Annotated in this window: 68 protein-coding genes, 1 tRNA gene and 1 pseudogene (1 of these 70 running past the window's edge); 23 read left to right on the forward strand and 47 right to left on the reverse strand. The window is 58.5% G+C overall.

The window, feature by feature from the left end:
* Positions 1–172: 172 nt before the first annotated feature.
* The 3 genes from ACYYKW_RS07690 to ACYYKW_RS07700 form a co-directional block, all read right to left on the reverse strand.
* Positions 173–1,381, reverse strand: coding sequence for a DSD1 family PLP-dependent enzyme (locus ACYYKW_RS07690; RefSeq protein WP_464989885.1), 1,209 nt, complete (start codon positions 1,379–1,381; stop codon positions 173–175).
* A gap of 74 nt (positions 1,382–1,455) precedes the next feature.
* Entirely contained in the window at positions 1,456–2,784 is a 1,329-nt protein-coding gene (locus tag ACYYKW_RS07695; RefSeq protein WP_464989886.1) for a D-arabinono-1,4-lactone oxidase, read from the reverse strand.
* Positions 2,785–2,860: 76 nt separating this feature from the next.
* Positions 2,861–3,214, reverse strand: coding sequence for a c-type cytochrome (locus tag ACYYKW_RS07700; RefSeq protein ID WP_093101881.1), 354 nt, complete (start codon positions 3,212–3,214; stop codon positions 2,861–2,863).
* Between the two features lie 314 nt (positions 3,215–3,528).
* Between ACYYKW_RS07700 and ACYYKW_RS07705 the strand changes: the two genes are divergently transcribed.
* The 3 genes and pseudogenes from ACYYKW_RS07705 (at position 3,529) to ACYYKW_RS07715 (ending at position 6,521) form a co-directional block, all read left to right on the forward strand.
* A complete protein-coding gene (locus ACYYKW_RS07705) occupies positions 3,529–5,154 on the forward strand; it encodes an NADP-dependent glyceraldehyde-3-phosphate dehydrogenase (RefSeq protein ID WP_464989791.1) in 1,626 nt (541 codons plus the stop codon).
* Between the two features lie 70 nt (positions 5,155–5,224).
* A pseudogene (locus ACYYKW_RS07710) lies at positions 5,225–5,419 on the forward strand (HlyD family secretion protein); the annotation flags it as partial.
* A 61-nt stretch (positions 5,420–5,480) separates the two neighbouring features.
* Positions 5,481–6,521 carry an FUSC family protein gene (locus tag ACYYKW_RS07715; RefSeq protein ID WP_464989792.1) on the forward strand — a complete coding sequence of 347 codons (1,041 nt, stop codon included), beginning with the start codon at positions 5,481–5,483 and terminating at the stop codon, positions 6,519–6,521.
* 3 nt (positions 6,522–6,524) lie between these two features.
* Here the strand turns inward: ACYYKW_RS07715 and ACYYKW_RS07720 are convergent, their stop codons facing one another.
* Entirely contained in the window at positions 6,525–7,418 is an 894-nt protein-coding gene (locus ACYYKW_RS07720; protein WP_464989793.1) for a DMT family transporter, read from the reverse strand.
* 149 nt (positions 7,419–7,567) lie between these two features.
* Between ACYYKW_RS07720 and ACYYKW_RS07725 the strand changes: the two genes are divergently transcribed.
* The gene (locus tag ACYYKW_RS07725; protein WP_093101884.1) at positions 7,568–8,005 is read left to right on the forward strand and encodes an Lrp/AsnC family transcriptional regulator; all 438 of its coding nucleotides are present in this window, start codon (positions 7,568–7,570) and stop codon (positions 8,003–8,005) included.
* Positions 8,006–8,064: 59 nt separating this feature from the next.
* The gene (locus tag ACYYKW_RS07730; protein ID WP_090283161.1) at positions 8,065–8,394 is read left to right on the forward strand and encodes a YceK/YidQ family lipoprotein; all 330 of its coding nucleotides are present in this window, start codon (positions 8,065–8,067) and stop codon (positions 8,392–8,394) included.
* A 67-nt stretch (positions 8,395–8,461) separates the two neighbouring features.
* Here the strand turns inward: ACYYKW_RS07730 and ACYYKW_RS07735 are convergent, their stop codons facing one another.
* Positions 8,462–9,133, reverse strand: a complete 672-nt coding sequence (locus tag ACYYKW_RS07735) for a Bax inhibitor-1/YccA family protein (protein ID WP_008006561.1) — start codon at positions 9,131–9,133, stop codon at positions 8,462–8,464.
* A gap of 122 nt (positions 9,134–9,255) precedes the next feature.
* Here ACYYKW_RS07735 and ACYYKW_RS07740 point away from each other — a divergent pair.
* The 5 genes from ACYYKW_RS07740 to ACYYKW_RS07760 all read left to right on the forward strand — a co-directional run bounded on the left by ACYYKW_RS07740 (position 9,256) and on the right by ACYYKW_RS07760 (position 11,876).
* Positions 9,256–9,343: transfer RNA gene (locus tag ACYYKW_RS07740), tRNA-Ser, on the forward strand.
* 477 nt (positions 9,344–9,820) lie between these two features.
* Entirely contained in the window at positions 9,821–10,030 is a 210-nt protein-coding gene (locus ACYYKW_RS07745; protein ID WP_464989794.1) for a hypothetical protein, read from the forward strand.
* A gap of 78 nt (positions 10,031–10,108) precedes the next feature.
* Positions 10,109–10,471 (forward strand): hypothetical protein, encoded by a 363-nt coding sequence (locus ACYYKW_RS07750; RefSeq protein WP_464989795.1) that lies wholly within the window; start codon positions 10,109–10,111, stop codon positions 10,469–10,471.
* A gap of 53 nt (positions 10,472–10,524) precedes the next feature.
* Positions 10,525–11,208 (forward strand): SOS response-associated peptidase, encoded by a 684-nt coding sequence (locus ACYYKW_RS07755; protein ID WP_464989796.1) that lies wholly within the window; start codon positions 10,525–10,527, stop codon positions 11,206–11,208.
* Between the two features lie 137 nt (positions 11,209–11,345).
* The gene (locus ACYYKW_RS07760; RefSeq protein ID WP_090283157.1) at positions 11,346–11,876 is read left to right on the forward strand and encodes an AidA/PixA family protein; all 531 of its coding nucleotides are present in this window, start codon (positions 11,346–11,348) and stop codon (positions 11,874–11,876) included.
* Positions 11,877–12,113: 237 nt separating this feature from the next.
* Here the strand turns inward: ACYYKW_RS07760 and ACYYKW_RS07765 are convergent, their stop codons facing one another.
* Genes ACYYKW_RS07765 through ACYYKW_RS07795 form a run of 7 tightly spaced genes read right to left on the reverse strand, consistent with a single transcriptional unit; the run spans position 12,114 to position 19,446 of the window.
* The gene (locus tag ACYYKW_RS07765; protein ID WP_464989797.1) at positions 12,114–12,536 is read right to left on the reverse strand and encodes a cell wall hydrolase; all 423 of its coding nucleotides are present in this window, start codon (positions 12,534–12,536) and stop codon (positions 12,114–12,116) included.
* Positions 12,537–12,577: 41 nt separating this feature from the next.
* Positions 12,578–12,925, reverse strand: a complete 348-nt coding sequence (locus tag ACYYKW_RS07770; protein ID WP_464989798.1) for a tail fiber assembly protein — start codon at positions 12,923–12,925, stop codon at positions 12,578–12,580.
* A complete protein-coding gene (locus ACYYKW_RS07775; protein ID WP_464989799.1) occupies positions 12,922–14,166 on the reverse strand; it encodes a hypothetical protein in 1,245 nt (414 codons plus the stop codon). The genes ACYYKW_RS07770 and ACYYKW_RS07775 overlap by 4 nt, the downstream gene beginning before the upstream one ends.
* A gap of 25 nt (positions 14,167–14,191) precedes the next feature.
* A complete protein-coding gene (locus ACYYKW_RS07780; protein WP_464989800.1) occupies positions 14,192–14,854 on the reverse strand; it encodes a hypothetical protein in 663 nt (220 codons plus the stop codon).
* Positions 14,851–15,207 (reverse strand): hypothetical protein, encoded by a 357-nt coding sequence (locus ACYYKW_RS07785; protein ID WP_464989801.1) that lies wholly within the window; start codon positions 15,205–15,207, stop codon positions 14,851–14,853. The genes ACYYKW_RS07780 and ACYYKW_RS07785 overlap by 4 nt, the downstream gene beginning before the upstream one ends.
* A 3-nt stretch (positions 15,208–15,210) precedes the next feature.
* Entirely contained in the window at positions 15,211–18,774 is a 3,564-nt protein-coding gene (locus tag ACYYKW_RS07790; RefSeq protein WP_464989802.1) for a TipJ family phage tail tip protein, read from the reverse strand.
* Between the two features lie 57 nt (positions 18,775–18,831).
* Complete coding sequence (locus ACYYKW_RS07795; RefSeq protein WP_464989803.1) at positions 18,832–19,446, reverse strand: tail assembly protein; 615 nt, start codon at positions 19,444–19,446, stop codon at positions 18,832–18,834.
* Positions 19,447–19,969: 523 nt separating this feature from the next.
* Here ACYYKW_RS07795 and ACYYKW_RS07800 point away from each other — a divergent pair.
* Positions 19,970–20,446 (forward strand): hypothetical protein, encoded by a 477-nt coding sequence (locus ACYYKW_RS07800; RefSeq protein ID WP_464989804.1) that lies wholly within the window; start codon positions 19,970–19,972, stop codon positions 20,444–20,446.
* Between the two features lie 385 nt (positions 20,447–20,831).
* On the opposite strand, the gene ACYYKW_RS07805 is transcribed toward ACYYKW_RS07800, so the two are convergent.
* Positions 20,832–21,113 (reverse strand): DUF4236 domain-containing protein, encoded by a 282-nt coding sequence (locus ACYYKW_RS07805; protein ID WP_464989805.1) that lies wholly within the window; start codon positions 21,111–21,113, stop codon positions 20,832–20,834.
* A 513-nt stretch (positions 21,114–21,626) separates the two neighbouring features.
* Between ACYYKW_RS07805 and ACYYKW_RS07810 the strand changes: the two genes are divergently transcribed.
* The gene (locus tag ACYYKW_RS07810) at positions 21,627–21,884 is read left to right on the forward strand and encodes a hypothetical protein (RefSeq protein WP_285409313.1); all 258 of its coding nucleotides are present in this window, start codon (positions 21,627–21,629) and stop codon (positions 21,882–21,884) included.
* 244 nt (positions 21,885–22,128) lie between these two features.
* On the opposite strand, the gene ACYYKW_RS07815 is transcribed toward ACYYKW_RS07810, so the two are convergent.
* The 21 genes from ACYYKW_RS07815 to ACYYKW_RS07915 form a co-directional block, all read right to left on the reverse strand.
* Positions 22,129–22,893: a C40 family peptidase gene (locus ACYYKW_RS07815; RefSeq protein ID WP_464989806.1), complete on the reverse strand. Its 765-nt coding sequence runs from the start codon at positions 22,891–22,893 to the stop codon at positions 22,129–22,131.
* A 1-nt stretch (position 22,894) separates the two neighbouring features.
* Positions 22,895–23,644 carry a phage minor tail protein L gene (locus ACYYKW_RS07820; protein ID WP_464989807.1) on the reverse strand — a complete coding sequence of 250 codons (750 nt, stop codon included), beginning with the start codon at positions 23,642–23,644 and terminating at the stop codon, positions 22,895–22,897.
* Positions 23,645–23,653: 9 nt separating this feature from the next.
* Positions 23,654–23,992: a phage tail protein gene (locus ACYYKW_RS07825; protein ID WP_464989808.1), complete on the reverse strand. Its 339-nt coding sequence runs from the start codon at positions 23,990–23,992 to the stop codon at positions 23,654–23,656.
* Positions 23,992–27,042, reverse strand: coding sequence for a phage tail tape measure protein (locus ACYYKW_RS07830; RefSeq protein ID WP_464989809.1), 3,051 nt, complete (start codon positions 27,040–27,042; stop codon positions 23,992–23,994). Before ACYYKW_RS07830 ends, ACYYKW_RS07825 begins: the two co-directional genes overlap by 1 nt.
* A gap of 27 nt (positions 27,043–27,069) precedes the next feature.
* Positions 27,070–27,372 carry a DUF1799 domain-containing protein gene (locus ACYYKW_RS07835; protein WP_150741486.1) on the reverse strand — a complete coding sequence of 101 codons (303 nt, stop codon included), beginning with the start codon at positions 27,370–27,372 and terminating at the stop codon, positions 27,070–27,072.
* Between the two features lie 17 nt (positions 27,373–27,389).
* Entirely contained in the window at positions 27,390–27,770 is a 381-nt protein-coding gene (locus tag ACYYKW_RS07840; protein ID WP_464989810.1) for a phage tail assembly chaperone, read from the reverse strand.
* Between the two features lie 2 nt (positions 27,771–27,772).
* Entirely contained in the window at positions 27,773–28,444 is a 672-nt protein-coding gene (locus tag ACYYKW_RS07845; RefSeq protein ID WP_464989811.1) for a phage tail protein, read from the reverse strand.
* Positions 28,445–28,513: 69 nt separating this feature from the next.
* Positions 28,514–28,933, reverse strand: a complete 420-nt coding sequence (locus ACYYKW_RS07850; protein WP_464989812.1) for a phage tail terminator-like protein — start codon at positions 28,931–28,933, stop codon at positions 28,514–28,516.
* Positions 28,930–29,514: a hypothetical protein gene (locus ACYYKW_RS07855; protein ID WP_464989813.1), complete on the reverse strand. Its 585-nt coding sequence runs from the start codon at positions 29,512–29,514 to the stop codon at positions 28,930–28,932. Before ACYYKW_RS07855 ends, ACYYKW_RS07850 begins: the two co-directional genes overlap by 4 nt.
* A gap of 1 nt (position 29,515) precedes the next feature.
* A complete protein-coding gene (locus tag ACYYKW_RS07860; RefSeq protein WP_464989814.1) occupies positions 29,516–29,908 on the reverse strand; it encodes a hypothetical protein in 393 nt (130 codons plus the stop codon).
* A 2-nt stretch (positions 29,909–29,910) separates the two neighbouring features.
* On the reverse strand, positions 29,911–30,288 hold the full coding sequence (locus tag ACYYKW_RS07865) for a hypothetical protein (protein ID WP_056785409.1): 378 nt from the start codon (positions 30,286–30,288) through the stop codon (positions 29,911–29,913).
* Positions 30,289–30,298: 10 nt separating this feature from the next.
* On the reverse strand, positions 30,299–30,604 hold the full coding sequence (locus ACYYKW_RS07870; RefSeq protein WP_464989815.1) for a HeH/LEM domain-containing protein: 306 nt from the start codon (positions 30,602–30,604) through the stop codon (positions 30,299–30,301).
* A gap of 57 nt (positions 30,605–30,661) precedes the next feature.
* On the reverse strand, positions 30,662–31,639 hold the full coding sequence (locus ACYYKW_RS07875) for a major capsid protein (RefSeq protein ID WP_464989816.1): 978 nt from the start codon (positions 31,637–31,639) through the stop codon (positions 30,662–30,664).
* Between the two features lie 3 nt (positions 31,640–31,642).
* Positions 31,643–32,380, reverse strand: a complete 738-nt coding sequence (locus ACYYKW_RS07880) for a hypothetical protein (protein ID WP_464989817.1) — start codon at positions 32,378–32,380, stop codon at positions 31,643–31,645.
* Between the two features lie 110 nt (positions 32,381–32,490).
* Complete coding sequence (locus tag ACYYKW_RS07885; protein WP_464989818.1) at positions 32,491–33,255, reverse strand: hypothetical protein; 765 nt, start codon at positions 33,253–33,255, stop codon at positions 32,491–32,493.
* A 58-nt stretch (positions 33,256–33,313) separates the two neighbouring features.
* A complete protein-coding gene (locus ACYYKW_RS07890; RefSeq protein WP_464989819.1) occupies positions 33,314–33,799 on the reverse strand; it encodes a DnaT-like ssDNA-binding protein in 486 nt (161 codons plus the stop codon).
* An 8-nt stretch (positions 33,800–33,807) separates the two neighbouring features.
* A complete protein-coding gene (locus ACYYKW_RS07895; protein WP_464989820.1) occupies positions 33,808–34,920 on the reverse strand; it encodes a minor capsid protein in 1,113 nt (370 codons plus the stop codon).
* A complete protein-coding gene (locus tag ACYYKW_RS07900; protein WP_464989821.1) occupies positions 34,838–36,298 on the reverse strand; it encodes a DUF4055 domain-containing protein in 1,461 nt (486 codons plus the stop codon). The genes ACYYKW_RS07895 and ACYYKW_RS07900 overlap by 83 nt, the downstream gene beginning before the upstream one ends.
* A complete protein-coding gene (locus ACYYKW_RS07905) occupies positions 36,298–37,617 on the reverse strand; it encodes a phage terminase large subunit family protein (RefSeq protein ID WP_464989822.1) in 1,320 nt (439 codons plus the stop codon). Before ACYYKW_RS07905 ends, ACYYKW_RS07900 begins: the two co-directional genes overlap by 1 nt.
* The gene (locus ACYYKW_RS07910) at positions 37,592–38,068 is read right to left on the reverse strand and encodes a DUF2280 domain-containing protein (protein WP_464989823.1); all 477 of its coding nucleotides are present in this window, start codon (positions 38,066–38,068) and stop codon (positions 37,592–37,594) included. Before ACYYKW_RS07910 ends, ACYYKW_RS07905 begins: the two co-directional genes overlap by 26 nt.
* A gap of 30 nt (positions 38,069–38,098) precedes the next feature.
* Positions 38,099–38,722 carry a putative metallopeptidase gene (locus ACYYKW_RS07915; protein ID WP_464989824.1) on the reverse strand — a complete coding sequence of 208 codons (624 nt, stop codon included), beginning with the start codon at positions 38,720–38,722 and terminating at the stop codon, positions 38,099–38,101.
* Between the two features lie 59 nt (positions 38,723–38,781).
* Between ACYYKW_RS07915 and ACYYKW_RS07920 the strand changes: the two genes are divergently transcribed.
* Positions 38,782–38,979 (forward strand): hypothetical protein, encoded by a 198-nt coding sequence (locus ACYYKW_RS07920; RefSeq protein WP_464989825.1) that lies wholly within the window; start codon positions 38,782–38,784, stop codon positions 38,977–38,979.
* 44 nt (positions 38,980–39,023) lie between these two features.
* Here the strand turns inward: ACYYKW_RS07920 and ACYYKW_RS07925 are convergent, their stop codons facing one another.
* From ACYYKW_RS07925 to ACYYKW_RS07980, 12 genes are all read right to left on the reverse strand, one after another.
* Positions 39,024–39,206 (reverse strand): hypothetical protein, encoded by a 183-nt coding sequence (locus tag ACYYKW_RS07925; protein WP_464989887.1) that lies wholly within the window; start codon positions 39,204–39,206, stop codon positions 39,024–39,026.
* A complete protein-coding gene (locus ACYYKW_RS07930; protein ID WP_464989826.1) occupies positions 39,166–39,552 on the reverse strand; it encodes a hypothetical protein in 387 nt (128 codons plus the stop codon). Before ACYYKW_RS07930 ends, ACYYKW_RS07925 begins: the two co-directional genes overlap by 41 nt.
* Positions 39,549–39,863 (reverse strand): phage holin, lambda family, encoded by a 315-nt coding sequence (locus ACYYKW_RS07935; protein ID WP_162276419.1) that lies wholly within the window; start codon positions 39,861–39,863, stop codon positions 39,549–39,551. Before ACYYKW_RS07935 ends, ACYYKW_RS07930 begins: the two co-directional genes overlap by 4 nt.
* Positions 39,864–40,629: 766 nt before the next feature.
* Positions 40,630–41,310 (reverse strand): hypothetical protein, encoded by a 681-nt coding sequence (locus ACYYKW_RS07940; RefSeq protein WP_464989827.1) that lies wholly within the window; start codon positions 41,308–41,310, stop codon positions 40,630–40,632.
* Between the two features lie 259 nt (positions 41,311–41,569).
* Positions 41,570–42,211, reverse strand: a complete 642-nt coding sequence (locus tag ACYYKW_RS07945; protein ID WP_464989828.1) for a recombination protein NinG — start codon at positions 42,209–42,211, stop codon at positions 41,570–41,572.
* Complete coding sequence (locus ACYYKW_RS07950; protein WP_464989829.1) at positions 42,208–42,678, reverse strand: NinB/YbcN family protein; 471 nt, start codon at positions 42,676–42,678, stop codon at positions 42,208–42,210. Before ACYYKW_RS07950 ends, ACYYKW_RS07945 begins: the two co-directional genes overlap by 4 nt.
* Positions 42,675–42,995, reverse strand: a complete 321-nt coding sequence (locus tag ACYYKW_RS07955) for a hypothetical protein (protein ID WP_464989830.1) — start codon at positions 42,993–42,995, stop codon at positions 42,675–42,677. The genes ACYYKW_RS07950 and ACYYKW_RS07955 overlap by 4 nt, the downstream gene beginning before the upstream one ends.
* On the reverse strand, positions 42,992–43,789 hold the full coding sequence (locus tag ACYYKW_RS07960) for a hypothetical protein (protein ID WP_464989831.1): 798 nt from the start codon (positions 43,787–43,789) through the stop codon (positions 42,992–42,994). Before ACYYKW_RS07960 ends, ACYYKW_RS07955 begins: the two co-directional genes overlap by 4 nt.
* On the reverse strand, positions 43,776–44,747 hold the full coding sequence (locus ACYYKW_RS07965; protein WP_464989832.1) for a phage replication protein: 972 nt from the start codon (positions 44,745–44,747) through the stop codon (positions 43,776–43,778). Before ACYYKW_RS07965 ends, ACYYKW_RS07960 begins: the two co-directional genes overlap by 14 nt.
* 1 nt (position 44,748) lies before the next feature.
* Complete coding sequence (locus tag ACYYKW_RS07970) at positions 44,749–45,471, reverse strand: Rha family transcriptional regulator (RefSeq protein ID WP_464989888.1); 723 nt, start codon at positions 45,469–45,471, stop codon at positions 44,749–44,751.
* Positions 45,472–45,620: 149 nt separating this feature from the next.
* On the reverse strand, positions 45,621–46,235 hold the full coding sequence (locus tag ACYYKW_RS07975) for a hypothetical protein (RefSeq protein ID WP_464989833.1): 615 nt from the start codon (positions 46,233–46,235) through the stop codon (positions 45,621–45,623).
* A 54-nt stretch (positions 46,236–46,289) separates the two neighbouring features.
* Entirely contained in the window at positions 46,290–46,511 is a 222-nt protein-coding gene (locus ACYYKW_RS07980) for a transcriptional regulator (RefSeq protein ID WP_021491160.1), read from the reverse strand.
* Between ACYYKW_RS07980 and ACYYKW_RS07985 the strand changes: the two genes are divergently transcribed.
* The 5 genes from ACYYKW_RS07985 to ACYYKW_RS08005 all read left to right on the forward strand — a co-directional run bounded on the left by ACYYKW_RS07985 (position 46,405) and on the right by ACYYKW_RS08005 (position 50,760).
* A complete protein-coding gene (locus tag ACYYKW_RS07985) occupies positions 46,405–47,340 on the forward strand; it encodes an XRE family transcriptional regulator (protein WP_464989834.1) in 936 nt (311 codons plus the stop codon). The two genes, ACYYKW_RS07980 and ACYYKW_RS07985, sit on opposite strands and share 107 nt — an antisense overlap.
* Positions 47,341–47,415: 75 nt before the next feature.
* Positions 47,416–47,877 (forward strand): DUF6932 family protein, encoded by a 462-nt coding sequence (locus tag ACYYKW_RS07990; protein ID WP_464989835.1) that lies wholly within the window; start codon positions 47,416–47,418, stop codon positions 47,875–47,877.
* Positions 47,874–48,788: a hypothetical protein gene (locus ACYYKW_RS07995; protein ID WP_464989836.1), complete on the forward strand. Its 915-nt coding sequence runs from the start codon at positions 47,874–47,876 to the stop codon at positions 48,786–48,788. The genes ACYYKW_RS07990 and ACYYKW_RS07995 overlap by 4 nt, the downstream gene beginning before the upstream one ends.
* Positions 48,789–48,909: 121 nt before the next feature.
* Positions 48,910–49,485 carry a hypothetical protein gene (locus ACYYKW_RS08000; protein WP_464989837.1) on the forward strand — a complete coding sequence of 192 codons (576 nt, stop codon included), beginning with the start codon at positions 48,910–48,912 and terminating at the stop codon, positions 49,483–49,485.
* Between the two features lie 495 nt (positions 49,486–49,980).
* Positions 49,981–50,760, forward strand: coding sequence for a hypothetical protein (locus ACYYKW_RS08005; RefSeq protein WP_464989838.1), 780 nt, complete (start codon positions 49,981–49,983; stop codon positions 50,758–50,760).
* A 243-nt stretch (positions 50,761–51,003) separates the two neighbouring features.
* Here ACYYKW_RS08005 and ACYYKW_RS08010 read toward each other — a convergent pair whose 3' ends face one another.
* A complete protein-coding gene (locus ACYYKW_RS08010) occupies positions 51,004–51,354 on the reverse strand; it encodes a hypothetical protein (protein WP_464989839.1) in 351 nt (116 codons plus the stop codon).
* 195 nt (positions 51,355–51,549) lie between these two features.
* Between ACYYKW_RS08010 and ACYYKW_RS08015 the strand changes: the two genes are divergently transcribed.
* The 5 genes from ACYYKW_RS08015 to ACYYKW_RS08035 form a co-directional block, all read left to right on the forward strand.
* Complete coding sequence (locus ACYYKW_RS08015; RefSeq protein WP_464989840.1) at positions 51,550–51,954, forward strand: hypothetical protein; 405 nt, start codon at positions 51,550–51,552, stop codon at positions 51,952–51,954.
* Positions 51,951–52,157 (forward strand): hypothetical protein, encoded by a 207-nt coding sequence (locus ACYYKW_RS08020; protein ID WP_464989841.1) that lies wholly within the window; start codon positions 51,951–51,953, stop codon positions 52,155–52,157. The genes ACYYKW_RS08015 and ACYYKW_RS08020 overlap by 4 nt, the downstream gene beginning before the upstream one ends.
* Positions 52,139–52,333: a hypothetical protein gene (locus tag ACYYKW_RS08025; protein WP_464989842.1), complete on the forward strand. Its 195-nt coding sequence runs from the start codon at positions 52,139–52,141 to the stop codon at positions 52,331–52,333. The genes ACYYKW_RS08020 and ACYYKW_RS08025 overlap by 19 nt, the downstream gene beginning before the upstream one ends.
* Positions 52,334–52,489: 156 nt before the next feature.
* Entirely contained in the window at positions 52,490–53,377 is an 888-nt protein-coding gene (recT, locus tag ACYYKW_RS08030; RefSeq protein ID WP_464989843.1) for a recombinase RecT, read from the forward strand.
* Positions 53,374–53,528: the 5' portion of a YqaJ viral recombinase family protein gene (locus ACYYKW_RS08035; protein WP_464989844.1), read on the forward strand. 1,468 nt of this gene lie beyond the right edge of the window; only the first 155 of its 1,623 coding nucleotides appear in the window; the start codon lies at positions 53,374–53,376; the stop codon falls past the right edge of the window. Before recT ends, ACYYKW_RS08035 begins: the two co-directional genes overlap by 4 nt.

Here is a 53,528-nt window from a genome sequence, read left to right on the forward strand (position 1 = left end):
AGCAAGCGTTTTGGGTTACCTTTTTGGCGTTTGAAAAAGGTGACCCGCCGTAAGGGCGGAACCCTAAGCCGCCGTTACCGCAGCAACGGATATGTACCCATACCCAATCAAGAAGCGCCTGAGAGAAAAGCCATCGCCAGCAGGCTGGCTCCCACAGTTTTGATCGAGTACATCAGGTATAAACAGGCCAGCTATCGACAATCCTGCCACCCCGCACAGCCAGCAAATCGCCAAATTGCAACAGCACAGACTCCGTTTGAGCAGGACGCAAAAACACCTGATCCTCAACCCCAAGGCCCACAGCAGGCGACCCATTGACCATCTCCTGATTCGAACTACGCCCATACACCCCATTACTCTGCAACCCCATGGGCGATTCAAACTCCGCCATCCAGTTCCCCCCATAAACGAAGAAAGTCTGCCGCTGATTGGGGTCCCACCACGAAAACAGCCTCGACTTGCCATCCAGCGCCGGAATATTCACCGCGCCGGTACTCTTCAACACCGGCGTAGCGATATACGCCGCCGGCACATGCCCGCTCAACGACGGCAAATCATAGTGAGTCGGCTTGAGCATCGCCGTCCCCACCGACACCTCACTGCACAGCGTCTCGTGTTCATGCATGCGATAACTCGGACTACCCGCCGTGTTCAGGCACAAACCCTCCCGCCACAAACCCGGAAACTGCTGCCGGGTAAAATCGACATAACGCTGATAAATCACCATGACCCTGGCGAACAATTCTTCAGGCGAACCGAGAATCCCCGGCACGCCCATGCCCACAAACGGGTCGTAGCCCATGAACCCGGCAAATTCCAGGTGCTGCGGGTGGGCACTGATCAGCGTCAGCATCCTCCCCAGCGCCTGCGCATCACTGACCCCGCCACGATGCAGACCGACATCCAGCTCAATGTTCACGCGCATCCGCGTACGCAAACCCTGCGCCAAGGCCAGATATTGTTCTAACCGCTGCGGCCCATCGAGCAGCCATTGCAACTGCCGAACCGGATCGAACGCGCCTTTGTGCGCGCGGTAAAACAGCTCAGCCGAACGCACCGGCAGCGGCTTGCCGAGCAAGATATCGGACTCGGGAAACGCCACTGCATCGTGATTGAGAAATGGCTGATGAAACGACATCAACCGCGGCGTCCCGGCGCGTTGCGCTATGTACTTCAACAGCCCCGGCGCCGGCAGCGACTTCTCCACCAGCCGCAACAGCTTGCCGCCACGCCTGACCGACTGCACCACCACATCGATGTTGTGATCGAGCCGATCGAGATCGATCAACAGTACCGGACGCATCGGCCCGTGCTCTTTCAGCGCCTTGTTCAGCGCCCGAAAATAATCACTGTACGGCCCGCCTCGGTCGCCCGGCCGCAACCACGCACCGACGCCCACCAACAAAGCGCCGACGCCCAAAGTGCCGAGGAGAAAATTACGTCGATTGACCGCCATCAGCTCACTCCCAGTATCGACGCCAGATGCGCATTGAGAAAACGCCCGTGCGGGTCCAGCGCCTGACGCACTTCGACAAACTCGCGCCAGCGCGGATACAGCGGTTGCAGGGTTCGCGCGTTGAGCGAGTGCAACTTGCCCCAGTGCGGGCGGCCGTTGTACTTCCAGAAGATCGGCTCGATCGCCGCGAAGAAGTTGTGATGATCCATCTGATAGTGCTGATGAACCGAGATCGAGCAGCTGTCGCGGCCCTCGAACATGCTCAATGCAATGTCGTCGGCCTTGACGTAGCGGTACTCGATGGGAAACCAGGTGCGCAGGTCCTTGTCCTCGATCAGCTTGAGAATTTCGCGCAGGCAGGCCGGGCCGTGTTCGGCGGGCACCGAGTACTCCATTTCGTTGAAACGCACCGTGCGCACGTTGGCGTAGATATCGAAAGAGTCACCGACACGATCCTCGAAACTCGCCAGATGGCGCAGGCTGTTGAGCAGCGTGCGGCGCAGGTCGGGGAAGTCGCTGGCGTACTTGTCGAGTTTCTCGATCAGGTTGACGAACTCATTGCCGCCCTCTTCTTCCGGGCTGATCGGTGGCGTGGGCGGGTCGTTGGTTTCGTTGAGGGCAATAGACAGGGCGTAGTCGGAATGGGTGACGACGAGCATTTCCCAGTGCTGGTTTTCGCGGGTGTTCTTGTCAAGGTCTTCGAGCAGCTCTTCGGTTCTGGCGATCCACTGATGTTCGCGCAGGCGATAGGCCGGGCGGTTTTGCAGGCGAATCCTCGTCGCCACACCGAGCGCGCCGAGCGAGACCCGCGCCGCGTTGAACACCTCGGGATGGCGCTGACGGTCGCAGTCCAGCACCTCGCCACTGGCCGTGACCAGTTGCATGGCGCAGACCTGTGCCGAACAGGACTGAAAGGTTTTCCCGGTGCCGTGAGTCGAGGTGGCGATGGCGCCAGCGAGGGTCTGGTAATCGATATCGGCCATGTTGGGCAACGCCTGGCCGATGTCTCTGAGCGGCACGCCCATGCGCGACATGGGCGTGCCGGCACCAAACTCGGCTTGCAGGGTTTTGCCGTCATGGTCGAGCAAGCCGCTGAAATAACTCAGCGACAACAGCGTGCCGTCGGTGGGTATCAGCGCACTGAACGAATGCGCCGAGCCGACCGGGCGAATCCTGCCGGGTGCCTGCTGAATGGCGCTTGTCAGCTCATCAAGATTCTTCGGCGCCAGCCGCGCCGCCGGCAGGCAACTTTGCGCGCCCGACCAGTTGCGCCAGGGAATCAGGCGTGGCGCGCGCAGCAACTGGCCCAGCGCCGGGTGGCTCGCCAGTGCGCTGAACGCACCGACGATGCTCGCCCGTTGCAGCAGTTGCCGGCGCGTCGGATCCAGGGTCATGGCGGGCACCTTATTGCGGCAGCGGCTGGTCGGCCATGAAGCCGATCAGTTGCAGGAATTGTTCTTCCGAGCACTCGACACACTGGCCCATCGGCGGCATGGCGTTGTAGCCATTGATGGTGTGGTCGAGCAGCGTGTCGGTGCCTTGGCGGATACGCGGCTCCCAGGCCTGGCGATCACCGGTAAGCGGCGCATTGGCCGCCGGGTTGGCGTGGCACAGCTGGCAACTGTTGGCGTAGATCTGCGCCAGCGCCGGGTCGGCGGGTGTGATGTTGCGCTGGAGCGGCTGCGGCTTGGGTTCTTCGCCGCAACCGTACAGCGCCGTGGCCATTGCCAGCCATAAACAGAGTCGGATCGCCCGCATGAAAAGCCTCGCGTTGGGGTGGCGCTTGTTGTTAGGCGTCCACCTTAAGCCAGCGGTGACAGAGGGCTGAGGGCATTGCCGGACAATCAAGGGGGCAAACGGGGCCAGCCGGGGTTCACAAGCAGGGCGAAACAGGTCTAGGCTTGGAACGACAATTCCAAGACCTCCCCACATCCCAATGTGGGAGCGAGCCTGCTCGCGAAAGCGGTGTGTCAGTCCCTGATGATCCGACTGAAAAATCGCTTTCGCGAGCAGGCTCGCTCCCACAGGTATCGGTTTTAACCTGCACATTGATTTCATCACGGGGTAGCGACATGACCACAGCAAACATCCTTGGCAATCTGTTCCCTTCTGTCAGCGACATCCCCGAAAAATACCGTCTCGACGCTCAGGTCGAGCAGCGCGAATACCTCGTCGACGGTGAATTGCGGCGCTGGGACGGCCCGCTCGCGCAAGTGCGCAGCCCCGTCTATCTGCAGGGTGCCAACGGCGACGAACAAGTGATCCTTGGCAGCACGCCACTGCTCGACGCTGAAACCGCCCTCACCGCCCTCGACGCCGCCGTTCGCGCCTACGATCGTGGCCAGGGTCTGTGGCCAACCATGCGCGTGGCCGAGCGCATCCAGCATGTCGAAGCATTCCTGCGGCGCATGCGTGAGCAACGCGAAGCCGTGGTGAAACTGCTGATGTGGGAAATCGGCAAGAATCTCAAGGACTCGGAAAAGGAATTCGACCGAACCTGCGATTACATCGTCGACACCATCAATGCGCTCAAGGAACTCGACCGCCGCTCCAGCCGTTTCGAGCTGGAACAGGATACCCTCGGCCAGATCCGCCGCGTACCGCTCGGCGTCGCGTTGTGCATGGGCCCTTATAACTATCCGTTGAACGAGACGTTCACCACGCTGATTCCGGCGCTGATCATGGGCAACACCGTTGTGTTCAAACCGGCCAAGCTCGGCGTGCTGTTGATCCGCCCGTTGCTCGAAGCCTTCCGCGACAGCTTCCCCACCGGCGTGATCAATGTGATCTACGGCAGCGGCCGCGAAACCGTGAGTGCGCTGATGGCCAGCGGCAAGATCGACATCTTTGCCTTCATCGGCACCAACAAGGCCGCCAGCGACCTGAAAAAACTGCATCCCAAGCCGCACCGCTTGCGTGCCGCGCTGGGTCTGGACGCGAAGAACCCGGGCATCGTCCTGCCGGAAGTCGATCTGGATAACGCCGTCAGCGAAGCGCTCACCGGCTCGCTGTCGTTCAACGGTCAACGTTGCACCGCGTTGAAAATCCTCTTCGTCCACGAAGACGTGGTCGACAGCTTCATCGAAAAATTCAACGCCAGACTGGCCACCCTGAAACCGGGCATGCCGTGGGACAGCGGCGTCGCGCTGACACCGCTGCCGGAGTCGGGCAAGGTCGATTATCTGCACGGGCTGGTCGCCGATGCGCGCAGCAAGGGTGCCGAAGTGGTCAACCCGCATGGCGGCGAGGCTCGCGCGTCATTCTTTTACCCAGCAGTGCTGTACCCGGTGAACCCGCAGATGCGCGTCTATCAGGAGGAGCAGTTCGGCCCGGTGGTGCCGATCGTGCCGTATCGTCACCTCGATACCGTGATCGACTATGTGCTGGAGTCGGACTTCGGCCAGCAGTTGAGCATCTTCGGCACCAACCCGGTGGCGGTCGGTCGGCTGGTCGACACCTTTGCCAACCAGGTCGGGCGGATCAACCTCAACGCCCAGTGTCAGCGCGGCCCGGACACCTACCCGTTCAACGGCCGCAAGAATTCCGCCGAAGGCACGCTGTCGGTGCACGATGCGTTGCGGGTGTTTTCGATCCGTACGCTGGTGGCGACCAAGTTCCAGGAGAGCAACAAGGACCTGATCAGCGAGATCATTCGCGGGCGTGACTCGAGTTTCCTGACCACTGATTACATCTTCTGATCCACCTCATCGGCACCTGAGCCAAAGTCGTCAAGCGCCCGGCCGGCGTTCGACGGCATTCCCGGCAAGGTCTTCGCCGGCCGGACGGGTGCCGGTGATCATGGAAATCACCGATCCGGCCTTCGCCCGGTACAGCAAACGGATGCCGGGCGGCGCTTACGGGCAGGCCGCGTTGTACAGTCAGCATTTCCACCATATCGGTGCGATGCGCAAAATCCTCCTGCGTATGGCAGCATGGATGAATTACATTTTTCCGTTCCACTGATCTGAACCGAGATGACGAGAGGCTTGCACTGAGTACTTACAGCACCCATCGACTTCCGCCCTTGCTGCGGCGGGTCTTGCGCCCCTTGCTGGACCCGTATCGCCGTTACCGCCACGCCCGACTGATCCACGCAGTGCGCGTGGCCCTCGGGTTGCTGGCAACGATCTTGCTGACCACCGGCATCAACCTGCCCCACGGTGAATGGGCCTCAGTGACCATGCTGGTCGTAATCGGCGGCTTGCAGCACCATGGCAACATCGGCAAAAAAGCCGCGGAGCGCGCCACCGGCACGCTGATCGGCGCCGCGGTCGGGCTGGCGCTGGTGGCGCAGCACGCGTGGCTGGGGATGCCATGGCTGACCTATTTTGCGATGGCTGTGGTCTGCGGATTCTTCTCCTATCACGCCATCGGCAAGGGCGGTTACACCGCCCTGCTCTCGGCGATCACCGTGTTCATCGTCGCCGGGCATGGCGACAATCCGATCAGCGATGGCTTGTGGCGCGGTGTCGATATCCTCATCGGTATCGCCCTCGCTTTGGCATTTTCGTTCGCCCTGCCGCTGTACGCGGTGTATTCGTGGCGCTACAACCTCGCCGATGCGTTGCGCGACTGCGCCACGGTGTACGGACGCATCATCAGCGGCCAGCCAGTCAGTGCCGACGAACATTTGCGTTTGATGAGCCGCCTCGGCGCAGTGATGGTGCAGTTGCGCTCGCTGATGCCGTCGGTGTCCAAGGAAGTGAAGATCTCCATGACCGAACTCGATGCGATCCAGCGCAACCTGCGCATGTGCATCAGTACGTTGGAGATCCTTGGCAATACCCGACCGGATGCCAACGATCCAGAGGCCATGGCGCATTTGCAATCGGCGCTGAAGGCCGAGCATCGGCAGATTCGCGTGCAACTGATCGGCATGGCCCGCGCCTTGAAAAGCGGCGCGACGAGTCGCCTCGACAGGCCGCTGGAGTTGCCGGAGTCCAACCTCGATGCGCCGGTCTACAGCGCACTGGACGGTTACCGTTTGTTGACCCGGCAACTGGCGGCCAACATCGGCGAGATGCGCCAGCGCCTGGCGAAATCCGCCCCGCGCTGGAACATTTGAGCCTCATTGCGCGGCCAGTCGCCGCGCCTTGAAACCCCAGCCTTGTTGCATGCCGGCGGCGGCGAGCAGAATCGCGGCAACGCCGACCCATTGCAGGATTTCCAGGCGATGGCCAAAGGCAAACCAGTCAACGAAGATCGCCGCGATCGGGTAGATGAATGACAGTGCACCGGTCAATGCCGTCGGCAACTTCTGAATCGCGCCGTACAGCAGCACATACATCAGACCGGTATGGACGATGCCCAACGTCACCAGACTGGCCCAGGCACTGGGCGCTTGCGGCAATGCGTTGAAATGCGCGAACGGCGCCAGCAGCAGAACCCCGGTGCAGACCTGAATGAACGCAATCAGATGCGGCGGCGTGCCGGTCAGGCGCTTGATGATCAGTGCAGCAATCGCATACAGCAACGCCGCGCCCAAGGCCAACGCGATGCCCAGTAGATAGTCGCTGCCACTCTCGCCTTGCGTGCCGTGGGCACTGACGATCGCCAGCATGCCGAGGAACGAAACCGTCAGCCAGAACAGCTTTTGCACGGTGATCTTTTCGCCGAGAAACAACGCCGCCAAGCCCACCAGCATGAACGGCTGCACGTTATAGACCGCGGTACCAATGGCAATCGACGCGCGAGAATACGAAGCAAACAAAAGCACCCAGTTGCCGACGATCGCCACACCACTGAGCACGGCGAGCAAAAAGGTGCCGCGGGTCAGAATGCCCGGACGCAGAAAACCGAACGCTGCACAGATCAACAGCAAAGTGCCGGCGCCGAACACGCAACGCCAGAACACCACGTCGAGTACCGGTTGCCCGGAGACCAATACAAACCAGCCGATGGTGCCGGATATCAGCATGGCGGCGGTCATTTCCAGCGAGCCGCGACGCAGGGTTGCGTCCATGTTCATTCTCCCAAAGGGTTGGCGAAAGCATGGCAAAAGTATGCCAAGCACGCCGGGCGCGGCTCCAGCGCAAAAGACAGGCTAAACTGCGAATCTGCCTTTTTTATCGAGGGTCATTCATCGAAATGGCCTAATTGCGGAGTTCGCCCATGACTGACGACATCGATCAGATCCTTATTACTGCCTTGATGGAAGACTCGCGTCGCTCGCTCAAGGCGTTGGCGCAGATCAGTGGATTGTCCTCGCCCAGCGTCGCCGAGCGCTTGCGCCGCCTCGAAGAACGCGGCGTGCTCAAGGGCTACACCGTCGAGATCGACCCGAAGCACTTTGGCTATCAATTGCAGGCGATCGTTCGGGTGCGGCCTCTACCTGGGCAATTGCAGGAGGTGGAGCGGCAGATTCTGTCGATCCCTGAGTTCACCGAGTGCGACAAGGTGACCGGCGAAGACTGCTTTATCGCGCGCCTGCATGTGCGTTCGATGGAACAGCTCGACACCCTGCTCGACCGGCTCAATACCCTGGCGGAAACCAACACGGCGATTGTCAAGAAAACCCCGGTCAAACGCCGATTGCCGCCGATGGCCTAGATGTTTTCTGCCATTATTTGGCGTAGATTGTGATTTTCCGCGGCTAAGGATTTGGCGCTATGAAAATTCAGGCAACGCTGCTGGCAGCCATGCTGCTTGGCGGTTGCGGCACGATTCAGACGGTGGCACGTAACGATCAGGCCGCTGTGGACGGGCTGAAGGAACAAAAAAGTTATTGCGGTGCAGTGCCGAGAATCTACAGCGGCCTCGCCTATGACTTCTGCACGCTGAACGCTCCCCTGGCTTCAGGCATTGACCCTGATGAGCACCGCAACGCGGCCATTCCGGTGGTACTGGTGGACGCCGTCGTCTCCGGCGCGCTCGATACCCTGCTGCTGCCTTACACGATTTACCGCCAGCAAGTGGATGGCAGCATCGTCATCAACTGAGCCGGCACTTTCCCGCAGACAACAAAAAACCCGCCGAAGCGGGTTTTTCGTTATTGCATCATTGCTATCAGTCGTCGCGGCTCATGATGCCGAACAGTTGCAGCAGGCTGACGAACAGGTTGTAGATCGATACATACAGGCTGATGGTCGCCATGATGTAGTTGCGCTCGCCGCCGTGGATGATGGCGCTGGTCTGGAACAGGATGCACACCGACGAGAACAGCACGAAACCTGCGCTGATCGCCAGTTGCAGGCCGCTGATCTGGAAGAAGAAGCTCGCCAGCGTGGCGCCCAGCAACACGAAGAAACCGGCAGTGATGAAACCACCGAGGAAGCTCATGTCCTTGCGGGTGATCAGCACGTAGGCCGACAGACCACCGAACACCAGCGCGGTCATCGCGAACGCCGAGCTGACCACTTCAGCGCCGCCCTGCATGCCCAGGTAACGGTTGAGGATCGGGCCGAGCAGGAAACCCATGAAACCGGTCAATGCGAAGGCAGATACCAGGCCCCACGCGGAGTCACGGAGTTTGTTGGTGAGGAAGAACAGCCCGTAGAAGCCGATCAGCACCACGAAGATATTCGGGTAGCCGACTCGCATCTGCTGCGCGACAAAAGCCATCACGCCGCTGAATGCGAGGGTGAGCGCCAGTAGGCCGTAAGTGTTGCGCAGGACGCGGCTAACCTCTAGCTGCTCAGCCTGCACGCTGTTATTAACTGCGTAATCCTGTTCGCGCATGGCGACACTCCTGTTGGTTTGAAACGTTCAGTCGCAAAGATCATAACAGACGCTCTGTAACAAGCCATGCAGAGAGTTTGACAGTGTGTTTCATTCAGGTATTATGGCGCCCGCAACGCAACGGAGGTGTGGCCGAGTGGTTTAAGGCAACGGTCTTGAAAACCGTCGACTGTAACAGGTCCATGAGTTCGAATCCCATCGCCTCCGCCATCTTATGTACGACAAAGCCCTGATTATTCAGGGCTTTGTTGTTTCTGGCAGGCTCAAAAATTTTATCCTTGAAAGATGCGTTCCATAACTTTTAGGGACGCGTTCCATAACTTTACCGATTTACCCCCTTCTCCGGCGTTCTGCCGAACTAAATTCGCATCCACCTAAAAATCTACTACTGTTTACCCGGCAATCCCTCCCTCGCGTAACAAGGAGATGGCGATGTCGAAATCAAGCGGCGGCAAAAGTGGTTCAACACCTGCAAGTAAATCGGGTGGCTCGAAAGCCCCACCGGTAGCAAATCTGCCAAGCAAAACAGGGAAGCCCTCGGGAGACGGCCGCGGTAACGCACCAGCTAAAGGCAAGTAAATTTTTGCGATGGGGCTGGCTGTTCTCATAGTGCTCGGCCCGCCTCATCCCTTTCGATCAGAAATTTGCTTCACCTGCTACTCTGGGTTCTTCCATGGAGGACTCCCAATGCATAATTCTGACCTGCTCCCTTCCCTGCTTTACAAAATCAACGAAAACCAACTCGCGCTCGAAGCCGCCATCATGGAGCTTACCTTGTGGGCCGAAAAACTCGGCGCGACCGAAGTCTCGGACAACGTCCGCGGCTCGCTCTCGGCGATCGATAGGAACGAAGAGTTCATCAAGATGACCCTGGCGGTGATGATGACGCCGGACTGACAGCTCGTCGGCTCAACCTCGCCCGTCCGCATCGGCTCGATTACTGTATATACAACCAGTAATCAGCAAGGCAGCCCCGTGGACAACCTCATAGAAGACACCGATGATTGGCTCGGTAACCCGACCCCGCTCGAAACCTGCCGACACCAGCTCAGGATGTACGAAAACGAATTCGAAGCGCTCACTCTCAAGCTGCAGCGGGCATTGGAAAATATTCAGGGATTGATCCAGGACAATGATGCACTCATACAGGAGCGGAACTCTCTGAAGGCAAAGCTTCAATATGCCGAGGGGGATTTGCTATGCGAAAAGCGAAGGTTCGCCGACGTCGAACACCAAAGAGACCATCTCTTTCAAGAAAACCAACGCCTGCTCAGGGATGCTCGAGATCGGGAAGAGCTGGCAGACCATTGCGAATGTTGCGCCGGAAAAGGTTTGTGACGAAGCCAGCGCTGGTGAGTCTATGCTGAACCAGATCCAGCGAGGCTATGGCAATGTGCGGACGACTTTCCCAGTACAGCGGCATTCACGACTTTGTGGCGGCGCTGAGCATGCCAAACGCGCTCATCAACTCTACCGGCGAACAGCCCTTTGAGCGGTACAACGCCGCGCCGACCACTCAACTTGCCCTCTTCCACCAGGAAGGCCAGTTCCTGCACGCGGACATGGTCCGCTGGGGGTGGCGCCCGCACTGGGCAAAAGACCGCGCCGCGCCGATCAATGCACGCGTCGAGAAAGTCGCTCACGGCCCGTTCTTCCGCGCGATCTGGCCGCACCGGGCGATCATTGCGATCAACAACTGGTTCGAGTGGGTCGACGAAGGCGGGCCAAAGAAGCAGCCCTACCTGATCAGGCACCGCGACCAATCCCCGATCCTCTGCGCTGCGATCGGCCAGTACCCCAACGAGGAGCACGAACCTGGCGAGCACGACGGCTTTGTGATCATCACCGCTGATAGCGCCGGCGGCATGGTCGATGTCCACGATCGGCGGCTAGTCGTTCTCCCGCCAGAGCTCGCGCGGGAATGGCTCGACCCGGCCACGCCGAAAGAACGCGCCGAACAGATGGTGCTGCATGAGGGCGAGCCATCCGAGGCTTTCGAATGGTTCAAGGTGGACAAGGCCGTCGGCAACGTTCGCAATGATCAGTCCGAGCTGATTCTTCCTATCGGCTTTTGACTGCGTAACGGAATTCATCGGACCTTGACGATACGCATCGCTCAACTACTCTCCTCCCAGACCGCACCCAGGGACCGGGTGGCCGGACACCCTATGAGGGCGCGGTCTGTGTGCCATTGCAAACAAGGAGCGACAAAATGTCTGGATCGACCCAAACAATTGATGTGCTTATCGCTGTAGATGCCGATTATCTGATTGCCAACCCTAATGCATTAGTCGCTAATGCGGTTTCCATGCTGGTAAATCGTGATGCGATCGATAGCCAAGCGAGCGGAATCTACGCGGACGGGGGTTACGAACTGTGGATCGACGTCAAGCCGGGCGACAACGTTCGCTGGCGCGCTACTACGTTATCGCGCAACTTCGACCGTGTTGCACTTATCACCGGCATCAAACAAACCAGCAATCCCAGCAATGATCCCAAAGAGACTGGCTCCATTTCAACGCCAACCTCGTACAACATCCCTCATATCCCAGTGCCCTATCTGGAAAAAAGCGCTCCGCATGGCATCGGCAAAACCGATGTCACATATACATTTTGGCAGGCTGTGGCGGAAGACGGTGGGAAGCTCGCCTACCAGATCACTTTCGTCCTTTTGGACCGTGACCTGAACCAGATAGGCGAACCACACACGTGGGACCCTTTCATCACCGTCAACGATCGGTAACGTGAACCGTTGAGACGCTGCGCACAGTCTTGGCCGGTATGCTCTTATCTTCTTAGACGCACCGGCCAGGACTGGTCGCAAGATATAATCAAGTCGCCCGCTACGGGTGAGCCTTTGAGATTCACTTCAGAGCATTCTTGCGACTAAGTCTAGTGTCCCCGCAGCTTGCTGGTGCCTATGAGTCGGGAAGACAGGCAGCAAGCTCCTATCGAGTTATTGCCCGCCAAGGGATGGCTGTCATAGAACTTCCTTGAAGAAAATGTGGTGCCCGAGTATCAGCGACTGCTTCGCCTTTGCCGCCCAAACCGGCGCTTTGATGCTAGTGGCGTAATAGTGAGTGGCGCCGCCGGTGGGATCCGGCACTTTGCCGTCGATCACTTGGTCAGCAGCAATCCGGCACTGGGCCAGCTCGCGGAACGGGATCTGCTTCACGCCGATCAGGAATTGATAGTTCGGGTCAGTCTTGTTCCAACAGCTGAACTGCCACGGTTTTTGACAGACGCCAGCGTAGCCTTCACCCCACCACGACTTTTCCTTTCCATCGAGTACGCGGTTGCGGATCGTCCATGCCACAGCGATCTGCCCGGCGGTGCCTTCCCCCCGCGCCTCGCCCCATAACGTTCGGGCGAGGATCTCGCGATCTTTTTCAGTGACGTTCATGCTTTTTCTCCAGGCAAAAAAAAAGCCCGCTCAGTGGCGGGCTATTGGGATTGAGGGAGCGCGGGCCAATCAGGGGCATAGGGCCAGCCCTCGCGCTCTGGCGTTTTGCTCAGAGCGATCAGGTATCGTTTCCAAGCCTTCCAGAGCGCCCGGTCTTCATCGGTAATTTCGTCCAGGTCTACCCCGGCCTGCAGAGGGCTGATTGCGGTGTTGGCCTGCTCGATCAGAAGTCGCAGCGCAACCGTCGACTCTCGAGCTTGATTCTCCAGCGCAACTTTATCGACAAGCCATGCGGGTAGTTCCTCGAACAGCGTTTCACCAGGATCAATAGGCCATCCGGGCTCAACGCCGCGCCACGAGTTTTGGGTAATTGCGTATGGCATCTTCATCGCTCCAATCCGTAACCGCACACATCAATGAACGCTGAGCCACCAGCAGCTGCGACTGCATAAGTGATGGCCATGTTGGTATCTGTCACGAAGTCGAACTGAACGCGAGCCCCCACGTCGATGGTTGTCATCGGCGTAGATCCAGCGGCTGGAACCGAAATGAATACCACTTGGCCGGAAGCGCTTACCCGCAGAGCTACCGACTGACAGCCTTGAGGCATAACCGGCCCCAATCCGACAGCCGTGTAAGCCGTGGCTGTTCCTCCGGATAAACGACGAAACGGCGCGATGCTAGTGTTCGTCGTGTAGAAAATCATATTGGTTGCGGAGATTTGGAAGCCGTAGAGGGTTCCACCCGCGCCAGAGCGCAAAGCGCATATGAACCGTCTGGATGCATCCCCACTCTTGGTCCGCGCCCGCCCGAAATATGGTGCGCCATAAACAGTAGCGGAGAGTTCGATCGCAGGAACACCGGCGTTGTCGTAAAGATAAGCAAAATAGAACACGTCCGGGGTCAGGCCACCGATGCCTGAGAGAGTGATGGCTGCCGGTACCCGTAATGTTTTTCCGGTGCCAGGGATGAACGCAGCGCCGGACGAAAAGGTGATGGAACTGCTGGAGTTCCAGGTTGGAATCAAGCCATCGATGTAGCCGTCGGAAACGCCGCCCTGGGCAGGCGTGATCGGCTTGTTAAGGGCATTCAGTTCGGTGATGTCGTTGTTCGCCCCCTTGGCTGCCTTACCGGCCTGAAGCTTGCTGAACGCTGCAATGATGCTGTCTGTTGCGACCACTGCACCGGTTGCACCAGTGTCCAGCCCGGTAAGAACCGCGGCCAAGACGCGGGGATTCGTGAGGTATTTATTGGCCACGCCTTCGGGAATGCCGTCGGCATTGGAGAGGTTCAACGCGGCGCGGACACCGGCCTGCGTGGGGTCGGTTCCCAGCACGGCCAGTACGCCACCAAGCTGATTGGTCAGCGCTCGAAGGGCATCGGCCGAATCCTTGGGATAACCCTGCATGGGCGCAATGGCATAACCACCTGCTGAGTTCGTCGCACCGATGTAGTTTGGCGAGATCGACAGCGTGGCGTTGCTCGCGATGTTCGTCACCTCGTACCAGCCACCGTCAGGGCCGCGGAAAGCATCGCCGACCCGGGAGTTGGTAACGAATGATGTGCCCGTGCCGTTCACGGTATTGGAATTTTGGACGACAGAAACCGTCCCGGCTTTATACCAGGGCATCGAATATCTCCAGTGGGTTTAAGGGTCAGGCCAGCAATTTGGCGCAAAGAAAAGGACGGTGCCCCTGATCAGTCCACGCGTTGGATGCAAGGCTGTACATCAGGATTCGGCCATTGGCGTAATCAACGCCGAGCGCACAGCTGCCACCGGACGAGTTGTTGTGACAGGTCATCGTGAATGGGTTGATTGAAACGAACTCGCCAGCCCCGAGCGCCTTGTTGATGCCCCAGATATAGCGCTGTCCAACGCTCAATTGCTCGGCGCCGAGATAGGCCCAGTTGCCTGCAGCGAATGTCACCACAACCGCCGGCGCACCGCTGTCGTAGCAAAGCACGCCGTTCTGATCCCACAAGCGAAGACCGTAAGTCGACGTGCCCATCGACGCCCAAGCAGCCACAAAATACTGACCGCTCAGCGACTCATTGACTTTGGAGGCGTTCATCGCGAACCCCGTCCAATCACCAGGTCCGCCGGTGAACCACACAGAATACGGCACCTGGATCAATCCCGTCTGATCAGGACGAATGAACACCAGCGGCGGGTCTTGACTGGTGACGGCACGCGCAAACGTAGCGGTAGCCGTAGCCACCCCAGAATAAGATCCCTTCGTCAGCATGCACAGCCTGGGCGCCTCCGAATCGATCTGCACGAATGCGTTGTCGTTGATGCTTTGAAATCCAAAACTCATGTCGAAAACCTTATCGCGTAGGCTTTGGAGACGACCCGCGACTGGAGAGTTGAAGCGCTAGACGACGGGTTTTTCGGCAGAACGACCACCTGACCAATAGACGTCGTCACATAGGGGTAAGCACGTATGTTTCCCGACGAGTCGTTCTCGGATGGCTGCACGTCCTGTGCTCTGGTCGGGATGATCATGAACACACAATTAGCGGGATTGAATCCCGGAATGCTAAGCGTGTAGCTGGGCGTGGGACCGCTGAAATCGATCACGCCCTGCCATATCACTTGATAAGTAAAGCTGTTGGTGTCCATGGCGAGCTGACCGCTCTCATCAAAGACACGCAGTCCGAATAACGCCATTGATTACCCCAGATAGCCCAGGCGGACCCGCAGCACGTTGTTGGAGTCGTAGACGGAGACATTCAGTGAATTGATCACCAGCCGGCCCTGCCCTGGCACGATGCCGTTGATCTCCAGTGTTCCGTCTTTATTGAGAATCCATCCCTGCTGGCCAGCGATGTAATTGATTGAACTGATATAACTGCCAATCTTCGCGTTGGTGATCGTTCCGTCCTGGATGAACGCCGAGTTCATGAACACCTGGCCGCCCTGTACCGCAAACGGCACCGCAATGGCACCGCCAGCGATGGTGTTTACGATGGCGAACCGGTCCGCACTCACCAGAAACTGGCTCTGCAAACCGGCACCGGTGTTTTCGATTCCGAGCCCAATACCGGCCGCAACGTACTGACCGTTCGCCGTGACCTGCATCTTCACCGACCACATCGTCGACAACTTGCCGTCGGTGTTTGCAAAGGCGGTTGAGGTCTCCTGAATGGCAGCTGAGTTCTCGCCGACTTTCACGTTGACCTGAGTGATCGCCTGCGCAGTGGCTTCCTTATCGGTGGCGACAACTTGTCGAAGGTCCGTTACGTTCGCCGCGCTTTCCGCCACGGTCGCATCAAGCGTCGTGAGCTTTTGCGCAGTGGCGAGATTTTCGGAAGCCCTGACGCGGTCTTCGTTTGCGATCGCCGCGGTGCTGCTCCATCCCTTTAGTGCGTCGTCCATATCTCCCTTGCCGTCATCATCGCGGAATGATGCGCGCAGAGCGTCGAACGCAGTCGCCTGCGCCGTGACCACGCCATCGAGCTCAGTGATCTCGGTAGTGTTGGTCGCCACCTGCTGGGCAAGCCCATTGGCGGTTTCCACTGTCTGCCCTACGTCGAGCCAGTAAAGCGGGTTCGGCGGCGGCGTTTCGACCGGTACCGGGCCGGTGGCTTGATAGATCCGCTTGCCCTGCACCACCAGGTCGTACTCTTCATAGGTGGCTTCAGGGTCGTAGCCTTTCAGTCCGTCGAGCGCATCAATCTGCGCCTGCAATCCGGGGATCTTCTCGATTTCATCAAGCAGATCCTGACCGAGCTCCGTTTCGGTGATTTGACCGGCGATCATTTCCAGAATGGCAGCGGCGTCAGAACTGGATTGCCCCTGCACGCCAAGCCCAATCGGATACCAAGGCCCGATGTTGCCGATTTTGTCGACGATACGCCCCCAGAAATACAGGGTCACGCCGGCGCGCAGGCCGAGCATGGAGAAATCACTCTGCGGATAGGCCAGGTCTGTAAGCTTCGTTGCCGCTTCCAGCGAGGTCGTCGGACCGTACCAGATCTCTGTGCGCTGGCTGTCCTCAGCGCCAGCAGGGAAACCCCACTTCAGATAGATGCCGAACAGCAGTGGCGTGGCAGTCAGGTAGCTGAGCGCAGGTGGCAGCCCCTGCTTACCGCTGAGGTTGGTCAGGATCGAGTTGCGCCAAATCGACGAGATGTCGAAAGCGCTTACCGCGCGGACGCGGGCCACGTATGCGCCAGCGTATATGCCGACCACGTCCACGTTGGTCATGCCGGTGCGCTGCAGCTTGATCCAGTTGCCGCTGTCCTTGCGCCACTCCACGTCATAGCCGACTGCGCCATCCACGGCTGGCCAACTGATCGTCATGGTGGCCACGGCCAGCCCCTGGACAACCGACGACGTCGACGACAGCGAAACGCTCGCCGGTGCCGGCACAACGGTGATCGGAATCACGCTGATCGGTCGTTCTTCCAGGCGCGCGCCGGTGTCAATGAAAGCGAACTTGCTCGGCTCGAACTGTAGCGCGCTGATTTCATAGTCCCCCTCGGTAGTGCGCTTGGTGCGCAGCACCCGATACAGCGGGATCGCCAGGTCATTGGCATCAAGCGCCCATTGCAGTTGCGCCACCGGCGCCTGACTGTAGTTCGTGGTAACTGTTACCGCTCGACCGTTGACGCTTTGCACGGTGCGCCCTTCGGCGCGGCCGCCCGGCAGGTTGATGATCAGCCGATCACCTGCCTTGGCTTGTGTGTCGCGATCGAGGGTGATCACCCGGCCAGCCGCCACCGATATCCGGCCGCCCACTTCACGCCCCGCCAACAGCGAATCCGCCACAGGGATGATGTGCCCGGGCAGCGGGATCACACCTTCCATTCCGGTTTTGAAAGAGACGGTGCGGTCTTGGTTGTTGCTGAGGATCGCCCACTTGCCGCGGCGCTGGGCCTCGGATGCGCGGGTGCAGCCAATGGCGCTCAGTTCGGTCGGGCGGTCGCCGTAGCGGCGTTGCAGATCCAGGTCAGCGAACGGGATGACGTCAGTGTCGTAGTTGTTCGCCGGGTTGTCGTAGCTCACCAGCGCCCGGGTGTAACGCGTCTTCGCCGAGGCACTGCCATAGGAGAACTTGCCGTCGATGACGTTCGACCGGGTGAACACATAGTCGAAGTCCTGCGCGCGCGGCATGTCAGCCTGCATCACCAACTGGCCCTGCGCCCAGTACGTCATGCCCCGATAAATGGCCGAGATGTCGCGCAGCAGCGACCACGCATCGGCCTTGCCCTGCAGGTCCATATCGCAGAGGAAGCGTGGTTCCTGACCGCCCAACCCGTTCGGCACCATCTGGTCGCAATATTGGGCGATCCGGTACAGCTCCCATTTGTCGACCATGAATGATTTGATGCGCTTGCCCAGGCCGAAGCGGTCTTCGGTGCAAATGCCGTAGGTGATCCACGCCGGGTTATTCGTCCAAGCCGACTTCATCGAACCGTCCCACGTCCCGGTGTAGGTGCGCTGGATCGGGTCGTAATTGCTCGGCACCATCCAGCGGCGGGCCTTGCACTTCACGGTCACGGCCGGGATGTTGGTGAACTGCTCGGCGTCGAATTCGATGTAGAGCAGCGCGGTATTCGGATAACGAAGTTTGGCGTCGATCACTTCGGTGTAACCGGCCATCAGCATCGTGTCGGCGATCTTGTTGGTGTTCTGGTTTGGTGTCAGGCGGCGCACGCGGATCTGCCAGCCGGTAGTGGCGTCAGGCAGATCGATGCGGCGTGAGCGCTCGTAGCGCGTGGTGGTCTTACCGTCGACGGCGTCCACCAGCACCTGCTGATAGGCGCCGCCATCAGTGGCCACGTCGATCGCGTATTCGATCCGGTACCCGCCGACGTTGCCCTGGTCATCCGAGCGTTGCAGCGCAGGCCACGCCAAACGCATGCGCACGGCCGAAAGCTGGGTGTTGGTGATCGAGCGTACCCAGGGCGAATCGCTGCGCAGCTCAACGTTCAGCGACGTCTCGTTCTCCACCGACGGAATGCCCGGGATGTAGGATTGGTCCACCGAGCCTGCGCGCCAGTCCCACTTCACGTTCGGAAAGTTGTAGTTGCCGCTGGCATCGCGGATCGGCGTGTTGTCCAGGTAGATGTCGTAATCGGTCGGGACGCTGTCGAACTCACCCTCGCCCACGGCGATCAGCAGCTTGGCCAGGTTGGTCGAGCGCAGGCTGTCGCTGGCTTCGGTCGGCGACTTCGGCTTGCTGCTACCGCCCTTCTCGCCGTGGATATCGATATGTGCTGCTGCGCCCATGCTTTCCTCCAGGCATAAAAAAACCGCCTCTCGGGCGGCTGTCGTGCTGCTGTCTGCTTACACCTTGTCTTCGGCCATGATCGACGCCGAGATGATCATTCCACCCCACCGGCGTTCGCCGATGCAGATCGGTACCGGGTTGCCGCTGGCCGTTGTGTTCTTGGCGCTGCCGAAGGCATAGGACGGCGCGTTTTCTGGGGAGGCGCTTTGCGACAACCCTTTTGCTTGGGGGCTGAGCATTTGGATAACGCCGCCGGCGGTCGAGGCAATACCTGCGGCATACAGCGCGGATACCGCTGGCCCGGAAAACGCACCGAAAGGGTTGAAGTAAGCAAGAGCGATCAGTACGGCCCCAACCACTGTTTGCAGTACCCCGGCTCTCTTGCTGCCCGAGATCACCGGAACAATCTTCAAAACCCTCGTGCCGGATAAGCCGAGCTCGCTGAGTCCTGCGTTTTTACCGTTTCGATAAATAGCAAAGCGCATCCCAAGTCGATCAAGCCTTTTGATTTCCTCTTGGAATCCCGCAAGGATGACGCTGAGCGCTCTGAAGACCTCTGTCGCTTGGCCTGAATCCAGCAGCAAGTGATGGACTTCACCAAATTTGCTCGCGAGCTGCCTCGTTAGGAGAACCCGAGTTCTGGGTGTGTAATGCGCAACTGTGGCCGCCATGCTGTTCTCCGGGCAATAAAAAACCGCCCTTGGGCGGCTTGAAAAAATGGTCACTATCGAGAGCAATTTCTAACTACATCGGTAACGCTTGAGGATGGATCCTGCCAGGTTCGAAAGAAGTGGTAAGTAACTGCAGACCCGCTCGGAGTCGGTGTCACGTCAGCGACATGCCAAGGCGATTCTGGGTTCGGTGCGATCACCGAATATTTTTCACCGGAAGTCTGTAAAACCCCTCCTACGCTACCGCCGATCAACGAAGTGCCCTGCCAACCATCACGGATGCACTCAGCCACATGTTTCGCGGACTTATTTGAAGACACCTTCACGATGGGCGGATTATTCCGAATGTCGTTCGTGGTCGCACACCCCGCCAACAGCGCTACCGCCAGCGCTCCTACGATCAATTTCATGCAGGTCACTCCTGTGGGCAAGGATGCAAGATATCATCGGACTAGAAGAAGCGAACCAACTGGTTCGCTAGAGTCCCATCTCACCAGAACGGATGCGAGGTTCGCCGGAAATAATGAAAGACATTGATGAGGTGGCGGGTAAAGGATTCAACATTCCAAAACGTTATCTAGCAGCAGCGTATCTGCTCGTGACAGTAGTCCTTGCATCTGGAATCGGAATAAGCTTGTGGATGCGAGATTGGATGTGGTTGGCGAGGTTTGGCGCGTTTCTCGTTTTCTTGGCAATGATTTCTGAAGTCACTGGTATTCTTGATCAATACGTCAAGAAAGTAATGAGCCTAGTCCAAGTTGTCACAGTCGAAGTAGTGTTGATGCAGGTAAAAAGGAAGCCTCATCTGTATGGTATAAATCCCAAAACAAGCGAACAGCACATCATCGAAATTTCAGAACAAGAGCACAAGCGTCGCTTAACCCTCACAAATGATGTGATCCAACGCATCCTATCTAAAAAAATTAAGAAGCATGCGTTCTTCGTAGCATCAGTAGGGACGATGCTTTGGGCCTTTGCCGATCTCCTGAACAAATTATAGTCAACGGAGACCCGCGTGTCGGAACAGAATCTAACCCTCAAATGCCTAGGCCACACCAAACGTGACGACGGCTTAATTGGCCGGTACCGCTTGGAAGTGACCGATACACGGAGCGGCAGGATGGCGACAGTTTTTGTCGAGCCCAAGCAATTGGCCTCAGCTCGAAGCATGAAAACAATCCTGCTTGACCGAAGCATGTTTTACTCGGTTACTCAGAAGGCGCACGACCATATGCTTCTCGAAATGTTTGCCCACGCAAATGGCCCAGCTGAGATCGAAGAATCTCGCTGAGTCGAAGGGCGCGCATCCCGCGTCCATGCCTGCGGGAAAGAATGCAGGCGGGGCGGACGGACATAAAAAAGCCCAGCAACGAGCTGGGCTTTACTCATCTAAAGATTGCCCAGAGAACAGCGGCGATTATCAGCCATGTGACGATATGTGCCCACATAGGTGTAGGCGCGGTTTTAGTAACGCCACTCTTCGCTCCGCCAAACAGCTTGGATGAAGAAAGCCCCGTTCCCGGAAGGCTGCTCGTTACTTTCGTCCCGCGCTTGCTCAGATTCACCGTCGCGCCTTTTCCGCCTATCGATGCGCTGAGGCCGCTCTTGCTGACATTGAGGCGAATACCTGGGGCGATTTTGAAGCTTTTCCGGATGCGAAAGGCCATGGCTCAACTCCTTGAGAAAGCGAAAAGCCATCATAAACCGATCTGGATTCTCGCCAAGCTGTGCGCCCATCCAGCGTGGATGAAATCCCAGTGGAAAGATTGGATCCGCTCGTAGTAGCGTTGTGCCCGCATCAAACAGCTAAAAAACAGGAAGCGCATCGAAATGAGAGTTAAGAACAATCTGCTATTTCCAATTGTAAACTACATCAAAAGTTACAAGGGCTTCCAAAGTGAATGCCTCCTCCAGTACGGCACGCAATATGTTGTAAACGGCGTAGTAATCGACATTCACTTTTCTACAAAAAACAAACCCACATTTAGCCTTGATTTAAAGAGTCAACCTTCAGATCCCGTTTTTGTGCAGCTTTTTGAGCATTACATCAACGTGATCAGCGAGCCGGCTGATCAAAACGTAGTTTAAGGACAAGGGAGTTAACGCACCCAGTCCTTTGCCTGCAAGCCCAAGGACTGGGATTGCGCCAATTCCGGCGCGGTAATGACCTGGAGGTCAAAATGAGTGATGAGGACACGTTTTCGCCATATGAACGCCATGACGCCGCAATTATAGGATTGACTCAGGTGGTCAAGGTTTTAGCAGCTGCCTTGTGCAACAACGCCACCCTTCGAGATTTCGTAGAGGCTGAATTGAAAGGTGCTTTAGCCGATGACGCCCCAAAAGGCGTTGCGGCAGCCAAACTGCACCTCTACAGAGCCCCCATCAGCGGCGCACTTAAGGCAATCGAAAGCGTGAATGCCAAACCACAGTCCTAAGGGCTTCAGCCAGCACACGTTCGCCTTCGCGCTCGTCGGAGGCGAATCCATCTGCAGGCCCTGTGTCGCATAATCCTGTCCTTGCCGAGCTTTCATGCGTGATTAAAGCTGTTTCGATAGGATCCGGCATAGGCCAGTCGGAGCGCCCAACGATGCACTGGTCTTCATTAGCGCTATCGACGCTGATGGAATCGCCTCGGTCTTCATTTTTAACTTCCATACATCAATCTCCTGTCCTGCGGTGTTATGCAGCCGGTTGTGCATCTTTGTGTCTGAGAATCAGGCGTGTTCGGTCGAGCCATGACCCGCCGAAGACAATGACCTCTGACGGCCTGCCATACAGGTGATGCAGCAGGAACGGCCCGGGGCCGAACGTGGCGGCATCCTCGCCAGGCAATGACGGATCGGCGCCAAGGAATACCCCAGCGTGGTTCGGGTAAACGGTGCGCCCAACCTCCATCACGATCATGTCGCCGCGCTGCGGCTGGTCAACACGGTAGAAGCCGGCAGCCACGTAGTTCGCCTCGTACAGGCTGATGTTGTCCTTGCTCTCCCACCAGCCATCGGCACGCTTGAAGATCTCGAACTCCAGCCCCCACTCGCGCTTGTACCAATCAGCGCAGACCTGCCAGCAGTCCCAAGCCCCGTGCACGAATGGGCGTTTCAGCAGCGGCACATCACCAGTCGGGACGATGGTCCGCAGATCCCCTTCTGGCCAGCTAAGGATGTGCCAGGGCATGGCCGTCGCCTCGCAGATGGCGAGGTCGCGCGGTGACGGCCTGCTGGTGGCGTCCGGATGTGAATGAACAACCCCGATCACTTCGCCGATATCTTCGGCCGCGGCGTATTCCTCGGGATCGATCCGGAACTCTTCGTTTGGCTCAGTCGAGACATTGGTGCAGGGGAAGTATTGTTGCTTGCGCCCAATCGCCAGCAGCAGCCCGCAGCACTCTTTCGGGTACTCGGCCGCCGCGTGCGCCTGGATCGCGTTCAAGATGTGCTTTCGCATGTCAGCTCCGTGCGATCAGGGAAACGGCCGGGAAGCCACCGAACGGCAGCGGGTTGCCTTCGCCGAACCGCGGGATGCAACCCTTGCCCAGCGTGGCGTCGCATTGGTCGAGTTCGGGATTGTCGGTGATGACACCGTCCTTTGTGACGTACGGGCCCGTGTAGCCGCAGTTCGGCCCGCGATACCCACCGGTGAGGCACCAGTGGCAAAGCGTCGTGGCTTGTCGGCCGATTGACTCATTGCCTACGTCGCCGGGACTCGCCAACTCCCAGCTGACCGTTTCGCCGTCCTCGTTCGTTTTCTGGTCGATGTACCAGACCTCGATCGCCTCTTGGGTTGGGTCTGCCGTGGGGTTGCCAGCGGGGAAGTTCGCTGCGTCGAGGTAGCTGCCGAGCGTGTGACGCATCGTCAGCTTAAATTCGAGCAGGTCTTCGAACGCCAGACAAAGCGCGGTGATGCGCCCGTTGACGTTGCCCACCGACAACGTCGGCCGGACCGCCGTGCCGTCGCCGTTCGCCTCGATGCCGTCGATCTGCATCGGCCAGGCGCTGTACTCGTTGCCCTGCCAGTAGATAGCCTTCGCCGGCAACTGGTCGGCATCGGCGCCGGCGGCAATCAAGTCTGCCGGTGTGTGCGGTATCGCGTGCCCGTGGAAGCGCAGAACGTCCGCACCGTAATCCGTGCCGTCCAATTCAAAGAGCAGCACTTCGCTGCCGGGCTCAAGCACCTGGATGTCACTGATCAGCGGCATGGTTGCCCCTTATGGTTGGAATGCCCGCTCGAACGTGGCGGTGAGTTTGAAGACCCCGCCGCCCATTGGTGTGGGAGCGGGATTTTTGCAGGTGAACAGCCCGAGCTCGCCGAGCGGGGTTGTCCACAGAAACGCCTTCGCGCCGGCGTGCCGGTCAAGGAACTCCATTATCTCCAGCACCTTGGCCTTTCGACCGGAGCAGGTGATCGGATAGGAGTCCTCCTTGTTGTTCGGGCCGTCGCCAACGTTCTGCGCGTAGCCGCCGCCGAACTTAGAGGTGCGCACTCGATAGGTGATTTCGGGTGTCTCACCGCGCTCGGTTGGCCAGGTGAATTTCTCGATGGCCATCAGGCCCTCCCATTGGCATTTCGAAAGCTGGTGCCGCCCGCTCGCCAAGAGTCAGCGACGGCTTTCTCGGCCACGGCCTGCATTTGCGATTGAAGGTTTTTCGATAGTGCTTGCTGGTCGATCTGCATGCCTTCAGACCCACGGTCCTCAGTTACCACCGTGACCGGCGCGCTGATGCTGATCGTTGTCCCAGAACCGCCACCAGCAGCAAGAACGCCGAGCTTGCCGCTGGAAGTTCTGGTCAAAGGCATGATCGCCTCCGGACCTGCCTCGCCCATGACACCCGCCCTGCCGCCGGCCATCCCGAAAGCTGTCGGCGTGCTGACGATGTTGTTGGTGAAGGCGCCGCCGTTGGCAAACATCTGCAGACCCGACGACCAGGCACCGCCCAGCGCCTGAGGAAAGTAGCTACCGGAGTACCCCGCCGAAGAAGCGCCGAGGTTCGACGACGCCGCACCGGCAGACCCAGCAGCCAATCCATTGCCGCCCCCACCGCCAGTGAAGTAGCTGGTAGCCGCACCAACGAGACTGCTCAGCAGCGCCGAACTGGCCTGACGGGTCGCGATCCGCGCCATGTCCGCCAGAATCGACTTGGTGAAATCAGCAAACGACAGCTTCCCGGTCATGGCGAAGTTGACGACTGCGTCCTCCATCGAGCTGAAGGCGTTACCGAACAGGGTTTTCGTCTGGCCGGCGATGTTGCTCGCCGAGTCCAGGTAATTGGCCCAAGCCGACGTTGCGCCCTTGGTCCAGTCCCCTTGAGCCTTCTCAACATCGGCGTAGTTCTGCCGGATCTGATCTGTTGCGGCCTTGTTCGCATCTGCGAGCGCCTGCGACTTCCGAGCGAATTCCTCTTCCGACATGTTGCGGGACGGGTCAGACCGTTGGTTTTCCAGTTCCAACGCTTGCTGAGCAAACCGGTCTTGCTGGCTGTTCAGTTCGCCGTTTAGGGCGTTCTGCAGATCACCCTGGCCAACGCCAACTACCGCACGCTGCCCTGCCAGTTCCAATACCCGTTGCTGTTGGCTCAAAGCCTGAACGTAGGAGGAAATAGCTCGTTCCTGTTTCGCCAACCTTCCGGTTTCGCTGGTAGCGAGCACTTCGAGCTGGCTATCAGCTTCCTTTTGGGCCTTGACCATGCCGGCGCGAGCATCGGCGATCTTCTGGTCCAGCTGGACGCTTTGCGCGACAGAGGTGGTCTTTTTGGCTTTCGCGGCTTCCAGCGCAGCAATCTCAGCCTCGTAGGCTGCGGTCACTTCGTCGCGCTCGTTACCGATGATCGCTTCGCGCTTCAGGGCGTAGTCGGCTTGGGAAACGAGCCCAGCCTTCTGCGCTGCTTCCAATTCCTTTTGAGCGTTTTTGTATTCGGCGCTGATGGCTGCCAGGTTGTTCTTTGCATCGTTGAAACTGGTCAGATCTACCTGCGAGCCGGCCGCTTTCGAATCCTTGAACTGGTCGTTGATGTTCGCCAGGTTCTTGTCGATCGCGGCCTGATTCAGGCGCGGGTCGTTGGGTGCGACCTTGCGGATATCTTCGAGCTGCCGCTTGTACTCCTTGATCGCGTCGGTGCGTTTTTGCTCATTCGTCCACGCCGACTTGGTGAGAGCGTCGACCTTCGCCATCGACGAGACGGCATCGCCTTGGGCCTTCGCCTGCTCACCCTGCCACCTGGCGATATCGGCTTCTGCGGCCTGCTGGTCCTCCAGCATGTTGAGCCGATTTTGGTAGAGGCCGATCATCTCCTGCTTGTTCTGGAACAGGCCTACGTCGCCCGCCTGAGCGCCCGCCAAGTCACGGCGGGCTTGCTCGATATCAGCACCGATATCGCTGCGCCCGATATTCTTCAATCCATCAGCAGCCCGAGCGACTGCGTTGTATCCCTTCTCCCAAAAGCTTAGATTCTCGAGGATCCGCGGCGTGCGCTCGTTGATTGCATCGGCAAACGACTCAGTAGCCAGCTTCACGGCACCTGCATGGTCGCCCTGCTTCTCCAGTGCGGTGATCTGCGAGTAAACCGACGCAGTAAGGTAGTGATACTGCTCATTCAGCGCGGCAGACGCCTTCACCGGGTCGTCTGCGAGCTTGGAGAACTCGGCGACAGTCTCGCTAACGGCCTTGCCGGTTGCCTCCTGCATCGAAACGGCGGCCTGCGTGATGCCGGTGAAACTCTCGCCTGCGATCTTGCCGTTGCCCGCCAGCAGCGCCAGAACTTCAGCCGCTTGGCCGGTGGTGCCAACTGTGGCGCTAACCTGACGAGCCATGTCGCCAAGCTGTCCAGCACTCACACCGGCGTAATTGCCGGTCAGGATCAGCGATTTGTTGTAGCTGTCTTGCTCCTCGCTCCCCTTGTAGAAAGCGTATGCCAATCCACCCACCGCGGCAGTGGCCAGCGCCAGCGGGCCGAGAATCGCCAGCAAGCCCGCCGCGCCCTCACCCGCCCCGGCGCCCAACTGAGCAACAGCACGAACGCCGCTTCCCCAGTCGCCCGACGACAGCGCATTCCCGAGCTGCACCACGTTTTCCTGCGCCTGGCGCGAGCCGAGCCGCAACTTTTCGAAGCCGGTCGCAGTTTTATTGAGCTTGTCGTAGTCCTTGTCGATCTTGCCCAGAGCGGTGTTGTACTCGTCCTGGCTGATCCGGCCGGCATCCAAGTGTTTGCCCAGTTGCTCGACCTGCGTATCCAGCTTCGCCAGCGCGGCGCGGGCCGGGTCAATGGCGCCCAACAGGCTGTTCAGTGCCTTCTGCTCATCCATTGTCGACTTGGCCAGCGCCACCTGCTGCTTATCGAGCTGCGCAGAAATCTTGGCGGCCTCAGCCTCGCCATAGGCGCCGCTCTTGGTCAGCTTCGCCAATGCTTCCCGCTGTTTTGCGAGATCCTGCGTGGTCTTGGCGTTGGTAGAGAGCGATTTCTCCAGCGCCTGCATTTCGTTCATCAACGAAACGGCGGACTGCTCGGCGCGGCCGCCGGCCTTCGCCATTTCATCCAGGCTGGTTTTGGCCTGAATAGCGTCGGCCGAGTCGATCTTGACGCCGAGTTCTGCAATGTTCATCGACTCACCTTGAATAGATGCCCGCATTTACGGGCTGTTTTCCCTTTCCTCTGCCATGACGCGCAGGGCTTCGCCTTCCAGCACCTGAAGGTCAGGGAAGATTTCAGCGAGTTTCTTTTTCTTGATGCCGAGGAAACCGGCCACGTCGCGGATGCTGCTGTAGTCGAGACCGATAGCGCCGCCGGTGCCTGCACGCCATTGAGTGGACATCCTGTTGAACAGGAGGAAGGCTGGCCATAGGCACGGCCAAACTTCGAATTCCTCTTCAATGTCCTCGGCGTCCAACCCGAATGCGGCAAGTTGCTCCGCATTCGGAGGGGGCTCATACATGGCGCGGGCGGCGCGAATCAGTTTCCCGTGCGGGCCTTGGCGTAGGCCGCTTGGTAGGCATTAACCACGGCCTCGGTTGCACCGTGGCAAGACGTCACCAGCGCCTTAATGCCCTCGTCGTCGAACTTGTCATCGAACTCCCAGCCGACAACCAGATCCTTGATCTGCTGCACTTGGTTTTCGGTGTCGACCGCAACGATCTGCGACATCGTAGGCTTGTCGCCGAACTGATCGAGACTTTGCTTTTGTCGCTGATTCCATCCATCGAACAGCGCGGCAAGTTCGATGCGGTCTCGATATTTGAAAGTGAATCCCACCTTCACCGGGTCTTGGCCAACTACCGGGACCATCACCGCACCGGCGAAAGTTGGCGCTTGCGCAATCTTGAACTTCGCCATGATCAGGCCCCGCCGCCAGCAGCAACCGGCGCGCGATACGCGGTGATTTCAGCGTTGATGGTGAAGCCAAAGGAAACGGCCGCACCTTCGTTGCGCACCAGCGTTGGGGTCTTGTTGAAGGATGCATAGCCTGCGTAGTAGATCGTTTTGCCGTTGGGCAGCGACATACGCAAGATTCGCACTTCCTTCTCCCGATCGGCCTTATCCAGCTCTTCGTACCAGGCCAGGCTGTCATCGTCAGCCAGTTGGAAAGCGAACGCCTGGGCATTTTTGGTGGTCGGGATCTGCTTGTCACGGCGCGCTTCGAGCGGCGCGTAAGTCCAGTATTGCTGCTCGCCGCCGGACATGGAGTTGCCGATAACCTGGTTGACGGCTACCCAGCCGGTCACTTTCTTGGCGGTACCGCCGCTGATTCCATCGGGAAAGAAAGCCGCGTTGGACGTGTCGATGCCTTCGAGGGTGAATGCGCCCGCCGCCGCGTTGGCTACACGCACGGCGCGCTCGTTGATGTCCTCCCAGCCGGAGGTGATCAGAAGGATATCGCCATTGGCAAAGCCGTTCGCGGCGCTGGTAGCGACCCCCGGATTCGCGTTGCTGATTGCCGAAATAATCTTGGCGGCGGCGAATCCGCTGGAAATTGAAAGCGTCGCCCCGTTGGGGAAGTAAACAGACATGGGTTTTCCTCTTTGCAGAAATGACAAAACCCGCGTAGTGGCGGGTTCAGGATTTGCCCAACGGGCGGGTTATGGCGTGGTGTCGGACCGATATGAGAACGACAGCGGGACGGTGTAGGTTGAATCGCCTGTGATGCCTGGGCCGACGTCTACAGGTGTCATGGGCGTAACTACGAAACCATTTTTTTCGTCACGCACATAAAGTGGAAATAACGCGATGATCTCGGCCGCAATGGGGTTGGCTTTTGCTTTACCTGTGCCTGCCGGGCAAATAATGCTGACCTGGAACACGCCGGTATACAGCCGGTGCTCTCCGCCGAGCGTGTTGCTGGCCGTATCGCCCGGGATGGTGAACGCACGCAGATAGGTCTCGCCTGCCGCCGGGGCGTAAGCCATGTTCTCAAAAACGATCTTTAGCTTCTCCGACCTGACATTGTTCCAGGCGATCAGCTTTGCCTCGTAGATCGAGGCGATGATGGCGTGACTCATACCTGGTTGTTCCTGATAGCCTCCAACACGATTTGCTGGAAGCGAGCCACGGTTACCCGAACCATGCCGCCGGGGGCCTGGGTGGAATGGCCGAACTCCAGTGGAATCGCGTAGGGCAAGTTGTTGATGATGTAAGCCATCTGGCCGGCGGTGAAGTCGCTCATTGCGGCGACCAGCGCGGCAGTGGTTTCGGCGCCGCTTGGGTCCACCTCGTCAAAGGTGACGTTCTCGACTACGCCGAGCGAGATGTGCCAGTTCGCACGGAACCGGCCGCCGACGTAGCCTTCTGGCGCTTTGATGTCCATGCCGTCGTTGAGCTTGCGGCTTTTCTTGAGCCTGCCGCCCTTGGTCAGGTTGGCCGGGTCGCTGCGCAGCGCAGTGTTGTGTTCGTCGACAGCCTTGTTGTACTCGGTCGCCACTGCGTTCTGCGCCCAGATCTCCGGGTTACCCACGGGAGACATGCGGATCAGGCTGCTGCCGACTTCGATGATGATCTCGCGCACACTGGCATCGATCGCTTCGCTGGTCTGCGCCGCGAACTCGGCCAGGCTCAGGGCGAAGCTGCCGGATTGAGTCGCCATGTCATTTCCTCAGCTGTGCCGTCCACGTTGCATCAGCAGGATCGGCGGACACGTCCATCACCCGCAGCCCGTTAACGATATCGCCGATGGCTGGGGCAGCCGGTACCGCCGTCGGAACACCGGCCTCAGACACGAACAGTTCGTTCTGCAGCACCAGCAACTTCTTGTCAGTGGTCTGGATTAGGGAGCCGTCGATTTCCTTGGACAGGTAGCTGCCCAAGACGCCGCGCCCCATGTAAGTGATGGTGATCTCCGGCGTCTCGCCGCCCAATTCGGGGTCATACTCACCGGGAACCTTGCGTACGCCCTCCACTGACTTTACCGCGTCGGCTAGGCCGTCGGGATCGTCGAACGCCTCAGCCATTTCAGCCTGAATCTCATCGCGCATACCCATGATCAGATCCTTTTCAGCATCATCACGCCGGAGCGCTTGATCCAAGGCTCCAGCAGCGCCAGCGCGAAGTTCACACCCGCCGACTGATCAGTAGATCCGGCCACGTAGGTCTTGCTCACAGACGTGCCGGACTGAGCCGAAACCGTCTTGCTCTGCACTTCCTTCTGAGTTGCCGCGTACAACTTGCCCGCCGCCGCCTCTTTGGCGACCTGGGCGCCGGCTGTTTTGATCTCGATCGGGACCGGATCTGGAACAACCCGCTTGATCTTGGCCGTGAGCCAGGCGTTGGCCATGGTCACAGCAAGGACCGGATCACCGGCGCCGGCCCAGCCAGGACCCAGCGAAGCGTCAACATCGGCAACGGTGATGAAGTCGGTCATGTGCTTGTCCTTATTCCGCTGGCACCAGGGCCAGCAGGTCTTCTTTCTTGGCGGTTTGGTCGAAGGTGATGCCCTTCGCCGTCAGCCAGTCTTTCAGCTCCGGCACCTTCATTTTCAGAGGGTCGGTTTCGGCACTTTCTGGCGCTTTGTCGTCCGAAACTTTGATGCCGGCCGCTTCGTATGCATCGTAAATTTCAGGCGCGTCACCCTCGATGACCACCTCAGTGGCAGTGCCAATGACGCCGAAGAATTCGCTCAGCAGGCGGTAGCAAACGCCGCGCTCTTTGCCGGGTTTGTCCGTGTAGATAACTTTCATGAGTCACCTCAATGCAGCCCGGCGCCCTTGCGGACGCCAGGGTAAGTGGAGGCCGGATTACGGCGTGGTGGTACCGCTGATGACGGCGGCGAATGGGACCTGCTTGCGGCTGAACACGCGCTCCCAGTTCGCAGCAGCGGCATACTGGGTCGCGGTCGGGCTGAGGTTCTGAGCTTCGGAGCCTTTCCAGCTGAAGCCGGCAGGCTGGAGGATGTACGTCTTCCGCTCCCACAGCACCTCTGCGCCACCGCCGTTACCGCCGCCCGGTTTGCGCTCGATCTCCACTGGCACCTTCGGCGCGCCTTCGCCGTAGCCGAACGCGCCTTGGCCGAAGAATACCGACAGGTACTTGCCAGCGCCGTAAACCAAGCCATCGTCCATGAACACCGGCTTACCCAGGTAGGTGGCCAGGATGATCTTGCCGTCGGAGTCGCGCAGATACTCGATGAGGTCCTGCTTGACCATCTGGTTCATCACCACCGAGTGCACGCCGATCGCGCCGAACTGATCGGCCGCATCGCCAGCGGTGAATGCGGCATCCTGAAACGCGTTCGCGCTGATGCCCGCGCCTGCGTCGATCACCATGTCACCGCCGTTGTTGGCAATGTTCGAGGCGATGATGCCGCGCGCTGCACCGAGAGCGTAACGCTGCCACTGGCGAGTCCAGTAGGTGCCGAAGCGGTTGCGGATTTGCTGCTGGGGCTCGCTGTTCGCCAGTTCGGCGGTCAGGTCGGCTACGCCATAGCCTTTGTTGAGGTACAGGACGCGAGCACGCATGCTGTCCTGAGTAACCTTGCCGACTTCGCCCTGGTCGTTCGGGTCATCGTTGCTGATGTTCGGGGCTTCATCAGCATTGAGATCCTGCCAGTAGCTGATCTCGGCGGTGCCTTGGCTGCCAGAAGCGATTGCATCCAGTACAGGCGACCGAGTCACGATGCCCGACTCGTAGACAGCGGTTTTTTCCGGGCTATTTACCGGCTCCAGCGAGGCGTAGTAGTCACCGACGAAAATGTCGGTCAGTTGGGTAGTTGCCATGAATTAGGTTCCTTTGGTGGCCTGGATTCTCTTGAACAGCTCGGGGTTGTCACGGGCGATCGCAGCGCGCTCGGTTTCCGTGTACTCGCCCCATTTTTTCGTGGCCTTGCCACCTTGATCACCGGTCGGACCGGCACCCTGAGCCCTTGGCCATAGGTGTGTTGCTGTTTCACGCAGCGATTCCGCCCATTCGAGCGGCGACAGCGGGGTTTTCCCGTCCTTCCCGTAAACGACCTCGCCGTCACGGTCGGTGGCAATCGCCTCGCCGTCTTCACTGAGTTTGAAAGTGCCCCGGGCGCGCAAGATGATGTCTTCGGCAGCCTCAGGGAGCGCGCCGGCCTTGATGGCAGCAGCGCGGATGGAGTCGGCCAGCACCTTGTCGCTGTACTTGGCAGCGAACTGCTCGGCCTTGTCAGCGCGGGCCTTCTCGGCGGCCAGCTTGGTGTCGTAGTCGGTGCGCAGGCGCTCGGTACGGCGAGTAATGACCTCGTCCAACTTGCCCTCGGCAATCAGCTTGGTCTCTTCGTCCTGGCCAACTTTGGTCAGCAGCCCTTTCACCGCGGAGATATCCAAACCTTCGAACTGCGACTTGAAACCGTCCAGCTCAGTTTTGGTAGTCCGGAGCGAGCCAAGCAGCTCGGTGTTTTTGTTCTTGAGGCCCAAGGTTGCAGCCTCAACAGCTGCAGCAATAGCGGTCTGAACTGCCGGGTCTTCAAGATCAATCTGGTTTTCGTCTGCCACTTGGTGCACCCCTTGGGTTTGGTCGGCCCGCTTTGCAGGCATAAAAAAACCCCGGCATGGCCGAGGTTCGTTTTTTGATATAAGCGATCTAGGAAGTAGATCGATTTTTTCTATTCTGGAGACTTCCGGTTGTTAGAGCTCGCGACGTCGAACAGTTTTTTTAGCTCGGCAAGATCGTTTTTAGCCCTTGCAATCTCGTAGAGCCGGTCGTTGCGCATTTCCTCTGCAATCAGCGCGAACAGCTTGGGAACAAGCCCGTTCGGAAGCTGATGCTCGTCGTCGCAGTGTCCGCTGCGAATTAACAATTTCGCCTCTCCTTCCGAAGCAGCTTTCAGAGAGTCGAAGAACGCTTCGTTTATCCCAAAATCATGATCATTTGGAGTGATTCCCTTGTCACCAAGCTCTTTGACGACAGGATCAGCAATACAGTGAGCGAGTGAAGCAAAATCACGTTCACTCATCTCCACGAGATTCAGAACATCTCCTCTCTCGAGCTTTTGAGGCAGCGATTTACCGGCTGGCAGCCATGCTGAAAGATCTAACGAACGAGATAGCCCATCGTATTTGAGTTCAGAACTTAGGACGGTGAATGGCACGAGTCCTTCAGATAGCACTCGTACAGACCAAGAATTACTTTCCTGTTCTTGATACACCTTAGCGCGTGGCCGCTCCTTCTCAGCCTGTTTCGACGATTGAGAAAGAGCTACCCACACTGCTGCGAATGTGCCAGCTGCTGCCAACCAATCACCCAAGCTGCCTAAATTGGGAACAAAACGAACTGTTGATTGAGGGTTCAAATTGATACCGGCAACCAATCCTAAGAGGGCGAAAAGCGCACCTCCGATACAAAACCCTGTCACCGTCTTCCAATGCATATAGCCTCCATTTGATGGCGGCCTTTATACCAAATAACACAATCAAAACGCCATCACGTTACACGACGAGCTTCAACCCTCGCATGGTCAGGTAATCGGCAAAGTGAGTTCTACTTGGCGCGTATGGAGGAGGACGCATGCGCAGACCAGGCGTATCGCGGTTGAGGCGCGTTCGCCGGCCATTCGGCTCAGTGCAATGCGTCGGCTCTTCAATCGTGAATCGCTGCTCGGCAGCGTATAGCTCGACCGCCAGCCGTACTTGGCCCCATTCGAGTTCAAAGGGCACGAATGTCTCGGAGAGCGTCTGGTATTCGATCTTGCAGTCACGCCGCGGCCAGGCCATAGCCTGGTCGGGATTGGCCTTTCGACCCTTCCACTGTCGACCGTTGATGTCGGCCGCGGCGCGCAGCAGCAGTTCGACCTGCTCGGCCTCTGCCTCAGGTATCCGGAACCCGTAGTAGTCGCGGTAGAAGGTCAGCTTCTCCAGCGGCACGAAGCTATTTGCGTCCGGTCTGCCCTTTCCGTCTTCAACAATGATATGCATCGGCTTTCTCAACCCGGTGAAGCGCCGAGTGTAACGCCTGCACGGATGAACATGTCCGGCTCAGCGGCTTTCAGTTGCGGCAGCGTCAGCGGTTTGAACGACTTGTCGAGCTGCAGCTTGGCAAATTTCTCCGGAGTCAGCCCTCCATCACGGAACAACTTGGCCCGCACCGGGCCGAGCGCATGATCTTGGAAACTCGCCGGCTGCGTTGCCAGCCATTCGTAATAGTTCAGGCTCGCATCTACCTGTGCTCCGCCGTTTTCGCCTACCGCAGCGCGCGTAGCGTCCTTGGCGAACATCTCGGAAAGGCGGGTTGTCGGCACCGTGGTTGACCGGCAGTTAATGTGCGCCGGCGGCAGCGGCCCTTTGCCCAGGTCGAAGCGCATGCCATCCAAGCCCTTGCACTGCTGCGAAGTCTTGCGGTCGAGCGTCGAAACCCAGCGATAGCCGAGCACAACGTCGCTGTTGGCTTTCAGCGTCTCCATTCGCGACGTCGTGGCCACGTGCTGGATTGCCGTCTGCACCACGGCAGCAGCGTTGCGATTGCTCACCGCGAGGACGCCGTCCGTGAAGTTCTGTGCCGCGGTGCCGCGAATCGCCTGAATGATCTGGGCGTTCGTTTGACCCTGGCCGAAACCAAGCCTGATGGTGTTCGTCACGCGCATCGTCTCCGTGCGCGTCCAGCCACTGACGAAACTCTTGAGCAGCTTGCCGCCGTCGATGCCTTTCACCTGTAGCGGATAGGAAAACACCGCCGCGCGGATCACTGTGTTGCTCGGCACCACCGCATCGATGGAAAGCGCATTGCTCAGGCTGTTGGCCTCGAAGGTCGACTCGTACAGTGCAATGTCGACCAGATCGGCCTGTATCAGATCGCCGTAGGCCTTGTAGATCTCGAGTAGTTTGCCGTCCACTCGGGCCAGAAATTGTTCAAAACGGTCCCGGCTGTAGGTGGTCAACTCCTTGCGCGTCAACTGCACCCGCACAAGCGTATCTATCTGGCGAAGGTACTTCTCGAACTTCTTGACCTCGCCGGCCTTAAGCCGCTCCAGCATTACCGAGTGGCGCGTCGTCTGCTCCAGCAGTTGGCTGTCCGCCTGCGCCAGGTTTGTCGATGGCATCGTCTTTATCCAGGTTGATGCCGGCCGACTCGCGCTCATCGCTGATCAGGTCGGCTTCGTCTTCGTATGGGCGTTCCGGCAACTTGCCGGTGGTGAGGTACTGCCAGTAGGTGTCGGCGCTGATCGTGCCGGCCATCACGCCCTTGAGCAGCTCAGCAAGCACCTGGGCATCGACCACAGGGGTCACAAGTTCAGGGCTCACCTTGAACTTGACCTGCTTGGGGTCGTAACCCTTCCACTCAGCTGCGTACCGCAACCCCTGCTCCACTGCCTCCGCCACCGTGACGACAATGCTGTGCAAAGTGGCGTGCTGGTCGTTCTGACGCGTTTTGCGCGCCTCGCCCGATTCTGTGCCGCCTATGTCCATGACCTTGGCACCCGCTTCAAGCGCGGCGTTCTTCTGGTCGTCCATTGCCCTGCGGACTGCTTCAATGCCGGCACCTTGGAACTCCAGGTAACCGCACTCGCCATTCGGGCCCAGATCCCAAGCAGCAGATGGCCCGGTCACGCTCAGCTCCACCGAGTCATCGAGGCCAGATACCCAAGGTTGCGGGTGGCTGGTTTGGTGTAACGCAGTGAAGTAGTCAGCGCTCAGTTGATAGGACTTCAGCGCGGCGCGCGACATTGTGAGCAGCGGCACTTCGTCCACTTCCGGCGAGTTGTCGGTCGAGCCGCAATAGATCACCGGCAGGTATGACAGGCCTTTGACCAGTCGGTTGTCGGTGCCAGTGGTGCCCAAGGGTTTCTCCTCCTCGACGATCTGACCACCTTCGTTCCGCACAGCGGTGTAACAGGTCTCGCCTTGCATGAAGAACTCACGGAACACCGTGTCGCATTCATGGCTGTAGCGGTCGCCGCCCTTCTTGCGGAACTCCCGGAAAACCGAAAGGACTAGATCTTGCCGGCCACCTTGATCAGCGGTGTCCCAGTTGATGGCGTTACGCGTGGCGTATGTCGAGAAGTACGGTTCGCCGCGCTCATCGATGTTCACCACCAGCGGGACGCGGCCGTGTGAAATAGCTTGGCGCACCATTCGGAAGAACAGCTGCTTCAGGCCGAAGCCGTCAGAAGTGGCATTGTCCTCGATCCCCTTCAGGCCGGCGGGCAGCTCAATCTCCGGGATAAGTCGGGAAACCAGCCCCATCATTGACCGCAGCGAATCGCGCACCCAATGCTCGTACTGAGCGCGGTTCGTGTAGTTCTCGTAGAGATACTTGTTGCCCGCACCGTCGAGCTTCTCAGCTTCGACCATGCCGCTCGGCTTGGGAAGGTTGCGCTCGTTACGCTTGACGGCGCATTCACCCTCGAGCGCGTCGTCCATCATTTCCCACTCGGCGATGTGCGCGTCGTAGTCAGGGTTTGTCGATTGCACTGGCATCAGGCCAAGCCTCCAATTCGGCGTGTTCCGCCTGTGCGTGTTTTGATCGGGTACCGCTTGGCAATGAAGTAGCCAGGGGCATCCACCAGGTGGTCGTAGCCGGCCTTCTTATCGGGCTCGCCCTTGTCGGTGTAAATCTGGCGCTCCAGGCACTGCGTGTATTTCGGACACTGGTCGACGTTGATCAGATATCGATGCTCGCCGTAGGTATTAGCGAACATCGCGCACATGGCGTTGACCCGATCCTTCACAGCGGGGTTGGTCGAATCCACCACTACGGTAAATCCAGCCTTTTTCAGCAGTGACAGGTCAGATTCGCTTGCGCTCTTGCTGCTTGTGTTCTGGCCGCTGGCGTCCGGGTAGATCGCAATGCTGTGGTCAGGAAAGCGGAGCTTGATCTTCTCGATCATCTCAGGCGTGTCCCGTACATCTGAAAACTCGCTGAGTGCCAGTGGCAGGTCATCGCGAATGACGTGCACGACTGCCGCCATCTTCATGACGTTGAAGTCCATGCCGATGTGCAGGGCCTCGCCACGCTTAATGGTTTCGCTGGTGCGGTTCGCCTCACGATTGAACGTGTAATAGACGACACCCGCGTAGTTCTCAAAGCTAGCCTCGTATTCCTGCCGGAAGGTTCGGGGGTCCATCTTGCGCCGGGCCGCATCCAGCTCTTCAGCCGGCACGTTGCCTCCATCGAGCGAGGTATAGAGCCAGCTTTTGTGGTCAGGCTCATGCCCCGGCCGGCCATCTTGGAACGTGTCGTAGCAGTGATTGAACCCCTTGGGCGTGCCGATACGTAGCGCGTGACCGCCCTTCCGCATGCCAATGCCCGGTATCGAGTATTGGCAGGTCGAAAGCATCGGCCGGAGGACCTCTTCCCATGCTTCCCACGGGCAATCCGCCCATTCATCCACCAAAACGAAGAACAGACCGGAGCCGCGCAAGTTGTCGTAATTGTCGAGCCCCACCACGCGCATCACATGCCCAGATTTGAGCGTGATCGAGCATTCCGTTTCGTTTGGCCGGTGTGCACGCCACGCTTCGGGGATCGCCTGCTTCAACCGTCGCCAGAACACGCGCTTGGCCTGCTTGAACGTTGGAGCGCCGTACCAGATCTCATCTTCGACGCTCACACCCCACTCAGCAGCGAGTCGAGCAGCTCGGCGCATCTCAGCTTTGCCCAAGAACGTCTTGCCGAACCGTCGACCACACACCGCATCGCGAAAGCGCGCCTGAGGCTGGAAGCCCCAGCAGTAAATGTTCGCCTGCTTCGGCGTCAGCTTTACCGGCGGGTCATAGGTACGGGGTAGCGGGGACATTCTCATCAGGCTCCAGGGTGTACTCAGCAACTGCGTGCTGCTGGTCCGCTTGGGAGCCCAGAGGTTTTTCAGGTTCGAGACGACGGTTCACGTAAACGTCGCCCACTTCTTTGGCTGCCTGCTCCAGCAACTGGGCAGTCAGCGCCATGTTCTTCATGTTCTCGGCCTTCTCGGCCATGCGTCCCAGGGCGCGAAGTCGATACGCACGGTTCGCGATCGGGATCTCTGCCGTCTCTTCGCGGAACCTCTTGCGGGTGTCGTTGAACAGCGTCTGCCACTTCACGTGCAGGTTGCGTCCAACGTACTTGGTTGGGTCGTATGCCTCGCACTGCTGGCGGGTAACTTCGAGCCCGAATCTTTCTTTGACGGACGCCACCACTTGCGATGGCGTGTCAAAGCAGGCGAGAGCCTGTACAACAAAGGCTTTCACCTCGTCTCTGAGTGCGGCCATAAGTGGGCATCCGTCAAAGTACTGTCAAAGTCAGGCCGACTTGAGCAGACAGGTTCCGCAGGCCCTCGATATGTTCAATTTCCCCACCTCAGCAGGATTGTTTGCAGCGTCCACCAGCTCTTGCACTTGAGGGCTCGCCCCATACCGACGCACGACACCGACGAACTCTTCAACGTCGTGTCCGCGCATCTCAAGCTTGGGTAATCCTTCCTGGGTGAACTTGGGCGCGCCGTACTGATCGGTCGCTTGGGCGATGTGGTACAGCTCGTGTTCAACCAGTGCGCAGAAGTCAGCGTCGGAGCATTGAGCGCAGTAGTCAGCAGCCAGGGTGATGATGTAGGCCGGCACGTCGCCGAACCAATCCAGCATCTGCTGTTCCATGCGAGCCTTCTGCCACCCACCAGCCCGGAACGCTACCTGTTCGGCCTGGCCTACCACCGTCCGACCCTTCTTCGTGAATGCGGCAGACGCCCACATGACTCTCACGTCCGCATCGATCAGATGGGCATGGTCTTCATTATGGATGCTGCCGGTGTCGGAAAGGATCTCTGCCTGGAGCCACTCCCACACCTCAGGCGCAGGGACCAGGCGGATACCGAAGCTGGACATCTCAGACAGGTTTAGCAGCGACTCAGGCGGCGTTGGTCGAATCATTTCATCTCCATCCGCCCACTCAACTAAGATCACTTGCACTTAACAAGGGAAATCCGTAAGTGAGCCATCGCATTGATGAAACAGCTGTGTTGAAGGCCGCATCAGAATGGGCGGAGCGAACCGGGAGGAACACCGAGACGGTAAGCTCAACCGCTCAGGATGTCATGGTGAGGCTTAAGTCAAAGCTTACTGCTTCCGAATATCAGGGAGCGCTCAAGCAGCTTCATGGCCAATACAAGCGCGATAATGTCTTTTGAACAGGTTGCGACACAATTTGCACTCTCGCGAAACGTGTCGCGACCTACTTACTCTGACTGCGCTTGATCTGCGCATCTACCTGATCTGCACAGGTGTCGAGCAGGTTTATGGCTTGGTTCTTCAGTTCCCACAGCTGGCCGTTGTCGGCAAGGTCTTCATCAGCTACCCGCTCACATGGCACCAGCTCAGGGGGCTCGACTCTTACCGTCGCTGTCTTTGTTACCAGTGCCGGCTTTCCCGCGCAGGCCGTCAGGCAGAGGCTGAGCAGCCCAATCACGAACAGGCTTGCTGTTGCGTTTGAGTTCTTCAAAGTTCTTCTCCGCCTTTCTGGCTTTGGCCTGGCTGGCCTGTAACCGCTTGTTCAGGTCTTTCTGGTAATCGGCGTTGCGCTGGGCTTCGGCGCGCAGGGTGGTGATCGTGGCCTGGCTTTCGAGGTTGGCGTCGACCGCCTTTTGCCTCTCGCTGGCTTCGAATGCCACCTCTCCGCGAAGGGCGACGACTCGCGACTGTTGAATCCCAATGAGGAGCAGGCCGACCAGGGCGATGATGATTGCAGCAGCGAAGGCCTTCATGCGGCATCCGCCTTGCGACCGAGGAAGCGGGTCACCAGCTCGCGAATGGCTGTCACGCCGAGAAAGCCGATCGTGCCACCGGCAGCGACCGACAAACTGGAAGGCCAGGCCATCCACTCGATAATGCTGGACGCGACCAAGCTCAGCGATCCGCAGATCAGCGCCTCGAACACAATCCGGCGCTTACTGGTTTCCTTCGCGTCGTACATGACTCGAAGCAACGATACGGTGATGGACATGATCACGCCCTGCCAGAGCGGATTGCTCAACGCCAGCCAGATCTTGGCCCATGTGTCTGGCTTGTCAGGCATGTTTGGCATCCGGGTTGCCTCCCCCTTGGGGAGATTGATAAATCCGGCGTCCGCTGCACTCCCAGCTCGGGGCTATGGGTGTGGGGAGCCGAAAACGAAAAAGCCCCTGCGAATGCAGAGGCCCTGAATAGGTGCGCTCGTCTTTCCGAGCTGTCGGCCAAAGACTTTCCCAGCGTCGACGCCCCTTTGCATCGATCTCGCTGTTCCTGTCTCGCGCCACCCCAACGCATGGTTGGAGCAAGGGTGCACGGGCTGCCGGCGTTGATTCCGGACGTCGCACTATCCGGCTATCGACGTCCAGGCCTTCCCGAGGGCTGTCCAGGCTACAGGTAAATTCGAGCCATAAAAAAACCCGGCTTGGAGGCCGGGTTTCGGTGTTGGTTGTGCCAGACAAGCGACACGGTGCAACTGGTTGAGCATCCTCGGTATTACCGGGGCGCTCGAAAGGTCAAAGCAGGCAGGTTGTTGACGTAGAAGGCCGTTGATGCGTTTGCCAGGAAATTTACCAACGTTTTCTTAATGAGTGTCTTCATACGCCCTTCTCCTACTTGTCCAGGTTGTTGTTTTGCGTTTGGTGTATCGATGCGAGCTTGCAGGAACCACATAAACAATACTGCTGCCAGCCCTCCAAACATCAACAACCCGCCTGCTCCGAAGCCGCAGCTTCCTGCCCGGGCCGTCACTCCTCGATACGCGCAGGAATGACAGGATGGGTGAATAATGCGACATGGCGACATGACATTGCAAGCCCTTTTAAGGGACTATTTCACGCCGCCTCACCTTCCAGCACTCCGACTGCTTCAAGCATGTGTTGCGCCTCGACCAGAGCCTCGTTCACAAGCGACTCCAGCCCGTCCTTGATGGCCTTATTCCATCGCTGGTAAGTGCGTTCTGTAAGCCCTTGGGAATCCCAATTCGTCATGTCGTAATTCGAGTCGGCCAGGACGATCATCTCGCCTGGCTTTTCCTCGGCTACGGCGCGCGCATGCTTGTTGGCCCGGGCGACGTCAGCGTCTGCTGCTGCGTTGCGCCAATCCCACTGCCCCTCCTCCTTGTTCTCCCGGTGCTTAGGTGCTTTGATCTGGGTCACCGCTCGCTGAATGCCCTTCACCTGCTGCGGCACCGCCCAGACCAAGACGGACTGTTGCGTGAAGCGCTGCGGTGCTGGGGTCTTCACCACGGCGACCAGCCGGCCGATGGAATCGATCTTGCGGCCCCGATGCGTGCTGTACTTGGCGACGAGGGCGTTCCAGTGCCTCGGGGAAAGCTGGGCGTGCAGGAGCTTGTGCACGATGCAGTCAGCCAACAGCGCGGCATCCTTCCCGGATATCTCGCCCTTGAGCTTGCTGGCCTGTACCCGGGGCTCGACGTTGCATCCGCCGGAACTGTTGATCGTCTCGGCTGCCAAGGCCCGGACCACGGCGGAAATCACGTTGCGATAGGTCATGCTACGGCCCTCCGAGCCAGTTTATGTCCGCACTTTTTGCAGCGATCCCAGTTACCTGGTTCGAACATTGGCATCTTGTCCGTGCTCACAGTGTCGATCCCGCAGAGCGACCGCCAGAAATAAGCGCGACCATGAGCGGTGACGGCTGCGTACGCCCTCTCTTGGTTGAAGTAATGTGCTTTGCCGGTTATGGGAAACATCGGCTTGAGCCAGCCCTTCGAGGGTCTGCTGGCGCCGCCGGTGATTTGCGCAACTTGCGTCATGCTGCAGCCCTCTTCAGTTCGCGGGTCTTGGCCCGGTATTCGGCGGTGATCGCCTTGAGTTCGTCTACGGTGTGCTTTCGTGGTTCGTGGTCGGCTTCAAGCGCTTCGACGGCCTCCAGGCCGATGCGGGCGATAAGACCAGTTCGGAAGCCTTGGGAGACGGTGTATCCCTTGCGGGCATGCATGTAGGAGCCTGAGTTACAGGCCTTGCACTGAAGCCATATGTTGGATGGTTCCAGGCGCAGCTCGGGCCGGGCGCCTTTGCCCATGAAATGGCCCGCGTCAAATGCCCCTCCCACCTTCCAGCCTTGGGCGGCCAGAATCGATTCCTGCAACTCTCCGCAGCTGATGCAACCGCTGCCGATGCTCAGCTCATAGGTGCGCCGGTAGTCGCGTACCGCCTTCTCGGCATCCTTGAGGTGATCGCCGCGACTTTTCAGGGCCTCTTTGCGGACCTGGATCTCGCGGCGGTCGCGCTGGGCAATGGCCTTGCGGGCTTTCTCCATGTGGCGCGGTGCATCAATCGCCGCGCAGGCCGGACTGCAAACCGCCTGCCCCATCCGCGATGGGACGAATGAGGCCCTGCAAGTAGCGACTCGGCATTTCCTCGGCTTGGGCTGCTTCCGTTCAATTGTCATGCGGCCTCCTGGCTCAGCAGATCATCGAAGTAAACGCCCTGCGGTGTGAAGCGCGCGACAATGCGATCGGTGTAGGCAATGCCCTGGGAACGATTGAACAGACTGGTCACCGGGAAACCATCCGGGCCGAACAAATGGCAACCCCCCATCATCTCCAGCTTCGTTTCGTATGGCAGGTGACGCATCACCCGGTACCACTCAGCCTGAAACCCGGCATCCTCGTTCAGCAGGATCTGCACGCCGATGTGCAGCTTGCAGTAGCGACGGGCTTCAGCCTCATCGCCGATCTGGGTCATTTCCGCGATGCGCTTGTACATCGCGAACCACAGCCGGTTTTGGTCGAGCGTGCGGTCCTTGCCTGGGCGCAGCGATACCACGACGAACTTCTTGTCGCGGAACATAGTGCTGAGCGCGGTGATGGCTTCGGAGAGTTTGGCCTGGCAGTTGACGCTGATCTTGTCGGTCATGACTGCACCGCCGTGCTCATGGCGGCATCGATGGATGCGATAGACGCTTGGCGCCTTGGGTGCCTGAAGGAAACCTCATTGTTTTCATCCAGAAGCCCACGCACCTCGGCTTCGTGAATGAATTCGCGGGCCTCCAGCGCAGCCTTGCGCAGCGCCTCGTTTTCAGCCAGCAGCTCCAACGCCACCTCCTCCACAGTCTTCTCCCCAAGGAATTCCTGCAGCGCCTCGGTGTTGCGCTTCCAATCTGCGCAGTCGGCACGGAAGGACGCGGCTTCGGCCCACAGCAGCTTCTGGAGTTTTTGTCTGTCGATGGTCATTGAACCGCACTCCTTGCTTCCAATTGTTCGGCCTGCTGAATGAGCAGCGCCCGGCGATCCGCCAGCTCATTGGCTGCCAGAATTCGCAGTTCTGTTTTTTCCTCGGCCGATGCCTGGCGCATGGCGAGCATCGAATCCTTCACCGCGGCGAGCTTCTCGCGCAGCTTTGGCGAAGGACGCGCAACCTCACCGGTGAGCAGCGCAACGACGGCCCGACCATCTTCAGTGACCGGCGCGACACTCAAGTCGGCCAGATATTGCTGAGCTCGCTCCTGCGGGATGCGCTGCATCTGCACAGCCTTTGTGATCGCCTGCGTCCGGCGGTTGGCATCGAAGCCGACGGACACATGCCAATTGACGTGTTTGTTGTCCTCCCGGGCCTGACCCACCAGACGCTCATAAGCACTGTTGAACGCCATGCGCGCACCGACCTTGTCGCCGGCATCGAGGACAGGTTTTGCCGCTGCGAGTGCGAGCTGGATCTCGTCGGTCAGCACCACGGTTTCGAATTCATCGTTGGTGGTCACCGCGATCGCCCAGGCCTCGTCCTTGCCCGGCCGGCCGTCAGCAATCTGAACGCGCTGAAGAATGTCAGCCATTGCCAACTTGCCCTTCACCTCAAAGCGGCAGGCCTTCAGCGCGGCTTTCACTACCGGTACCGGGTAAGCGCAAAGGTCTTCGGCCATCATCGCCGCGGTGCCCGGGTTCATTTCCTGACCCATGGCCTCGGCGGTGGCGCAGATCGCTGCAGCGAGCCCGGCAACCTGCTGGTCGTTCATTTCAAAGGTACTCATTGCGCTCTCCCGCTTGGCGCTTGGCCAAGACCATTTGCGCGGCCTGTTCGGCGGCGGAGACGTTCGCTTCGGTACGTTCCATCTGGCGGGCAGTTGTCCCGTTGATGCGCTGACCAGTCACCCACTGGGTGTGGTAGCTCTCCGCGTTGGCCAGCAGTTCGTTGAGGCTGTGGCACTTGCGCAGAACGGCGGCATCGCTGGTTTTCAGGAAGTGGGCGGCGACGTGATGGGCGACATCGGCGCCGAGGCGGTCGACCAGTTGGCCCAGCTGGCCACCGACCTTGGCGTTCCACACGGGCCAGGTGCTGTAGCGCTTGCGGTAGGCCATGGCGTAGTTCGCCCAGACCTTGAAGGTTTTGCAGGACTGGTCTTTTGGGCCCGGCATGTCAGCGGGAATCTCGACCCGTGGCGCATCGGTGCGATCGATCACGAGAACCAGATTGCGGGCCGGCTTGTCCGGGCTGCCTTGCAAGTCCTGACTGGTACCCTGACTGGTACCCTGATGATTGGTATCCTGATTTGTCGGAGATTTTTCCGACCCTTGTTCGGATTTTTCTCCGACCTTGCTCGGATTTTTTTCCGAGGTAGATCGGATTTTTTTCCGACCTTCGTTCTTTGGTGGGGTCGGATATTTTTCCGACCCGTCCAGCTTCTGGTTCCACTCGATCGCCTTCTCGGTCAGGCGGAACAGAGTGATATTTGAAGTGCTGGAAAGCTCAATCAAACCCGCCTCTTCCAAGGCCTTCAGCAAGCGGTAAGCAGTGTCTGGCTTGTCGGTGAGCAACGGCAGCTCCTCGATGATCTTGGCCTTGCTCAGCGCGAAGAAGATCCCGTCGTCAGTCTTGATTGGCTTGGTCCAGCTCGGGCAGCCGTAGACGAAGGCGAACAGCAGGGCCTGCTGAGAATTCAGCCCCCACTCCAACGCCTTCACCTGATTGATCGTGACGGTGAATTGCATATCAGGCCTTCCCGACCAATTTGGCCAGTTCGAGAAAGCGGTCCACGTACCAGTGAGGCTGTGTCTCGCATGGGGATTGAGGGCTGGTGAGGTTTTTGCCGTAGGCCAGGCCCTTCTCGGTCACCGACCAGAAGTCGACCATTTCCTGCTTGGAGTTTTTGCGCTGGAGCTGCTTGAGGAAGCCCTTGGCGGCCAGTGCTCGGTTGAATGCTGCAGGCGCAATGCGGATGCTGTTGTCTTTCAGCAAGGCCGTGGCCGACTTGGTGGGCATCGAAGAGCCGCCGGCAGCATCAGGTGCAGAGTCGACGGCGTAGCCTGGGAGAAACTTCGGATCGAGCCCGTTGTTCTGGGCGATCTTCGTGAGCATGGCCATCTGGCAAGATGGCGCGGGCTTCAGCAGGCGCGTGAAGCACTCCATGATGGCGATCTCGCCGACGACCTTGGTGCCATTGAGCAGAACCTGCTCGCAGGCGCCCTGCTGCTGTTCAAGCTCGCGCCACCGGCGAATCACTTTCATCCGCATCGGGGCGCTATAACCGGTGAGCAGGCAATCGGTGTGTTCGCGGTCGAGCATGTATTCGACCTGCTCCCGGTTTTGACCGTCATGATAGATGTGCTCAAAATTGAGTACATCTAATTTCAGCTCTTTCAGCATCGCAGCGATGTCCCGCTTCACGTTGGCGTGCCGCTTGCCGGTGACGTTAGCGATCTCGCGGGAGGACATCGTGGTACGCGACACGTTTTCAGAACTCGAAAAACGTGTCGCGACACTGTTGGGGGTATTGCTCGAAGTAGCTTGGCTATGCATAATCGGCCTCATCAAGTGGTAATGAATTAGCCGGGGCGCAATCCCGGCTTTTTTGTGCCTGCGATTCAGGCAAGCTTCAAATTCGGTTTGTGCTTCGCAAGCAAAGTCTCGGCCTTCCGTCCTAGCTCCCCCGCCCGGGCTTCGACCTGACGGCATTGCTCAGCGAACGCTGGCAGATGCGGCAGGTCCTCTTCGCACATCACCTGGTCGTCAAATACTTCGCTGCCGGTATCGATCACATCGCCCAGCGCGCGGATCAACGCACCGAAGCTTTTATTGGCGCATTGGTCGCTTTGCATTTGACGGGCACCGATCAAGCCGTGACGGCTCGCCAGTTCGTTCAGACAGTGATCGCGGTACTCAGGCTCAAGGGCGTTGACCCAAGACTCTTCGAGCCAGGACGGCATTTCCTGATCGCCGTTCAGCCAGCGTTGAACACGCTTGAGCCAGCGGCTGGTTGCTTTCACGAACTCTTTCACGTCGCCATTCAGCTCGGACGAACTGAAGTCAGGGACGACCTTCTCCTTGGCTCGATCAGGAATCGACAGGTGCAGTTCGCGGCTCAAAGCCTGAGCGAAGTCGTCCTGGCTCAAGCTGGTGCGGGCGATCTGGTTTTGGGCATGAGCGACCAGCACCTGATCACGGGTTTGTACGGTGTGTCTGGAACTGGACGTTTGCATGGGAACTGCTCTCTTCTAATCTGGCTTCAATGGAACGGCGGACAGGGATGTCGCTTAGGCGGCCTGCGGCCTTTTCACCCTTGGTGGGTAAAGGTCTGGCCGAAGCTCAGAGCGATGAACCCCTGTTAATTTCTCGATCTCCAGCACCCGCTCAGCAGGAACGCGCCCGGTGGCGCACATCTTCTGCACTGCTTGTGGCGTGACCTTCAGTGACCGAGCTAGGGCGGATTGGCCGCCGGCAGCTTTCGCGGCCTTCTGGATTGCTGTCTGCGTCATACGCACCTCAAAGTTACAGCTACAACCTAAGGTTAACCCATGGAAGTATTTATCTACAACTCAAATTCGCAATTACATCTACAACCGTTGTTTGTATGATTTGTCGATGAAAAATATCGGTGAGCGCATCGCGCAAAAGAGAGAGGCGGCAGGCCTTAGCCAGTCGGAGTTGGCCCGTCGTTTGGGGCTGAGCCCTCAGGCCGTCCAGAAGTGGGAGGCTGGTGTTTCTACGCCGCGTAACAGCAAGCTGGGCGACCTGGCTGAGGCGCTCGGGACTTCAATGGGCTATCTAATAGATGGCGGTCCCGGCGAAGCAGGCAGAACCGCGCCCGACTCGAATGCCAGCTCCATGAAGTCCATTGATGGCTGGGACGAGAAAACCCCGCTCGACGATGACGAGGTTGAAGTTCCGTTTCTGCGCGAAGTCGAACTGGCTGCAGGATCGGGCCGGTTCGTGATCCAGGAGGATGAAGGGGAGAGCCTTCGGTTCCGCAAAAAGAATCTTCGCGAAAACGGCGTTCAGTTCAGCAACGCCAAGTGCGTTACCGTCCGGGGCAATAGCATGATGCCGGTTTTGCGTGACGGCGCGACAGTGGGGATAGACCTAGGTAAAACGAGCCTGGGCGACATCATCGACGGCGACCTCTATGCCATAAATCACAATGGCCAGATGCGCGTTAAGCAGGTTTTCAGGCTCCCGTCAGGAATCAGATTACGAAGCTTCAACCGCGATGACCACCCCGACGAGGACTACAGCTTCCAGCAGATGCAGGACGAGCAGATCGGCATCCTGGGGCACGTTTTCTGGTGGGGAATGTACGCAAGATAGACAGACCTCGCCGGCGCCGACCCGCTTCAAGCTGCTACGCACCGACTTATAGAAACGGAATGGAATCCACCGCCAATGCCAAAGCCTGATTTCCCCGCCCTTCTACCACCTGGCATGCACGCAAAAACCCTGCAAGAGATTTACGACCTTGCTGTCGCCCCTTTTCCTGATGATGCGCGGAGAATAGATCTATTCCGGAAGCTGTCCGTTTGGAGTGAGGCACTTGTGGCTGCAGGCGTAACGGGGACGATTTGGATTGATGGGTCTTTTCTCACCGCCAAGCCGAATCCTGGCGACATCGACTGCGTGATATGGAGCCCTAACTGGCGTGAACCAGCAGCTGCGTCAGCCGATGCACAGCAGCAAGTGGCGCGGCTGCTCGACCACGCCACGGCCGAGGCGATTTATGACCTAGACTTGTATCTCGAAACACCTGCTGCTGATCAGGTTTTCCATCGGGAAGCTTACTGGAGAGGTATCCTAGGGTCTTGTCATGATCGAGTAACGGCGAAGGGATTCGCGGAGGTCACAATATGAGCAGCAGCTTCCTTCGCGAGCACGCCGCTTCTTTGAAAGAATTTGCGGAAGATACTAAAGCTCGAGCAAAAAACAACCCGGATGATTTTTTCCTGCAATTAGCAGCAAAAAACCAAGAAGATACTGCGCGCTCCATTATGAGCAAGGTTGCGCTTAGTGAGTCCGATGAACTTGGCGAGCTCGTTGACGTTCGCCTGATAGGTCCTCAAGCCAACGGCAGTATCCCGCTCGATAGCTTTCTAAATACCATTGGTCCGCTTTCCAAAGCATGGAAACTTGCCGCGCACCGCCTTCGTTACGGAAATGACGCTGTCCGTGGTGTCGCAAGTGATGTGCTAAATGCGCTCAACTTCAAACTCGCAGGACTCGCCCACGGCTCTACTCATGTTTACATCACTGGTAACGCCGCCCCTGATTTGACCGGCGATAGCCTGCTACAAGCAACGCTTACGCAGACTTTCAGACTGCTGAACTCCAACCAGGAAGACTTTTATGACGCTGTAGATGCAGTTGGTGGAAAATCTGCTCACCAACTCAGTGAATTCATGAAAGGCCTGGGTAGTGCTGGTCTTGCCGTGCAGTTTTCTTGGCGGTCTTCCGCTGGGATGCAGACTTGGGATGGTCGGCCAGACGAAATCACAAGAGTCCGGGCGCTTCTGGACACTATCAATGAGCCAGAAAAGTATCAGGAAACCATTCAGGGCAACGTTGCAGGAATAACTGACACTGGTCGGCTAGCTATACGCACAATGGAAGGGAAGGTTCTTGTGCGTTTCCCTCTAAAGCTGACTGAGCAGGTTCAAAAGCTGAAAATTGCCTCTCGTGCCGTTGTTCACGTTGAGACATCGAAATACTGGGACTCGGTCGAAAAGAGGGATATTTTCAAACGCCATCTCCTATCGGTTGAGTAACAGCAACCACCCAAAACCCGGCCCAGCGCCGGGCTTCTTGTATCAGCCCTGCCCCTACCCCTCCGATGGTGGCTGTACGCCACTAATGCTAAAGTGCGGGCTCAATTACGGGAGGGATCCAATGAAAGGATTTGGGACATTCGCGCTGATCGTTGGCGCGTGCTGGCTGATCTTCGCGCTTAGTATGGATGTATCCGTGCCTACCGGCGCTGGCGGCCGAGTGAATAACCTGGGGCTCATGGCCGACCGCCAGATCCACACCATTGTTGGCGGTGTGATTGCGCTCGCAGGCCTTCTCATGGTTTTGCTGGGTGGTAAAGGCTCCCCTGCTGCCGTCCAGGTAGAGAAAGATACTCGCCCCTGCCCTATGTGTGCCGAGAGCATCAAGACTGCTGCGGTCAAGTGCAAGCACTGCCGCGCCGATGTTGAGCCAGTAGCCGCCCCGCGACTTAAAAATGGATGGGTCGCATCAACTGCCTGCCGTGACGAAGAAGAACAGCAGCGAACCATTGAAGCCATTACCAGTACCGGGCTTCCGGTTGTTCCAATGATTGGCCTAGCTGTGGGTGCCGGCCCATTTGAAACGAAGGAAGAAGCCAAGCAAGCCCTGGTCACGATGCGCGACGGCCCAAGGCTGTTCAGCGAGATCATCTATAGAGACTCGGTGAGCGGAAAGTATCCACCCATTAACGACTGATAGCCGAGAGTCACCAGAGCCCGCAAAGTGCGGGCTTTTTCATACCTGCGATTCCGACCTACAACCATGGCGAAACTCATCTACAACTTTAAATCGAAAACTCTACAACCAAAAAGCTTGCGTACTGTAACTTTTGGTTGTAGATTAAACCCATCGCAGCGACACAGAGCCACTGCGAAGGGCCTCAACAGACCCGCCGCTCTTTAACAACCAGCGCCATGAACGACTACCCGGCCAGTCCGGTTAGGTCACTCCCGGCTCTATCGGTGGGAGGTCAGTAAACCGATGAACAAAACCGCACTTGCCTCTACCGGCGACCGGCGATCCGACAGGCCCGAAAGCCTGCCCACGCGCAGCCCACTGCGACGGCGGACGAGGTGTTGACCGAACTGAGTGAATGACCTGGTAAGCGGGTGCGGAGAAAAACAGATTTCACTGGCTGGCCTTGGCGACAGGGCCAGACGGGAAATCAACCGATCAAGCACGGAGCATCAAATGAGCGAACAAACGCTTCAGCAACTGCTGGCCGAACGTGTCAGCACCTACGCCCTGTCTGATCGCCCTCGCGAGCTGATCGATGAGGGCATCGACAAGATGTTCAAAAGCGTCGTCGAAGACGCCTTCAGATCTTACGGCACCATCGGCGAATCAATAAAAACGGCCGTGAAGGAAGCCTTTCCGGCCAATGTCACCGACATGTTTGAGCTTCAGCGCTACAACGCACTGATCGCCAATGCTTTGCGGGAGCGCTGGGAGGCAGCGGGCATGGAGTCGGCAATCATGAAGCAGGCCGACGCATCCATCACTGAGGTGTTGACCGGTGAAGGTCTGCTCACAGGAGAGATTTCGCTGAAGGATTTGCTCGAAGCATTCATTGATGAGCACAAAGAAGAGGCTGCGGACGAGCGATGGAGCGCCCCGGAAATCCGCATCACTGAGGACGACAGCCATTCTCACAAGTTCTACCACATCTACTTCGATCCGCAGCCAGAAGGTGGGAGCCGGTACAGCTATAGCAATGAGCGCCGTAGCGACTACAGCCTTAAACACAACCTCCATGTGATGGTTGAAGGTGAGCGCGAAACCGGAGACCACTGGAGACCGAAAGTCGAATTCGGGAAGGTGTATAGCGCCCAACTCGATGCGAAAAAGGTCTCGATCAAAATGAATATCCGCTCGAAATGGGAGCGCATCCTGGCTTCGCTTTACTTCGGTGAAGCCGTTCTGCTGATCGACTGCGAGGAAAGCGATTTCTCTTACGGGTTCGACGACTGAACAACCAGCGCCACGACAGCCTGTCGTTAACTGCCCGATCCTCTCTATGAGAGCGCATCGGGGTGTGATCTGAGGCTAAGTCTCGGGCAGCGGATGTGCCAACCGGTCGCCTTCAGGGCTACCCCTTCCGCCGAATGCGGGTTGAGCCCCGGTCAGATCACACCCCGATGCGGACGAAACTGCGGCCTATAACCGCCCACCTGCATCAGGAATGAATCACAGCGAAGTGAGCAAGCGAGGCACTTACTTCGCGCTGATGAACCCGCCACAGAGACTGTCCAGCAAGCTCTGGCCGCCTTTGGAGTTGAAGAATTCAGCTGACTGCTTCACCTCCGTTTCGTACATGGGGTTTGTAGCAACCTCACGAATGTGTTTCGCCATTTCGTCAGTTATGTCCGCTTTCTGCTCCGTTAGGAATTTTTCTAAAGTGATACCCGCTTCTGGATGCTTTTTTGCGCATGCCTGGGTGGATGCGACAGCTATAACCGCTGTGTCGTGGTCCACGACAACGTCACTGGCAGCATAAGCCTGAACGACATACGCGAAGGCCAGTATCACGATGGCCGTACCAGTGCGGAATTTACTTAGGAACATGTAGATCTCCGGATCTCAAGTGCTTGGCGTTAACGCCAAGACATATCGGCCATGCTGGCTGGTTCCTTGAGCGATTTAGTTACCCTACCCCTACACCACCCGAATGCACTCCCCTGCGCGCCCAACGGCAACCAGCGGAGCGCATGAGTGCATCCGAGTTTTGTTGGATCAACACCCGCCACTCTGGAGACGACCATGTCAGCTCTACGCAAGCCCATCCCGGAAGACGACTTTCTCGACACGGAGGCAGGTCAGGAATGGTTGGCCGAATCGGTCGGCGATCTGCTTTCTCGGCAACACATCGAAGCGCCTAACCCGGTTGGGCGAAGCAAGGTCCTAGTCAGCGCAGACCAACTGCCGGAGGCGCTTGCGGATTACATGGCTGTGAACCCAGATCCAGACCGGTACATCGAGAAAATCCTGATCGAACTGATCAGGCGGCAAAACGGCGGAGTTCTGCAAACTTGGGCCATCGAAGCAGTCGGCGGTGATCCGCAAATCGTTCGGTCGCTCGCCGCCGACTTGGTTGCCGTGCACGCCAACGAATACCGCGACGCCAAACGCGAAAGCGATCTCATCGAGCAGGAGTGTGGGTTTTGAGTCCGCACGTCCTTATTGGCGAGGAGCTGGAGACCTTGGCGGAACCAGCAACGCCGGTCAGTTGGTCGGTGGTGATTCAGAGAACCCTGGCTGAAATGATGGCCGACGAGCGCATCACCATCGAAGAATTCAACCATTACTGCGGGCGCCTCAACAAGATCGTTGCCAGGCGCAAGGAGTCTTCATGCCTACCCCAATCGTAAAAACGCTGGTCGATGAGCAGCTCGACGATATCGAGCGCCGCATTGCGATTCTCGGCTTCGGCCTGCCCTTCAACGAATTGATCGGCCGCAAGCGCGAGGATCTGGTCGACAAGCTCCCGCAGCGCCTGTCGGTGACCATGAAAGGCGGGCGCATCGCTGTGAGGGCTCGGCCGTGACCGGTCGCCAGCTTGCCCGCCGCATTCTGATTCGGCGCGGATCGTTTTCCGCCATCGGCGTTTTCACCTTTCTGATGGTGCTCAGCTCCCTCGCCGATCGCATCACTCAGTAAACGAAGCATTCAACCGCTGCGCACCGCGCGGCAAGGAACACTTATGTCCGCTCAAAGCGTGGCGCCGGTGGCGCACGAACGAAATCTTCACGTCCTTCCGCACGCCGCAACCAGCACCAGCGCTCTGGTATTGGATGGCGACAGCCTAGACAAAATGATGCGCTTGGCCGAAGTCATGGCCACCGGCCGCGCCACGCTGCCGAAGCACTTCAATGGCAACCCCGCGGATTGCTTGGCAGTCGTTATGCAATCGATGCAGTGGAAGATGAACCCATTCGCAGTGGCGCAGAAAACGCACCTGGTGAACGGCGTTTTGGGATACGAGGCACAGCTGGTGAACGCCGTGATCACCACCTGCGCCCCGGTGCTGGATCGCCTTCACTACGAGTGGTACGGCGCGTGGGAAAAGGTGATCGGCAAATTCACCATCAAGAACGGCGACAAAGGCGAGTACCGCGTACCGGGCTGGAAGCTTGAGGATGAACAAGGGCTTGGCGTGAAGGTCTGGGCGACCTTCCGAGGCGAAGACGAGCCCCGTGTCCTTGAGCTGTTGCTGGCCCAGGCTCGCACCCGAAACAGCACGCTCTGGGCGGATGATCCTCGCCAGCAGTTGGCGTACCTCGCCACCAAGCGCTGGTCGCGTCTCTACTGCCCGGACGTGATTCTCGGCGTTTACAGCCCCGACGAGCTGGAAGAAACCTCGCCAACCATTCGCGATGTATCGCCGGCGCGCGGAGCGACCGCTGCAGAGCTCCCGCCCTACCCCGACGAAAAACTCGCAGAGAATCTGCCGAAGTGGCAGATCGCGGTGGACGCAGGCCGCTCTGCTCCCGATCACCTGATCGCAACCGTCAGCAGCAAATTCACCCTGAGCGAGGAGCAGATCGCCAGGATCAAAGCGCTCGCGCCAATTGAAGGAGACCAAGAATGAAAATCCACAATGTCGCCCAAGGTTCCGAAGCCTGGCACGCGCTCCGAGCAAACTACTTCACTGCGTCAGAAGCACCAGCAATGATGGGCGCCTCGAAGCAGATGAAGCGCACCGAACTGCTGCACGCGAAAAAGACCGGCCTCGATCGAGA

Source organism: Pseudomonas sp. 15C (assembly GCF_055484735.1).

Coding starts and splice junctions, on each gene's coding strand:
- ACYYKW_RS07700 (WP_093101881.1), bottom strand. CDS start 3,214: ATGCGGGCGATCCGACTCTGTTTATGGCTGGCAATGGCCACGGCGCTG.
- ACYYKW_RS07705 (WP_464989791.1), top strand. CDS start 3,529: ATGACCACAGCAAACATCCTTGGCAATCTGTTCCCTTCTGTCAGCGAC.
- ACYYKW_RS07720 (WP_464989793.1), bottom strand. CDS start 7,418: ATGGACGCAACCCTGCGTCGCGGCTCGCTGGAAATGACCGCCGCCATG.
- ACYYKW_RS07725 (WP_093101884.1), top strand. CDS start 7,568: ATGACTGACGACATCGATCAGATCCTTATTACTGCCTTGATGGAAGAC.
- ACYYKW_RS07730 (WP_090283161.1), top strand. CDS start 8,065: ATGAAAATTCAGGCAACGCTGCTGGCAGCCATGCTGCTTGGCGGTTGC.
- ACYYKW_RS07735 (WP_008006561.1), bottom strand. CDS start 9,133: ATGCGCGAACAGGATTACGCAGTTAATAACAGCGTGCAGGCTGAGCAG.
- ACYYKW_RS07745 (WP_464989794.1), top strand. CDS start 9,821: ATGCATAATTCTGACCTGCTCCCTTCCCTGCTTTACAAAATCAACGAA.
- ACYYKW_RS07755 (WP_464989796.1), top strand. CDS start 10,525: ATGTGCGGACGACTTTCCCAGTACAGCGGCATTCACGACTTTGTGGCG.
- ACYYKW_RS07760 (WP_090283157.1), top strand. CDS start 11,346: ATGTCTGGATCGACCCAAACAATTGATGTGCTTATCGCTGTAGATGCC.
- ACYYKW_RS07765 (WP_464989797.1), bottom strand. CDS start 12,536: ATGAACGTCACTGAAAAAGATCGCGAGATCCTCGCCCGAACGTTATGG.
- ACYYKW_RS07770 (WP_464989798.1), bottom strand. CDS start 12,925: ATGAAGATGCCATACGCAATTACCCAAAACTCGTGGCGCGGCGTTGAG.
- ACYYKW_RS07775 (WP_464989799.1), bottom strand. CDS start 14,166: ATGCCCTGGTATAAAGCCGGGACGGTTTCTGTCGTCCAAAATTCCAAT.
- ACYYKW_RS07780 (WP_464989800.1), bottom strand. CDS start 14,854: ATGAGTTTTGGATTTCAAAGCATCAACGACAACGCATTCGTGCAGATC.
- ACYYKW_RS07785 (WP_464989801.1), bottom strand. CDS start 15,207: ATGGCGTTATTCGGACTGCGTGTCTTTGATGAGAGCGGTCAGCTCGCC.
- ACYYKW_RS07790 (WP_464989802.1), bottom strand. CDS start 18,774: ATGGGCGCAGCAGCACATATCGATATCCACGGCGAGAAGGGCGGTAGC.
- ACYYKW_RS07795 (WP_464989803.1), bottom strand. CDS start 19,446: ATGGCGGCCACAGTTGCGCATTACACACCCAGAACTCGGGTTCTCCTA.
- ACYYKW_RS07800 (WP_464989804.1), top strand. CDS start 19,970: ATGAAAGACATTGATGAGGTGGCGGGTAAAGGATTCAACATTCCAAAA.
- ACYYKW_RS07805 (WP_464989805.1), bottom strand. CDS start 21,113: ATGGCCTTTCGCATCCGGAAAAGCTTCAAAATCGCCCCAGGTATTCGC.
- ACYYKW_RS07810 (WP_285409313.1), top strand. CDS start 21,627: ATGAGTGATGAGGACACGTTTTCGCCATATGAACGCCATGACGCCGCA.
- ACYYKW_RS07815 (WP_464989806.1), bottom strand. CDS start 22,893: ATGCGAAAGCACATCTTGAACGCGATCCAGGCGCACGCGGCGGCCGAG.
- ACYYKW_RS07820 (WP_464989807.1), bottom strand. CDS start 23,644: ATGCCGCTGATCAGTGACATCCAGGTGCTTGAGCCCGGCAGCGAAGTG.
- ACYYKW_RS07825 (WP_464989808.1), bottom strand. CDS start 23,992: ATGGCCATCGAGAAATTCACCTGGCCAACCGAGCGCGGTGAGACACCC.
- ACYYKW_RS07830 (WP_464989809.1), bottom strand. CDS start 27,042: ATGAACATTGCAGAACTCGGCGTCAAGATCGACTCGGCCGACGCTATT.
- ACYYKW_RS07835 (WP_150741486.1), bottom strand. CDS start 27,372: ATGTATGAGCCCCCTCCGAATGCGGAGCAACTTGCCGCATTCGGGTTG.
- ACYYKW_RS07840 (WP_464989810.1), bottom strand. CDS start 27,770: ATGGCGAAGTTCAAGATTGCGCAAGCGCCAACTTTCGCCGGTGCGGTG.
- ACYYKW_RS07845 (WP_464989811.1), bottom strand. CDS start 28,444: ATGTCTGTTTACTTCCCCAACGGGGCGACGCTTTCAATTTCCAGCGGA.
- ACYYKW_RS07850 (WP_464989812.1), bottom strand. CDS start 28,933: ATGAGTCACGCCATCATCGCCTCGATCTACGAGGCAAAGCTGATCGCC.
- ACYYKW_RS07855 (WP_464989813.1), bottom strand. CDS start 29,514: ATGGCGACTCAATCCGGCAGCTTCGCCCTGAGCCTGGCCGAGTTCGCG.
- ACYYKW_RS07860 (WP_464989814.1), bottom strand. CDS start 29,908: ATGGGTATGCGCGATGAGATTCAGGCTGAAATGGCTGAGGCGTTCGAC.
- ACYYKW_RS07865 (WP_056785409.1), bottom strand. CDS start 30,288: ATGACCGACTTCATCACCGTTGCCGATGTTGACGCTTCGCTGGGTCCT.
- ACYYKW_RS07870 (WP_464989815.1), bottom strand. CDS start 30,604: ATGAAAGTTATCTACACGGACAAACCCGGCAAAGAGCGCGGCGTTTGC.
- ACYYKW_RS07875 (WP_464989816.1), bottom strand. CDS start 31,639: ATGGCAACTACCCAACTGACCGACATTTTCGTCGGTGACTACTACGCC.
- ACYYKW_RS07885 (WP_464989818.1), bottom strand. CDS start 33,255: ATGCATTGGAAGACGGTGACAGGGTTTTGTATCGGAGGTGCGCTTTTC.
- ACYYKW_RS07890 (WP_464989819.1), bottom strand. CDS start 33,799: ATGCATATCATTGTTGAAGACGGAAAGGGCAGACCGGACGCAAATAGC.
- ACYYKW_RS07895 (WP_464989820.1), bottom strand. CDS start 34,920: ATGCCATCGACAAACCTGGCGCAGGCGGACAGCCAACTGCTGGAGCAG.
- ACYYKW_RS07900 (WP_464989821.1), bottom strand. CDS start 36,298: ATGCCAGTGCAATCGACAAACCCTGACTACGACGCGCACATCGCCGAG.
- ACYYKW_RS07905 (WP_464989822.1), bottom strand. CDS start 37,617: ATGTCCCCGCTACCCCGTACCTATGACCCGCCGGTAAAGCTGACGCCG.
- ACYYKW_RS07910 (WP_464989823.1), bottom strand. CDS start 38,068: ATGGCCGCACTCAGAGACGAGGTGAAAGCCTTTGTTGTACAGGCTCTC.
- ACYYKW_RS07915 (WP_464989824.1), bottom strand. CDS start 38,722: ATGATTCGACCAACGCCGCCTGAGTCGCTGCTAAACCTGTCTGAGATG.
- ACYYKW_RS07930 (WP_464989826.1), bottom strand. CDS start 39,552: ATGAAGGCCTTCGCTGCTGCAATCATCATCGCCCTGGTCGGCCTGCTC.
- ACYYKW_RS07935 (WP_162276419.1), bottom strand. CDS start 39,863: ATGCCTGACAAGCCAGACACATGGGCCAAGATCTGGCTGGCGTTGAGC.
- ACYYKW_RS07940 (WP_464989827.1), bottom strand. CDS start 41,310: ATGACCTATCGCAACGTGATTTCCGCCGTGGTCCGGGCCTTGGCAGCC.
- ACYYKW_RS07945 (WP_464989828.1), bottom strand. CDS start 42,211: ATGACAATTGAACGGAAGCAGCCCAAGCCGAGGAAATGCCGAGTCGCT.
- ACYYKW_RS07950 (WP_464989829.1), bottom strand. CDS start 42,678: ATGACCGACAAGATCAGCGTCAACTGCCAGGCCAAACTCTCCGAAGCC.
- ACYYKW_RS07955 (WP_464989830.1), bottom strand. CDS start 42,995: ATGACCATCGACAGACAAAAACTCCAGAAGCTGCTGTGGGCCGAAGCC.
- ACYYKW_RS07960 (WP_464989831.1), bottom strand. CDS start 43,789: ATGAGTACCTTTGAAATGAACGACCAGCAGGTTGCCGGGCTCGCTGCA.
- ACYYKW_RS07965 (WP_464989832.1), bottom strand. CDS start 44,747: ATGCAATTCACCGTCACGATCAATCAGGTGAAGGCGTTGGAGTGGGGG.
- ACYYKW_RS07970 (WP_464989888.1), bottom strand. CDS start 45,471: ATGTCCTCCCGCGAGATCGCTAACGTCACCGGCAAGCGGCACGCCAAC.
- ACYYKW_RS07975 (WP_464989833.1), bottom strand. CDS start 46,235: ATGCAAACGTCCAGTTCCAGACACACCGTACAAACCCGTGATCAGGTG.
- ACYYKW_RS07980 (WP_021491160.1), bottom strand. CDS start 46,511: ATGACGCAGACAGCAATCCAGAAGGCCGCGAAAGCTGCCGGCGGCCAA.
- ACYYKW_RS07990 (WP_464989835.1), top strand. CDS start 47,416: ATGCCAAAGCCTGATTTCCCCGCCCTTCTACCACCTGGCATGCACGCA.
- ACYYKW_RS07995 (WP_464989836.1), top strand. CDS start 47,874: ATGAGCAGCAGCTTCCTTCGCGAGCACGCCGCTTCTTTGAAAGAATTT.
- ACYYKW_RS08000 (WP_464989837.1), top strand. CDS start 48,910: ATGAAAGGATTTGGGACATTCGCGCTGATCGTTGGCGCGTGCTGGCTG.
- ACYYKW_RS08005 (WP_464989838.1), top strand. CDS start 49,981: ATGAGCGAACAAACGCTTCAGCAACTGCTGGCCGAACGTGTCAGCACC.
- ACYYKW_RS08010 (WP_464989839.1), bottom strand. CDS start 51,354: ATGTTCCTAAGTAAATTCCGCACTGGTACGGCCATCGTGATACTGGCC.
- ACYYKW_RS08015 (WP_464989840.1), top strand. CDS start 51,550: ATGTCAGCTCTACGCAAGCCCATCCCGGAAGACGACTTTCTCGACACG.
- ACYYKW_RS08025 (WP_464989842.1), top strand. CDS start 52,139: ATGCCTACCCCAATCGTAAAAACGCTGGTCGATGAGCAGCTCGACGAT.
- recT (WP_464989843.1), top strand. CDS start 52,490: ATGTCCGCTCAAAGCGTGGCGCCGGTGGCGCACGAACGAAATCTTCAC.